34 protein-coding genes are annotated in these 43,841 nt (G+C 48.8%); 31 read left to right on the top strand and 3 right to left on the bottom strand.

The genetic code is table 11. From position 1 onward, the window contains the following. The first annotated feature begins 413 nt into the window (after nt 1-413). On the top strand, nt 414-1,166 hold the full coding sequence (locus tag KKE17_08380) for a hypothetical protein (protein ID MBU1710004.1): 753 nt from the start codon (nt 414-416) through the stop codon (nt 1,164-1,166). A gap of 47 nt (nt 1,167-1,213) precedes the next feature. Here the strand turns inward: KKE17_08380 and KKE17_08375 are convergent, their stop codons facing one another. After that, nucleotides 1,214-2,974 carry a PAS domain S-box protein gene (locus KKE17_08375; GenBank protein ID MBU1710003.1) on the bottom strand — a complete coding sequence of 587 codons (1,761 nt, stop codon included), beginning with the start codon at nt 2,972-2,974 and terminating at the stop codon, nt 1,214-1,216. Between the two features lie 321 nt (nt 2,975-3,295). Between KKE17_08375 and KKE17_08370 the strand changes: the two genes are divergently transcribed. The 7 genes from KKE17_08370 (at nt 3,296) to KKE17_08340 (ending at nt 14,713) form a co-directional block, all read left to right on the top strand. Beyond that, nucleotides 3,296-3,532, top strand: a complete 237-nt coding sequence (locus tag KKE17_08370; protein ID MBU1710002.1) for a hypothetical protein — start codon at nt 3,296-3,298, stop codon at nt 3,530-3,532. A 99-nt stretch (nt 3,533-3,631) separates the two neighbouring features. Then, nucleotides 3,632-6,733, top strand: a complete 3,102-nt coding sequence (locus KKE17_08365; GenBank protein ID MBU1710001.1) for a PAS domain-containing protein — start codon at nt 3,632-3,634, stop codon at nt 6,731-6,733. A gap of 334 nt (nt 6,734-7,067) precedes the next feature. Next, complete coding sequence (locus KKE17_08360) at nt 7,068-8,207, top strand: ABC transporter substrate-binding protein (protein MBU1710000.1); 1,140 nt, start codon at nt 7,068-7,070, stop codon at nt 8,205-8,207. Next, nucleotides 8,204-10,225, top strand: coding sequence for a sensor histidine kinase (locus tag KKE17_08355; protein MBU1709999.1), 2,022 nt, complete (start codon nt 8,204-8,206; stop codon nt 10,223-10,225). Before KKE17_08360 ends, KKE17_08355 begins: the two co-directional genes overlap by 4 nt. 32 nt (nt 10,226-10,257) lie before the next feature. Then, complete coding sequence (locus KKE17_08350) at nt 10,258-10,707, top strand: response regulator (protein MBU1709998.1); 450 nt, start codon at nt 10,258-10,260, stop codon at nt 10,705-10,707. A gap of 16 nt (nt 10,708-10,723) precedes the next feature. Beyond that, entirely contained in the window at nt 10,724-13,417 is a 2,694-nt protein-coding gene (locus KKE17_08345; protein MBU1709997.1) for a response regulator, read from the top strand. 33 nt (nt 13,418-13,450) lie between these two features. Beyond that, nucleotides 13,451-14,713 carry a response regulator gene (locus KKE17_08340; GenBank protein MBU1709996.1) on the top strand — a complete coding sequence of 421 codons (1,263 nt, stop codon included), beginning with the start codon at nt 13,451-13,453 and terminating at the stop codon, nt 14,711-14,713. Between the two features lie 26 nt (nt 14,714-14,739). Here the strand turns inward: KKE17_08340 and KKE17_08335 are convergent, their stop codons facing one another. After that, nucleotides 14,740-15,612 (bottom strand): YitT family protein, encoded by an 873-nt coding sequence (locus KKE17_08335; protein MBU1709995.1) that lies wholly within the window; start codon nt 15,610-15,612, stop codon nt 14,740-14,742. A gap of 322 nt (nt 15,613-15,934) precedes the next feature. On the opposite strand from KKE17_08335, the gene KKE17_08330 reads away from it, so the two are divergent. The 15 genes from KKE17_08330 (at nt 15,935) to katG (ending at nt 33,816) form a co-directional block, all read left to right on the top strand. Beyond that, nucleotides 15,935-17,068 (top strand): hypothetical protein, encoded by a 1,134-nt coding sequence (locus KKE17_08330; protein MBU1709994.1) that lies wholly within the window; start codon nt 15,935-15,937, stop codon nt 17,066-17,068. Between the two features lie 189 nt (nt 17,069-17,257). Further along, nucleotides 17,258-18,667 carry a sigma 54-interacting transcriptional regulator gene (locus KKE17_08325; protein MBU1709993.1) on the top strand — a complete coding sequence of 470 codons (1,410 nt, stop codon included), beginning with the start codon at nt 17,258-17,260 and terminating at the stop codon, nt 18,665-18,667. A 429-nt stretch (nt 18,668-19,096) separates the two neighbouring features. Next, nucleotides 19,097-21,412, top strand: coding sequence for a cache domain-containing protein (locus KKE17_08320; GenBank protein ID MBU1709992.1), 2,316 nt, complete (start codon nt 19,097-19,099; stop codon nt 21,410-21,412). Between the two features lie 145 nt (nt 21,413-21,557). Beyond that, complete coding sequence (locus tag KKE17_08315) at nt 21,558-22,316, top strand: AAA family ATPase (protein MBU1709991.1); 759 nt, start codon at nt 21,558-21,560, stop codon at nt 22,314-22,316. Nucleotides 22,317-22,372: 56 nt separating this feature from the next. After that, nucleotides 22,373-22,708 (top strand): hypothetical protein, encoded by a 336-nt coding sequence (locus tag KKE17_08310; protein ID MBU1709990.1) that lies wholly within the window; start codon nt 22,373-22,375, stop codon nt 22,706-22,708. A 352-nt stretch (nt 22,709-23,060) separates the two neighbouring features. Continuing rightward, the gene (gene nrfH / locus KKE17_08305; GenBank protein ID MBU1709989.1) at nt 23,061-23,597 is read left to right on the top strand and encodes a cytochrome c nitrite reductase small subunit; all 537 of its coding nucleotides are present in this window, start codon (nt 23,061-23,063) and stop codon (nt 23,595-23,597) included. A gap of 18 nt (nt 23,598-23,615) precedes the next feature. Then, the gene (gene nrfA / locus KKE17_08300) at nt 23,616-25,118 is read left to right on the top strand and encodes an ammonia-forming cytochrome c nitrite reductase (GenBank protein ID MBU1709988.1); all 1,503 of its coding nucleotides are present in this window, start codon (nt 23,616-23,618) and stop codon (nt 25,116-25,118) included. Nucleotides 25,119-25,366: 248 nt separating this feature from the next. After that, a complete protein-coding gene (locus KKE17_08295; protein ID MBU1709987.1) occupies nt 25,367-25,804 on the top strand; it encodes a disulfide bond formation protein B in 438 nt (145 codons plus the stop codon). 149 nt (nt 25,805-25,953) lie between these two features. Next, the gene (locus KKE17_08290) at nt 25,954-26,457 is read left to right on the top strand and encodes a thioredoxin domain-containing protein (protein ID MBU1709986.1); all 504 of its coding nucleotides are present in this window, start codon (nt 25,954-25,956) and stop codon (nt 26,455-26,457) included. 42 nt (nt 26,458-26,499) lie between these two features. Beyond that, nucleotides 26,500-27,012 carry a TlpA family protein disulfide reductase gene (locus KKE17_08285; protein MBU1709985.1) on the top strand — a complete coding sequence of 171 codons (513 nt, stop codon included), beginning with the start codon at nt 26,500-26,502 and terminating at the stop codon, nt 27,010-27,012. Nucleotides 27,013-27,291: 279 nt separating this feature from the next. Next, nucleotides 27,292-27,843 carry a hypothetical protein gene (locus tag KKE17_08280; GenBank protein ID MBU1709984.1) on the top strand — a complete coding sequence of 184 codons (552 nt, stop codon included), beginning with the start codon at nt 27,292-27,294 and terminating at the stop codon, nt 27,841-27,843. 112 nt (nt 27,844-27,955) lie between these two features. Next, nucleotides 27,956-29,398, top strand: a complete 1,443-nt coding sequence (locus KKE17_08275; protein ID MBU1709983.1) for a HAMP domain-containing histidine kinase — start codon at nt 27,956-27,958, stop codon at nt 29,396-29,398. 428 nt (nt 29,399-29,826) lie between these two features. Next, nucleotides 29,827-30,768 (top strand): diacylglycerol kinase family lipid kinase, encoded by a 942-nt coding sequence (locus tag KKE17_08270; GenBank protein MBU1709982.1) that lies wholly within the window; start codon nt 29,827-29,829, stop codon nt 30,766-30,768. Nucleotides 30,769-31,147: 379 nt separating this feature from the next. Beyond that, the gene (locus tag KKE17_08265) at nt 31,148-31,426 is read left to right on the top strand and encodes a transcriptional repressor (GenBank protein ID MBU1709981.1); all 279 of its coding nucleotides are present in this window, start codon (nt 31,148-31,150) and stop codon (nt 31,424-31,426) included. Nucleotides 31,427-31,620: 194 nt separating this feature from the next. Then, nucleotides 31,621-33,816 (top strand): catalase/peroxidase HPI, encoded by a 2,196-nt coding sequence (katG, locus tag KKE17_08260; GenBank protein MBU1709980.1) that lies wholly within the window; start codon nt 31,621-31,623, stop codon nt 33,814-33,816. 131 nt (nt 33,817-33,947) lie between these two features. On the opposite strand, the gene KKE17_08255 is transcribed toward katG, so the two are convergent. After that, nucleotides 33,948-35,162: an amidohydrolase family protein gene (locus KKE17_08255; GenBank protein ID MBU1709979.1), complete on the bottom strand. Its 1,215-nt coding sequence runs from the start codon at nt 35,160-35,162 to the stop codon at nt 33,948-33,950. A gap of 1,181 nt (nt 35,163-36,343) precedes the next feature. Between KKE17_08255 and KKE17_08250 the strand changes: the two genes are divergently transcribed. From KKE17_08250 to KKE17_08215, 8 genes are all read left to right on the top strand, one after another. Next, on the top strand, nt 36,344-37,303 hold the full coding sequence (locus tag KKE17_08250; protein ID MBU1709978.1) for a hypothetical protein: 960 nt from the start codon (nt 36,344-36,346) through the stop codon (nt 37,301-37,303). A 536-nt stretch (nt 37,304-37,839) separates the two neighbouring features. Next, on the top strand, nt 37,840-38,520 hold the full coding sequence (locus KKE17_08245) for an MBL fold metallo-hydrolase (protein ID MBU1709977.1): 681 nt from the start codon (nt 37,840-37,842) through the stop codon (nt 38,518-38,520). A gap of 78 nt (nt 38,521-38,598) precedes the next feature. Continuing rightward, on the top strand, nt 38,599-39,165 hold the full coding sequence (locus KKE17_08240; GenBank protein ID MBU1709976.1) for a GNAT family N-acetyltransferase: 567 nt from the start codon (nt 38,599-38,601) through the stop codon (nt 39,163-39,165). Further along, nucleotides 39,155-40,282 (top strand): M20/M25/M40 family metallo-hydrolase, encoded by a 1,128-nt coding sequence (locus tag KKE17_08235; GenBank protein MBU1709975.1) that lies wholly within the window; start codon nt 39,155-39,157, stop codon nt 40,280-40,282. The genes KKE17_08240 and KKE17_08235 overlap by 11 nt, the downstream gene beginning before the upstream one ends. Next, on the top strand, nt 40,279-40,650 hold the full coding sequence (locus KKE17_08230; protein MBU1709974.1) for a hypothetical protein: 372 nt from the start codon (nt 40,279-40,281) through the stop codon (nt 40,648-40,650). The genes KKE17_08235 and KKE17_08230 overlap by 4 nt, the downstream gene beginning before the upstream one ends. After that, nucleotides 40,650-41,312, top strand: a complete 663-nt coding sequence (gene trmB / locus KKE17_08225; GenBank protein ID MBU1709973.1) for a tRNA (guanosine(46)-N7)-methyltransferase TrmB — start codon at nt 40,650-40,652, stop codon at nt 41,310-41,312. The genes KKE17_08230 and trmB overlap by 1 nt, the downstream gene beginning before the upstream one ends. Before the next feature lie 259 nt (nt 41,313-41,571). Further along, nucleotides 41,572-42,153, top strand: coding sequence for a hypothetical protein (locus KKE17_08220; protein ID MBU1709972.1), 582 nt, complete (start codon nt 41,572-41,574; stop codon nt 42,151-42,153). Nucleotides 42,154-42,190: 37 nt separating this feature from the next. Next, a complete protein-coding gene (locus KKE17_08215) occupies nt 42,191-43,768 on the top strand; it encodes a flotillin family protein (protein MBU1709971.1) in 1,578 nt (525 codons plus the stop codon). Nucleotides 43,769-43,841: the final 73 nt, after the last annotated feature.

Here is a 43,841-nt window from a genome sequence, read left to right as displayed (position 1 = left end):
GACAGGCCTTGAAGCAGTTGCCGCCATTACCCGGCCATAGAGATTTTCCTGATCCCATTTTTTGAGAAACTCAGGCTCCTTCTGCGCAAGGTTGGCCTTCATTTTAAAATTTGTCTGGGGCAGATTCAGTGTCGCCCTGTAATCCATCATGTAACTCCTTATATTGATAAAACCGAAAAAATATTTTTCTGGTCAACTCCTTTTCAGCAGTGCAACGCTAAAATACCAATAAACCTCCAAGTTGCAAGGGTAAAATTACCATGCAGCCAAAGACGTAATCCGCAGATTATACTTTAAAAATGATATTTTCCGGGCAGACAACGGTGCATCTCTAGGTTTATTTTGCTGATAGCCGGATTTATCTATATAGCATATAATGTAAATGCTTTCTCCTATATTCATGAGGCGACATCATGGGTTCCAACATCTCCGATATAATGACAATCCAGATAAAAAAGGAAATTGCCGACCGCTATTTCGGATTCAGAAAAATCATCGAACAAGACAAAATCGATCTTGAACAACAGATCAGACAGCATTCATTCATCCTGGAAAAACGCATCAGTTTCGATCTGATCCGCCTCTATATTCTGCTCCTCGATGAAAAACTCATCCATGCCTTTTTTTCAATTATCGGCCTTGAACAAAAACTGTTCTACGATCCATCACTCACCGAATCTTCCGCTTTTGAAAAGAGAGTTTTTGAAGGGGTCCGTTTCCGGGGTTTTACCCAGGCGGGACGATTTGAGAACTTTATCTATGACTGCTATGAACGGCTTGACGCCCACGTCGAATTGTACAGACAACATATTGAGGAACTACAGACCTACCAGGAAACCATAGCGGAAGAAATCCGCCTCTTTTATAAACAAAACGACTTGTGCGCGATCTTGGGATTCCTGCGCCAGCTTGGGACTCCCGCGGCATCCAGCGTTATTGAAGGCGGCATGGAGGTCGGAATGGCGGCGGCACTGGAACAGAAAATGCGCATTGACCTGCCCCTTCCTGTGGAACAGTTTCTGCCGCTGATTCCTTCCTTAAAGCCCTTTGCTGAAATTAAGCCTGCCCTTACAAAAATTATCCGGGCGGCCTATTCACTTCATGGCATAGAGTTCAAGAATATATTTTCCCACCGACAAGCCCCCAGCATCCAGGGGCCCAGGTAAAATCTTTTTCCACAAACGATTGAACCGATAAATTATTTGTGTGCCTGTTATTTATCATCATCCGGACCTGATTTTTTCACCTTGCCATCCGCATCATAAAGATCAATATCAGGATATAATTTCCTGGCGCAGTCCGGGCAGATGCTGTGGCTGAACTGGGCCTCGGAATGGTCGCGGATATAGGATTCGATCTGGTTCCAGTACCCCTTATCATCACGGATCATCTTACAGGAGGAGCAGATCGGCAGAAAACCGCTCAAAACCTTGACCTTGTCCAGGGCTTCTTTAAGTTTCTGGATAAGCTGTTCGCGCTCTTCCTCCACCTGTTTGCGTTCGGTAATGTCATGGTTGCTGGCCCGCCGTCCGACGCATTCACCCGCAGCATTATAAACCGGCTGGCAGATATGGCTGATCCAGCGCGTCTCGCCGCTCATGGTGATTATCCGGAACGTCCTGGTGCAGACATCCACAGAATCAAGTTCTTTTTCAATATGCTCTTTAAATTTCTGCCGATCGTCCGGAAGTATTATTGACTCAAAAAGCTTCTTATTCTTGAGGAAATCCTCAGGCTCATACCCGGATATCCGTTTACAGGACGGCGACACATACATGAGATTACCCTCGGTGTCCATCCAGTATTCCCAGGCATAGGTAAAGTCCGAAACCGTGCGGAATTTTTCCTCGCTCTGCTTCAGGGAATTCTCAATTTCCTTGCGATGGGTAATGTCACGTCCGACGCCGATTATTTCCTTTACTCCACCTTTATTATCCGGAATACCGCGCACCGACCAGCTGAACCATCTCCAGCCGTCCAGGGTCATCGCTCTCTCGTCATGCTGGGTTGTGTATGGCGGGAAAAATACACCTTTAAGTGATTCTTTGATCTTTTCACGATCATCCTCATGGACAAGCGGCATGAATTCATTGCCGAGCAATTCTTCTGCATTCCTGCCGAATGTCTTGAGATATGATGGGCTCACATAGAGCAAACGGTTTTGATTGTCGAATTTAACCACCAGATCGCTTTGATTCTCAACGATCATTTTATACTTGTTTTCACTCTCCGCCGAGAGTATTTCAGCGATATCCCGTTCCCTGACTTTCTGGGCTATTTTCTGTTGCGCATACAGAAGCCCGCCCATTCCCATGATCCACAACAGTACATAACCCGTGGTCATCACATAATCATGGGCTGTAAAATATTTCTCAATATGTTCCATGGGCAATGAGACTGAAATACCACCGTTGATCTCACCCTCGTTGTATTCAGCATGACATTTCAGACATTCATCCCTGTTTTCAAGGGGGCGCATCAATCTTAGATAGGATTTCCCATCTTTTTCGATCATTTCGACAACCTCGGTCTCTCCCTGCGCAAATGCCAGAAGAGCCTTTTTTTCCCAGTGGTCCGGAACATTTTCAGGTCGAAGTGGATTCAAACTGGTGATATGACTGCTGACCCCATAGAGCGCCGAGAAATCTTCATTCATCTGTCTGATCATATAGGCAGGACTCATGAGGGTTAATTGCTCTCCCGAGGGTTTGCTGATGTCCCGATCAGCCATATGCGCCAGATATGGGCTTGGAAGGGTATGCTCGTCAGCGGGCACATAAACGCCGCCGTGCGATGCCGCCCACAAACGGATAGCATTGTCCTTGTTGAAATAGGCTGCGGCTTCCGTCCGGGCCACGGTGCTTGCCTCATGATGATGCTGGGAAACACCCCACCACAGGGACGCTGCCGCAAGGGCAGTCCATAAGAACATCAGAGTCAGGGTGTACCCGTGAATTCTTTTGATTGCTGCCATGGTATCTCCCCGCTATGACTGAATGCTATCCTTGAAGTTTCATTGTGGGACGCCTCCACCAAAAACACTGACAATTGAAATTGTCAGGATAATAGAATACCCAAACATCCCTGTCAATGATCCTGACCATTTCCCTGGCGATTCCATCCTTCGGAACAAAACTTAAAAAACCTTACTCCCCTTAATAAGCAGAGCGGTTGCCCCCATCCTCTCAATCACAAATAATCTTTGATTACAGGAAGTTAGAATATACCTTTCCAAAAAAGTTCTTTTTCTTTATACTCATAAAAAATTATCAAATAATTGGAAGGGAATATCCTGATGAAACGCCTGTCAACCCTGCTTGGACAAAAAGAATTTCACGTCCTGCTGTTCTTCTGCTGCCTGTTCCTCTTTTTTCTGCCTATTCTGCGTGGCGATAATCAGATCCATCCGGACCGGATGTTTTTCTTTCTCTTTCTGGTCTGGGGCATCGCCATCCTGATCCAATTTTTCATCAGCCGGGTTCTGACAACCTCAAACGTTAACAACAAAAAAACTCATCAAACTGAAAAGTGACCGGGCTTGCCCATGGATTCTAATAGTCCCGCTCAGTCTGAGAGAAAAATCATCCCCTGACGGCAAACATTGTTTCATTCCGCAACCATCATAAGCGTGATGTTTCTGTATATCGGCTTCCTTTTCCTGATCGGCCTATGGGTTGAGCGAAGATCCGTTTCAGGAGGCGCAAGGGGAAACCACCCCCTTGTCTACTCCCTTTCACTGGCAATCTACTGCACCACCTGGACCTATTACGGAAGTGTGGGCAACGCCGCCACCTCAGGGATGTTCTTCCTGACGATTTACCTGGGTCCCACCCTGATGATCATCCTCTGGTGGACAATCTTAAGGAAACTGGTGCGGCTCAAAAACAGCCAGCACATAACCAGCATCGCCGACTTTATTGCCGCACGCTACGGCAAATCACAACTGCTTGCCGCCCTGGCAACAATCATCGCCCTGGTGGGCACCGTGCCCTATATCGCCCTGCAGCTCAAGGCGGTGATCAACACCTTTGCAATCATCACCACGTCAACCGGACCGGCCTTTTCATGGATTGGCGACAATGTCGGGCCAATCGTCGTCGCCCTGATGACCGTTTTCACTATCATCTTCGGGGTCAGACGCCTGGATCCCACGGAAAGGCACCAGGGCATCGTCGTCGTGGTTGCCGTGGAATCCCTGGTAAAACTTGTCACCTTTCTTGCTGTGGGAATTTTCATAACCTATTTCGTCTTTAATGGATTCGAAGACATTTTCGAGCATTTTCATCGCATCGAACAGGTTGATCTTACCAGTGGCCAGGACAACAACCCTTCGGTTATCACCTGGGCAACCTATATGATTCTCAGCATGTCGGCGATCATGTTCCTGCCCCGGCAATTCCATATTTCCGTGGTTGAAAATTCCGACGAAAACCATATCCGCACCGCCATGTGGCTTTTCCCGCTTTACATGTTCCTGATAAACATTTTTGTTCTGCCCATTGCCAAGGCAGGGATTCTCACCGGACTGCCGATTCAGGACGCAGACACCTATGTTCTTGCCATACCGCTCCATTACGACAAGCCCTGGCTGGCTCTGGCGGTTTTCATCGGCGGTTTTTCCGCGGCGACCAGCATGATCATGATCAGCGCCATGACCCTTTCCACCATGTGTACCAATCATCTCTTATTACCGGTTATCGACCTCGCCCACGAACTCTCTTTTCTTCGCAGGCATCTTCTTGGTTCCCGCTGGGTGGCAGTTGGAATGATCATATTGAGCAGCTACTGGTTCGAACGCATCGTCGGCCCGTCTTTTTCCCTGGTCCGCATGGGAATAATTTCCTTTACCGCCGCTCTGCAATTCGCGCCGGTGATCCTTGGCGGCATCTTCTGGCGTCGCGGCAATAAATATGGCGCCATGCTCGGCTTAGGTGCCGGATTAATCCTCTGGATTCATACACTGATAGTTCCTTCCTTTGTTAAAAGCGGCTGGGCCAACACCCAGTGGCTGGAAAGCGGCCCGTGGGGAATCGGCATCCTGAATCCTGAACAGCTCTTCGGACTTTCCGGACTGGATACCATGAGTCACGCGGTTCTCTGGTCGATGTTCTTTAATATTGGCCTCTATGTTCTTGGCTCATTATGCTGTGGCGTCAAGGATGAAGAAAAACGCCAGGCCGACAATTTTGTCGATGTCCTGTCCCTGGGAACCTCGGTGAGCCCGACTTACGAGCAGACTTCCTATGTTGATCTTGAAGAAAAAAAGGTGATCATCAACGCCCTGCTCTGTCAGTATTTCCCGGTCCGTGAAGCAGGATCAATGCTTAAGAAATGCATGGCACAGGTAAAAATAAAAAACAGCGAAACGATCTCGGTTCTCAATCTTGCGGATCTCTGTAATGCGGTTGAAAAATCCCTTGCCGGCACAATCGGCAGCGCCGCCGCTTATAACGCCCTGAAACGGAAAATAATCTTCACTCCTGCGGAAACCAAGGCCCTGCAGGACGCATACGGCGAGATTCTTGCATCGTTAAGCCTTACTCCTGAGGATCTGAAGAAAAAAGTTGATTATTACAAGGACCGGGAAAATCTGATTACAACCCATGCCGAAGAACTCCAGGAAAAGCTTATTCAACTCAAAGATCAGATCCGGCAGAGGAAGCTCTCCGAAGAAGCATTACGGGACAGCGAGGAACGCTTGCAGGCGATACTGGACAATACCTCGGCAATCATCTACCTCAAAGACACCGAGGGTAAATATATCCTCATAAACCAGCAGTTTACAAAAATATTCAATGTTAAGGCCGAAGAAACAATCGGCAAAACAGACCATGAAATTTTTGCAGCGGAAATTGCCACCCAGTTCTGGACAAACGACCGGCTGGCCCTTGCGGAAAACCGGCTGTGCCAGATGGAAGAAACAATACCCCAGGATGACGGCCTCCACTATTATCTTTCAGTAAAATTTCCCCTGTATGACCATGCAACCATGATCAACGGCATCTGCGGCATTTCAACGGACATCACGGCTCTCAAAAAAGCCGAAAGCCAGCTCCGGCGCCTTTCCGGAAGCATCATGGACAGCCAGGAAAAAGAGCGCAGCGCCATTGCCAGGGAACTCCATGATGAACTGGGCCAGATCCTCACCGCCCTGCGCCTGGACTCAAAATGGATTCAGAACCGCCTGCAAAACGCCGACAACCCAGGCTCGGAACGGGCACAGTCGATGACCGAACTCATTGATAAGACCATCGACGAGGTGCGCGGCATGGCCACGCGCCTCCGCCCCGGCGTTCTTGATGATCTTGGCCTTATCGATGCCCTTGAATGGCTCACCAATGATCTGGAAAAGCGCAGCGAATTCTCCTGCACCTTTTCCCATAATGAGGTGCCCCAGGTAAGCGACGCCATTGCAACCGCGGCCTACCGGATTACCCAGGAGGCGCTGACCAACGTCACCAGGCATTCCGGGGCAACCCAGGTGGATGTGGCGCTGAGATACCAGGAAGGGGCTTTAACCCTGGCGATTCAGGATAACGGCCAGGGCTTTGACATGCAGAAGCTTGAAGAATCCGAGGGACTCGGGGTAACCGGCATGAAGGAGCGGGCTACCCTCATCGGCGGCAACGTTGCCATCGACTCACAGCCAGGGCTGGGAACCACGGTGTATGTACAGATCCCCACGCAACTCACCGACGGCGTTCTGCATTGGGCGCAAATCATTCCGGTCTGAAATTCACGAAATACATTGCCTCTACCAACCCATCATGATCCCGGGCCTGCCTTCTACCTTGTCATCTTCCCTATCATTGTTGTTTATAATTTCTTGACTTTGTTTCTCCTGTAATCCTAACATTACCAGTAAGGTTGAAAACTACTTTATGTGAGCAATAACTTTATTCAGTATTCCCTCGGATAATGTCACGCCTATATCAGACACTTTAAAACTGAATCCGCAGGTTGCTTACACCGGGATGCATGATGCGAGGCGGAATCCTCTATCGGCACCCGGACATGTAATAACGGAGCGGTAAGCGTTCGGCGGAAATCCGGATAGAGGAAAGATTATGAACCTGGCTGATCGAAACAGGCCCCCAAAAAAAAACATACTTTTTCTCGGCCTGTTCTTCGCGGCCCTACTTGTCGTGATTTTCTTGCTTTTCCAGTCAAGGGAAAAAGAGACGATCAAAATCGGCGCCATCATCTCGCTCTCGGGCTATGGCAGCCACCTGGTGGACCTGCGGGATGCCATGCTCCTGGCAGTTGACGAGATTAACTCCCAGGGTGGTGTAAACGGCCGTAAAATCGAATTGCTTATCGAAGATTCCAAAACAGATCCTGAAGAGGCTAAAGCGGCCTTTGAACGTCTTGAGAACGGCAGTAAAAAACCGGTGCTCTATGTTTCCACCCACAGCAATGTCAGTATAGCACTGGCACCCTTGGCAGCCAAGCATCAGGTAGTGCTGGTTGGCCTGAACACCTCGGCACCTGAATTCATCAAAAATGAGTGGGTATACCGACATTTCATTACTGCCGGGGAAGAGGGCAGAGTGGCGCAGCGTCTGCTCAGTGAATTAAAAGTGCAGTCCCTTGGAATATTCAACCTGGATGACCCCTACGGTAACTCCGTGGTGGAAGCACTTGAAAAAAATCTGGCCGATACGGGCGTAAAGATAATAAAAACCGTCTTTCAGAATGATGTTCAGGACATGACCCCCCAGATTGAAGCCGTGCAAGGGATGCAGGCCGTTTATCTGGCCGGCTTCGTTAAGCACGTTGCCATGGGGATCAGACAACTCCGGCAAGCGAATTATCAGGGGATTATTATAACACCCAGCGGCGGCGCCAATCCAAAGGTCACAACTCTCCCTGAAGCTGAAGGAGTCTACGTTTTGGCTCCCATTGTTTACAATCCGAATTATCAATTTGCCAGAGATTTCCAGGAAAAATTCGAATCCACATACAACAAACCATTCAGCCACAATGCCGCCAATGGGTACGATTTTGTTAAAATTTTTGCCGGGTTGATTGATGAGCAGGAGGTTTCGCGCAGGAACATCAAGCACATACTTGACCAGGGCTTTATGTATTCAGGAGTTCTGGGCTATCAGGAACTTGAGCCCGGTGGCCAGGAGATTCTGTTGCCTCTCCATCCCACCCGAATTCAGGACGGCAACTTAACTTTTCTCAGAAAAAATTATAGATGAAGATAAGCACAAAATTATATGCCGGGTTTCTGCTTGTGCTGGCCTTGACCGCAGCCCTTGGTTTTCATATATCCTCCATGAACAGCAAATCCCTGTTAGAAAATGTGGGCAGGGAGGCTGTTTTTGAAGCTGAAGGGATCATGAAAAGGATTGATCAGAGCATTCACGACAAGATTATGGAAGTTGGGGCTGCCACCAGGCGCAACTGGGTAATCTCGATTGTCGCAGCATCAAACACCCGGTTTGAACAGCTGGAGAACATTGAAGATTATCTTGCTGAAATGGAAAGTCAATGGACTGGAGCTTCCAGCGATATGGCAAATACTGTGCAGCAGGAACTGATGTCCAACGACCTGGCCAATGAACTCCGGGATGAGTTTATAACCTTTCACGAAACCAAGGATGGCAATCGGAGTCTGGCCAATATTCTGATAACCAACCGATATGGCGCAAGTATCGCCCAAACCGACCAGATCGACCACTTCCGGCACGATACAGAGACATGGTGGCAGGAATCGAAACAGCAGGAGATGTACATCGAAGAACTGGGGGGTATGAATAAAATTTCGCATACCCAAGGGATTCCGGTATCTTTCCGTATCGTTGATGACACAAACAATTTTTTTGGAATGCTTAAGACGGAAATAGATATTAAGGCGAAAATCCGCTCAGTAGAGCTTGCCACCAAACATTACAAAACCTCCCAGATTACGCTACTTACCTCGGACGGCAGAGTCATTTACAGAACCAGACCGTACCGGTTCATGGAGGATTTTTCCTCCTGGAAATATTTTAACCGGCTGCAGGGGAAAGATAATTCATTCGCAGGCATTTCCCAGGGGAACAAGGAAAAACTGTATTCCTTCTCCAGGTCCAAGGGGTATAAGCATTATCCCGGGTCAGGTTGGATACTGATGGTGGAAAATGACCTGGATGAGGTTATGGCACCAGCCCGTTCCCTGCGAAACAAAATTGTTATTACTACCCTGATATTGATTCTGCTGGGACTTCTGCTTGCATTTTTTATTTCGCAAACCATTATCCGTTCCCTGTCCAAGTTACGTGAGGGGGTTGAACGGATCGGCAAAGGAGACCTGGCTCATAAAATAGAACTAGATACCACTGATGAAGTTGGCCAACTGGCCCACTCCTTCAATGAAATGACCCGGAACCTTAAAAATATTACTGCTTCCCGGGACGAGTTAGAGACAGAAATAGCCCAACGTAAACAGGTGGAAAAAGAACGGACAAAGCTCACCGCCGAAATCACCAGAAAAAACATGGAACTGGAACAGATCGTCTACGTCACCTCCCATGACCTGCGTTCGCCTCTGGTTAATGTGCAGGGGTTCAGCAAGGAACTCGAGAACGCCATTAAGGAGCTTGTGGATGTTTACGAGGACGGAGAAATTTCCGGGGAAGAAGCAAAAAAGAAGGTTGCCCCGTTACTGCTGGAAGATATCCCTGAATCCCTTAAATACATCCAGAAAAGCATCGACAAAATGGATGCGCTGCTTGCCGGTCTCTTGGGCCTGTCGCGCCTTGGCCGCGCTATTCTCGACATAGAGGATTGCGACATGGACAGATTGATGAAGGATGTCCTCGCATCAGTTGAATACCAGATCAATGCCTCCGGGGTAATTGTTGACCTAAGCCCGCTCCCGCCGTGCAGAGGAGATGCAGACCAGCTCAACCAGGTTTTCTCAAACATTATTGATAACGCCTTAAAATATTTTGATCCGGATCGCCCTGGTCGAATCAGTCTTTCCGGGCAGATTAAGAATGGGCGTGCCGTTTACTGCGTGACAGATAACGGCATCGGCATTGCTGCCGAACATCAGAATAAGATATTTGAACTGTTCCACCGACTCAATCCCGCCGCAAGTTCAGGCGAGGGTTTAGGCCTGAATATCATCAGCCGTATTCTCGAAAGACAGGATGGCAAGGTATGGCTGGAGTCGGAACCTGGAAAAGGCAGCAGCTTTTATGTGGAATTACCGGGACAAGAGATAGGCTAGAAGTCCTTCGATACAAATCAGGAGCACAAAACATGAAAAAAGAAATGACAGTCATTATAACAGATGACGATGAGGGCCACGCCGCCCTTATCCAGAAAAACCTGAAACGGGCGGGAATCAATAATACCATCCTGCATTTCAAGGATGGCCAGGAGGTGCTGGATTTTCTATTCAGAAAGGGGAATGGACCTCAGAGAGAACCAGATACTCCCTACTTGCTGCTCCTGGATATCCGAATGCCGAAAATCGACGGCATTGAGGTTTTAAAACAAATTAAGGCAGACAAGGAATTGCGCAAAATACCGGTGATCATGGTGACCACCACGGATGATCCGCAGGAGGTGAATCTCTGCCACAGTCTGGGTTGCAGCAATTATATAACCAAACCCGTTGATTCCAATAAGTTTGTCGAGGCAATCAAGCAACTGGGGCTTTTTCTGTTGGTTGTTGAGATCCCCCACATTAACGGCAAAAACAAATAGGCTTGGAAGAGTTGCAATGGAAAACACCATAAAAATTTACGAGGATAACAGTCTACCGATCTTAGTGGTTGAAGATGACGAAGGCCTGAATCATTTAATCGTCAAAATCCTGCGCAAAGCCGATCTACAGGCCGAGGGCGTCCATACCGGCAAGGAGGCGATAACCAGGATGCTTGATGGGTTTCAGGGCTTCATGCTGTTGGATTATCTGCTGCCGGATATGACGGGCAAAGATGTCGTGACAAGGCTCATCGCCGAGCAAAAAAAAGTTCCCTTTATCATCATGACCGGCCATGGCGACGAAAAGATAGCTGTGGAAATGATGAAATTCGGCGCCAGAGATTACCTGATCAAGGACGCCAAGTTCATCAATTTGCTGCCCAGAATTCTGAAAAGGGCTATCAGGGAACTGACAACAGAACAAAAACTCACCAGGAGCGAACAGCAGCTGGAAATCCGCAATAAAATCAATGAGATTTTCCTCACCAAACCGAATGATGAAATGTATGCCGATGTATTGGATGCCGTACTTGAAACAATGAAAAGTCCGTACGGAGTGTTCGGATACATCAATGCGGCGGGCGACCTGGTTGCTCCGTCAATGACCAGGCACGTCTGGGATCAATGCCGAATCTCGAACAAGCAAATTGTCTTTCCAATAGAAACCTGGGGAGATAGCAGCTTTCCCCGGGCAATCCGGGAAAAGAAATCCAACTATTCCAACGAGAAATCCAGCCACACTCCAAAAGGGCACATTAAAATAAAGCGCCATATTTCCATGCCCATCCAACTGAACGGCGAAGTGATCGGACTCTTTCAGGTTGCCAACAAAAAAACCGCCTACACCGAGAACGATGTGGCAATGCTGGAAATTATCGGTAGCATTGTTTCTCCGGTACTCAAGGCCAGGCTGGAACAGGCAAAAAGTATAAATGAGCTTCTGATTGAAAAGAATCAGCAGGCGGACGCGATTCAGGTCCTGGCCATCCTGAACCAGCCCACCAGGCAACTGGAGGCTATCCATGAGGTCATAAAGCTGATCAGAAAATTCACCGGCGCCGAAGCTGTTGGAATTCGCCTGAAAGATGGCGAGAATTTCCCCTATTACCAGACAACAGGTTTTTCGCAGGAATTTGTCGATATGGAAAACGAGCTTTGCGCCCAAGATCAGGACGGAGGCATTCTTCGTGATAACCAGGGTAAGGCAATCCTTGAATGCATGTGCGGCTATGTCATCAGCGGCAGAACCGACCCAACACAGCCGTTTTTCACCAGGGGCGGCAGCTTCTGGACGAACAGTATCAGCCATCTCCTTGCCTCGAACACAGAAATATCTCAGCTGGATCGCATGCAAAACTGCTTCGATAGTATGGGTTACGAATCCATGGCACTAATCCCTTTTCAGATCCAAACAGAAACCGTGGGTCTTCTCCAGTTGAGCGACCACCGCAGGGATATTTTCACTGTTGAAATGATTGAATTCCTCGAAGGTCTGACTGCAAACATTGCCGTGAGCCTTGCCCGCAGGTGGGCCGAAGAAAATTTACTGGAAAGCGAAAAGCAGTTACTCCAGGCGCAGAAGATGGAGGCCGTTGGCACGCTTGCCGGCGGCATAGCCCATGATTTCAATAATATGCTGAGCGTCATAAACGGCTATGCCGAGATATCTTTGTGCAGCCTCAATCCCGTTGATCCGCTTTACAAGGACATCCAGGAAATTTTAAAGGCCGGAAAACGTTCGGCGGAACTGACACGGCAGTTACTGGCTTTTGCCAGAAAACAGACCATCAACCCCAAGGTGCTGAATCTAAACGACCTGCTGGAATTCTCCCAGAAGATGCTGGGACGGCTTGTGGGTGAGGATCTTGATCTCCAGATTATTTCCGCTGCCGATCTCTGGAATGTTTCAATCGATCCTTCTCAGTTTGATCAGATTATCACCAATCTGGCGGTCAACGCCCGTGACGCCATTCATGGAGTTGGAAAAATAATCGTGGAAACCGCCAATATGTCGCTGGATAAATCATATTGTCAGATGCATCAAGGCTTCATCCCCGGTGACTTTGTGATGCTATCCTTCAGTGATAGCGGTGTCGGCATGGATGACGATATCAAGGAACATATCTTTGAACCTTTCTATACCACCAAAGCGGAAGGAAAGGGAACCGGACTCGGCCTTTCCACCGTATTCGGGATCGTCAAGCAAAGCAATGGATTCATGAATGTGTACAGTGAACCAGGAAAGGGCACAACCTTCAAAATATACCTGCCAAAATTTTCAGGTGCTGTGGATGAAACTACAGTGTCCACCGGCATAGAACATTTAAACGGCACTGAGACAGTACTGATCGTCGAGGATGAGATTCAGATTCTTCAATTAGCAGGCAGAATACTGAGCACGCTCGGCTATACCACCCTCATGGCGGCCACTCCAGATGAGGCCTGCCTGCTTGTTGAAAAATACGATAAGCCAATACACCTGCTTCTGACTGATGTGGTGATGCCCACCATGAACGGCAGGGAGTTGATGGAAAAAGTTGAAGCTATTAAGCCTGAAATCAAAACCATTTTCATGTCTGGATATACGGCAGATATAATTGTTCACCGCGGTGTGCTGGCCCAAGGAATACATTTTGTACAGAAACCATTCAGCCAGAAGATTCTTGCAAACAAGGTCAGAATGGTCCTTGATGGTACGGTTGAATCCTGATTTGAACAACCACCGATGCAGGAGAAACATCATATGTCTATTACAGCAAGCGAAAGTATTTTAATTGTCGACGATGAGCAGCAGCTCTGTGACTTGTTGTCGCGTTTGCTTGAAAAGGAAAGCTATTCCTGCCGGACGGTGAACAGTGGAAATGACGCACAGGCTCTTCTTGCAGAGGATGATTTTGCCCTCATTTTGCTGGATGTCGAAATGCCGGAAATGAATGGTTTGCAACTTCAAGAAATAATACGGGATAAATACCCTGATATTGCAATAATTATGGTTTCAGGAGTGGATGACAGGGAGATTATTTTCCAGGCCCTTAAAAATGGTGCGTATGGTTATATAATCAAGCCCATTGAGCAGATGGAGGTCATCATCAATGTGAAAAACGCCCTCCGACTGCGTAAGCTTGAAATTGAGAACAGAGAATACCAGATTGAACTCGAACGCCTGGTGGATGAACGGACCTTTGAACTCCGGAAGGCATACAAGGAGCTGCAATCCTCCCAGGAGCAGCTGATCCAGCAGGAAAAGCTTGCCACCATCGGCCATCTTGCCGCAGGCGTGGCCCACGAAATAAAAAACCCCACCGGTTATATCGGCAGCAATCTCGGCACCATGAACAAGTATCTCGACAAGTTTTCCGAATTTATCGAGATGCAGGACCAGACGGTTCAGGACCTGCCCGCTGAAAAGATAACCGAACTGCGCCAGGCCAGGAAAAAACTCAAAATCGATTTCGCCATGGAGGATGCCCGGGACATAATCTCCGAGTGCCTGGAGGGAGTTGAGCGAATCAAGAAGATTGTCGAGGGGCTCAAATCATTCTGCCGCAAAGAACAGGATACTTCGCGCCCCGTCAACATCAACGACTGCATGGAAAACGCCCTCACCGTCGCCTGGAACGAGTTGAAGTACAAAGCAACCGTTGAAAAGAACTACGGCGACCTGCCGCAGGTTGAATGTTTCCCGAACCAACTCGGCCAGGTGTTCATGAATCTCCTGGTCAACGCCGCCCATGCCATTAAAGATCAGGGGACGATAACCATCACCACCCGTAAGGACGGCGATGCAGTGCTTGTGTCGATCACCGATACCGGCTGCGGCATGCCGAAATCGATCCAGGAAAAAATCTTCGAACCATTCTTCACCACCAAGGAAGACGGGGTCGGCACCGGCCTGGGACTGAGCATCATCAAGGAAATTGTTGCCAAACATAATGGCGAGATATTCTTGGAGAGTGAAGAAGGGAAAGGTTCAACTTTTACCTTGAGAATTCCCTGTCAGCAGTAAATTTCATGACGGTCCAGCCTGTTTAGCTACCAGTGCGGCTGGTTTCCGATCCGGTAGTTTGACACCTCCAGGGTATCGCTGATCACGATAAACGCCGTTGGGTCGATATTGTGAACCAGTCGTTTGAGTTGACCGATTTCTGTAAAAGTAATTACCGCGTAAAGGATATGTTCCTCCTTCCTGGTATAGCCGCCCTCCCCTTTGATAATCGTCACCCCGCGCCTGATGTCCTTGAGAATCTCCTGCGATATTTCTTCCCATTGCGCTGAAATGATAAACACCGCCTTCCGCTGGCTGAGGCCGGTAACCACTATATTAATCACCCGGGAACTGACATAGAGAATAATCAGCGTATAGAGCACGCTTTCTATGGAATAATAGACTGATATCAGCAGTAAAACCATGGCATTAATCGCCAGAATCGTAGTCCCCATACTTATGGAAAACCGCTTCAGGAGCATGACCGAGAGAATATCCGTGCCGCCCTGCGATCCGGATGTTCTCAGACAAATCCCGGCTCCTGCCCCAAGAATCAGACCAGCAAGCAAGGCATTCAGCATCCTGTCTTCCAGATTAATGTTGACCTGAACAAATGCGATGGCAAGGGTCAGAGAAAGGGTGCCGAAAATGCTGTAAACAAAGAAGCGCCGCCCCACCGCCATCCAGGCCAGGGTAAACAGCGGCACGTTGAGAATCAGATAAATCCAGCCGACGTTGACCCCCGGCATGAATTTATGGATTATCAGTGAGACGCCGGTAATGCCGCCGGTGACGAAATCCTGCGGAATCAGAATGCCGTTGATGGCGATAGCGCAAAGGGCGCTGCCAACAGGAAATAAAATGATATCCCGCAACAACTGTTGGGGTGAAAGAAAAAGCGCCTGGGGTTTATTCTTCATATGCATAATAGTATCCTGATAACGGCTTATAGGCAGTAGTTCAAAAAAAATTTCTTGAGTTTTGCGGTCGGAAAAGTACGGTGTGCATCCTGACTCAGGATGACACATAGCTTAACGTATCTCCCCTGACTTCGTAAGGAGTTTTTCCCTTCAGTCCGGAATCGACCTGTTTGATTAAATAATTTTCCCGGATCATTAATTTCTTCTCCTCTCTGACAGAATCATTTAATTTGATAGTATTCATTTAATAAATTCAGTTTTATGCCGATCAGGCATTTAAACCTCCTCATTATTCAGAATCGATTTATCAACCGGATAATTCATGAAATCTACATGCAACAACTATAGACTTGCCAAGATGAAATCCCTGCTCACCCGGGTGTTTGTTCTTTCTTTGTGCTTTACAATGATCTCCTGCGGCGGCGGCGACCAGGACCCTCCTGCTCAAACATCTGAAAACACGACCTCCGGCTCAGCTGAATACAGCGCCAGCATTGGCCCTGCAGGCGGCTCGCTTGAGGTCACTGATCCTGCAAGTGATCTGTACGGCGCAAAAATCATCGTGCCCCAGGGCGCCCTCACGACTACGCAGGAAATTACCATTTCCAGTGCCAGCAATGTCGGGAGCCTCCCAAACGCTTTAATTTACACGGGGTCTTCAGCCAAATTCGGCCCGGCTGACCTGGTATTTGAAAAACCGGTGACCCTGGTTCTGCCATACGCCGATATCGACAGCGACGGCTATGTGGACGGCACCGGTTATTCCGAATTGACTGTCGGAGCCATGTATGCCGACCCGACAAAGGAAACCTGGGAAGTATTCACCGTTATTTCGCGTGACACTGAAACAAACCGGGTGACTATCCAGACAAATCATTTCAGCACCTATCTGACCTATGTGGGTGAAACCACGCCGCCGGATACCGGAGGAACAGACCCAACCGCCACCACTTTTCTACCCGGTGAGCACTTTACCGCCAATCCGGTATTCACCTATAGCAAAGACGGCAGTCAGACCATGATCCGCCAGGAACCACCCTATTATTATTTATCCGTCCTCAGGTGGGAAGATGAGATGACCTCCAACCTTGATTCCCATCTTACCAGAACCAAGAACGGCTTACCCTGCACAATCAATGCGGATTTCTTTTCCTGCACCTTTGACGCCGCGACGATCTTCCCCAAGATTCAACAATCCGGCAATGCCGGGCTCTGGAACTGGAACTGCGAATACGTTATCGAACACACCATTTTAAAAAATTACGAGGTCAGGGATGATGCTTCTCTTGATCTGGATACTGCCGGAAGAATTTACTGCGACATTAACGCAACCGATGAAACCACTGTGACCATTAACTGGGGCTTCGATGTCAACGAAGAAATCTATTACTTCACTTCCAATACCGGCCTTGGACACATGCTGGCCATCAGAATCTGGGCAAATTACCAGGAATAAGCCATTGCGAATGGTCCTGTAAACATCGCAATTCATACCAGAACTTTTTTCGGCCCCCCCTTTTCCCGCACCCCATCTCAAGTTATATTTCATTAACGAGAAATGAGATATTCTCTTTTTCGATGAATTTCTATACAATCAAAGAAAAATTCAACGATTGATGACTTACGGATTTAATTAATGCTGAACATTCTCGAATATACCCCCATCCCGCAATTTGCCATCGACCTCCACCATAAAATTACTTTCTGGAACAAGGCCTGCGAACTTCTTACAGGCCTCAAGGCCGCGGAAATGATTGGCACAGACAGACAATGGGTTCCCTTTTATCCTGAAAAAAGACCCACAGTTGCCGATCTTATTCTCACAAACGACTTTGAAAACTTCCTCGAACTGTACAAGGATAAATTCCCGGCGGTCTCAAATATCATTACCAACGCCTGGGAGGCAACTGATAAATTCGAAAACATCGGCAACCGGCTGCGCTACATCTATTTTCTTGCAGCACCGATCACCGACCCGGGCGGTAAAATTATCGGCGCCATTGAAACACTTCAGGACATAACAACCCAGAAACTCCTCGAGCTGAGCCTGCACAACGAATCAGAACAACTGCGAAAAGAAAATCTCACACTGCGGTCCGCCATGAAACACCCTTACCGATTCGGGGATATCATCGGCAAAAGCAAAGCAATGCAGGAAGTCTACAAGCTCATTCTCAAAGCTGCGGCAACCGACACCAATGTAATCATCTCCGGTGAATCAGGAACCGGCAAAGAACTTGTGGCACGGGCCATCCACGATCTGAGTCCACGCAAAGACCATGAATTCGTTACGGTAAATTGCGGCGCAATCCCGGAGAATCTCATCGAAAGTGAATTCTTCGGATACAAGAAAGGCGCCTTCAGCGGTGCGGACAGCGACAAGGATGGACTTCTGGATCTTGCCGACCAGGGAACTCTTTTCCTAGATGAAGTCGGGCAAATAAGTTTAAGCATGCAGGTTAAATTGCTGCGGGTGCTTGAGGACGGCGGCTATACTCCGGTGGGCAGCAACCGGGTCCGGAAACCCGATATTCGCTTTATTGCCGCAACCAATACGAATCTCAATGAAATGGTTGCCAAGGGCCGGATGCGTGAGGATTTCTTTTATCGAATTCACATTATTCCCATCCATATTCCTCCTTTGCGGGAACGAAAAGAGGATATTCGTCTGCTGGTGGATTTTTACTGGGAAGAATTCGGCTCTTCCACAAAAAGACCTCTTATTCCGGAAAGCGCCCGCGAGCTTCTCCAGAAACACGACTGGCCCGGCAATATCAGAGAACTGCAGAATGTGCTGCATCGCCTGCACACCCTTAATACAATTGAGTTACCTGAGAAGATAAAAAAAACGAGTCTCATAAAACAACAGATTGACAGTCCTGCCGGCACAACACAGTCATCCCACGATCTGGGATCAGGTCGGGCCCAGTTTGAAAAACAATTTATTACTGAAAAACTTCAACAATTTCAATGGCATAAAACTAAGACAGCAGCCGAAATGGGCATATCGAGAAAAACCCTTTTTCGAAAAATGAAAAAACTGGGCCTCCTTTAGAAATCCACCGCCTGAAAATAATTTTGCAATTCAGCCTCGACTTCTGAAATTTCCGGGTTGACAGGATTTCATCAAGCCGATCAAGTAACAAAAAGCCCCATAAAGGGACACATTCGCCCCATTCCATGGACTTCCACTGCAACCCGATATAACCACCAAATACTCCTGAAAACGGGTCAACAACGACCCTCTTCATCTGCATCGATTCCTGCCAGAAAGACTCATCATCATACAGAATACATCAGAATTACACATGATTAAGAATAGTTACTACTCCGGCATGCCTTTTGCTATTGAAAGATATTACACAGGCAGAATACAACAAATACTCTCTGATTGGCTGCATCGCATCAGCCCTTCAATCGATAAACTAGATTAAGGTCCGACGGTTTGAAGAGTTTAGCAATACATATGAGACCAGGAAATCTTATGCGAAAAGAATCTTTTAAAGTGATATTCCCTTCATTCTTGACGCTGGTATTGTTTGCCGCGGTGCTCTTCGGCATTATCCTTCCGACATTCAATACCTCGCTCATGGACAAGAAAAAGGAGAAAATCCAGGATCTGACCCAGACTGCCTGGCATATAATGGATTATTACTATGAGCAGGAAAAATCAGGAAAACTCAGCCGCGAACAGGCTCAGGGGCTGGCTGCACAGGTAATTGGTAAATTACGCTATGGAGCGGACAATAAGGATTATTTCTGGATCAATGACCAGAAGCCGGCAATGATCATGCATCCATACCGTCCGGAGCTTAACGGTACCGACCTCTCTGATTTTCATGATCAGAAGGGCAAGCATCTCTTCGTGTCGTTTGTTGAAACAGTCCAGAAATATGGTTCAGGTTTCGTGCCATACATGTGGCAATGGAAAGACAATGAAAACGCAATCGTCCCGAAACTTTCCTTTGTGAAAGGCTATACCCCATGGGACTGGATCATCGGCACCGGGGTTTATCTTGAAGACGCCGAGCAGGAGATCTCTTCCATAACCCGCAATGTCATAAAATTTTCTCTGTCGATCCTCCTGGTAACCCTGTTTATTTCCTTTTATATCATCAGGCAGAGTCTGAAGCATATACAGAAGAAACAAGGGGCCGAAGCAGAATTAAGTCAATATCGCGCCCAACTGGAACAGCTTGTTGAGCAGCGCACAACCGAGCTTGCGTTAACCAACAAACAACTCCAAAACGAGATCAGCGAACGGCAGCTCCAGGAAAATGCGCTGCGCGAAAGTGAAGAACGATACCGATCTGTTTTCAAAGCGGCAAATGATTCCATTTTCACCATGAAGGATCACCGCTGCCTTGACTGTAATTCCAAAACACTGGAAATGTTCGGCTGCTCCAGGGATGAATTCATCGGCTGCATACCATACAACTTTTCCCCCGATACCCAGCCGGACGGCCAGAACTCACAACAGAAAGCGACAGAACTCATCAACCGCGCCTTGTCGGGAATCGCACAGATTTTTGACTGGGTCCATACCCGCGCCGACGGCAGGGAATTTGAAGCGGAAGTGTCCTTAAACAGGATAGTGCTGTCCACAGATACCATTGTCCAAGCAATTGTCCGCGATGTAACCCAGCGAAAAAGAATGGAACAGGGACTTTTCAAAACCCAGAAGCTCGAAGCAATCGGCATCCTGGCAGGAGGAATTGCCCATGACTTCAATAATCTGCTTACTGCTATCGTGGGAAATATCTCTCTGGTAAAAATGGCCTACAAGCCTGAGGATAAAGAATATCAACGACTCATGCAGAGCGAAAAAGCCTCTTTCCGGGCCAGGGATCTGACCAGACAGCTGCTGACCTTTTCCAAGGGTGGAACGCCGATCAAGGAGACAACATCAATCCTTGATCTTATAAAAGATTCCAGCAATTTCATTATTCGCGGCACCAATGTCAAATGTGACTATCATCTGCCGGAGAACCTCAATCCGGTGGAAGCCGATAAAAGCCAACTCTATCAGGTAATCCAGAACCTGATAATTAATGCCTGCCAGGCCATGCCATCGGGTGGAACCATTACCATTCAAGCAAAAAACGAAGTTGTTACAGAAAAAGACAACCTCCCGGTAAAAAATGGCGCTTTTGTTAAAATCTCTCTTGCAGATGAAGGAAAAGGCATCGCCCCCGACAACATCGAAAAAATATTCGACCCCTATTTTACCACCAGGGAACAGGGAAGCGGTCTCGGACTTTCCATTTCCTATTCCATCATTAAAAAGCATGGCGGATGTTTACTGGTTGAATCTGAACTGGGGGTTGGCTCAGTTTTCCATATCTATCTTCCTGCGTCAGAGAAAACAGCACACCAGAAGATTCATCAGGAAAGTGAAATAAGTCTAAAGGGATGCGGCAGGATCCTGGTTATGGACGATGAAGAATTAGTCAGAGATTTTAGTGTCCGGATGCTTGAACATCTTGGATACCAGGTGGATACCGCCAGTGAAGGACAGGAGGCCCTTGACCTTTACCAGGAAGCAATGGCACAGGGAAATCCCTTTGATGTTGTTATCATGGATCTGACTATTCCCGGCGGCATGGGTGGAGTGGATGCCATCAGGAAGCTCATCGAGATTGATCCGGAGGTTAAGGCCATTGTTTCCAGTGGATATGCAAATGATCCTGTAATGTCAAATCATGAAGAATATGGTTTCTGCGGCGTAATCCCGAAGCCATACGATCTGACAATCTTCAGCAGAACGTTAAAACAGGTTCTGTCTTTAAAGAAAAAATAACGAATAATCAAACTCTCTCCATGGATTTCCAAACCGCTTTCCTTTACTCTTTTTTCATGGTTATTTGACAAGATCAGCAAGCCAGCCTATATTCTATCAACTCAGAACGACTTATCCTTGAAACCAAACAATAAAGGACGTACCCATGCCCAAAGTAATTGCCATGGCCGGCAAGGGCGGCACCGGAAAAACCACCCTTTCCGCCCTGCTCATAAAATATCTCCTCCAAAGAAAACTCACCCCCGTCCTTGCCGTTGACGCGGATTCCAACGCCAATCTCAACGAGCTTCTGGCAATCAAAATCGGCAGGACAATCGGCCAGATCAGAAAGGGAATCAAGGACGAACTGCCGCCAAATATTACCCGGGACCAGTATATGGAAATGCAGGTGCATCAGGCATTGATCGAGGAATCCGGCTACGATCTTCTGGTCATGGGCCAGCCCGACGGCCCGGGATGTTATTGCGCTGCGAATCAATACCTGGCGATGACCATGGACCATCTTGCCTCTAATTACAAATATATCCTGGTGGATAACGAGGCTGGCATGGAACACTTAAGCCGGATGAATCTGCGCAGCATCGATCATCTCCTGGTGATCTCCGACCCGTCTTCCCGTGGAATTCTCACCGCCCGGCGGATTGCCGAACTCACCGGCCCGCTGGCCCTGGAAATCCACCATAAACACCTGATCGTCAACCGAGCGCCCGTCCCTGCCCCGGAAGCGCTCATTGCCAAAATCAATAAAGCAGCCAGCGAAAGCGATCTGCCCCTTGCAGGAATGTTACCAGCAAGTGACACACTGGTGGAACAGGAACTGGCCGGAGCCTCGTATCTTACCCTTGCCGATGATAGCGATATCGTCAAACAGGCTTTTGCTATATTTGATACGATCCTGAACTAGTGTCGGTCAAGCAATTGGGCATGCACTAATTAAACTCTTTATAATAGGATTTTGACATGAGACAGAAAAAGATGTTTTTTATCGTACTTGCTTGCTTTGCCGCCTCCCTTTTTCTCGGGTCCCAAGGCTTCAGCAAGGACAAGGAAGACCAATCATTTCTTGACGGCATGAAACAGGCGGGAAAGGAACTCAAAGAAGTCCCCGGCGAGCTTAAAGAGGGTTTCAAAACCACCGGCAAGGACATGAAAAAAGCCGGGAAAGAGATCAAAAAAGACGTCAAAGAAGAATCAAAAGAAATCGCCGACGGATCCAAGAAAAATTTCAAGGAAACCAAGAAGGAATCAAAGAGCCTCTGGAAAAAATTTAAAAACAAACTCGGATTTGACGACTAATTCGACGATATAATGAATAATTTCCAAATCCACTCCTCACAACATACAAAAAAACTTCTCCAGGATCTGTAAAACACCACAAAAAACGCCCAACTACTACTTTGTGGCACTTGTTTCCCGTCAGACACTTCTATATACTTTTATCAAATTACAACCATTCTTTATTAATGGGAGGCCTCTCTTATGACCAATGAGGTTGTATGCAAAATACTTCTGTAACCTCCTGCCGGATTTGATCGCCCCTGCAGGAGGATCTCATTCTCATCCCAAAGCTTATCCATAACGGGTTTGCCCCCTATTAATTCGGGTAACTCCCCAATCCGGGGATTACCTGACACCAGGAGGGTAGAACATGAAAACAAGTTCAGTCATGAAATATGTTTCCATCTGTTGTGCTGTTGTTGCAGTCGGGATGTTTGGCTATGTGGTGAATGCCTCCAACATGACATCGTATATTTCAAGCGACCCGAAGGTATGCATCAACTGCCATACGATGAATACCGAATATGCAACCTGGCAGCACAGTTCGCATCGGAGTCAGGCCACCTGCGTGGACTGTCATCTCCCCAAAGAGTCGCTGATTGACAAGATTTTCGCAAAATCCAGGGACGGCTTCATCCACTCAAAGGCCATGACCTTCCGCTCCTATGATCACAATATCAGAATAAGTGAAAACGCCGCAGAAAGGATTCAGGCCAATTGTATCCGATGCCACATGGAAGCAGTTTCCCAGATCATCGAAAACAGCAGGCTTTATTCCATGGACAAAGACACCATGCAGGTCGACCGAAAATGCTGGGATTGTCACCGGACAGTGCCGCACGGCAACACAAAGGGACTCACCGCTACTCCGGACAACCTGGGAGTCAAGGAAGCATTAACACTTTAACAAAAGAGAGGGTGAGTAATGAAAAAAACAACAATGCTTACAATTGTTTCAGTGGCGGTCATTGTTCCGTTGTTTTTACTTGCAGTTTCAATCAATGAAAACAAGGCCGAACAAAAGGCGATCAATGCAGTGCCGGAAATCAAACGACTGGAATCAAAGAGTGCCGAGTGGGGAAAGCATTATCCGCGTCAGTACGATTCATACCTGCAGACCAGAAAAAGCGATGAAATAACCGACATGCTCAAAAAAAATCCGGCCCTGGTGGTCATGTGGGCCGGCTATGGTTTTTCCAAGGATTACAATGCACCCCGCGGCCATCATTACATGCTTGAGGACAACATTAACACCTTGAGAACCGGCGCTCCGGTGGACGCCAAGACCGGCCCCATGCCAACCGCATGCTGGACCTGCAAGTCTCCTGATGTTCCGAGGCTTATTGATAAAATCGGCGAGAACGATTTTTTCACCGGCAAATGGGCGCGGCACGGCAGCGAGATTGTAAATCCGGTGGGGTGTGCTGACTGCCATGACAACAAGACCATGAAGCTGACGATCACCCGGGATTTCCTTAAACGGGCGCTGGATCTGGAAGGCAGCCTCAAGGTTGCCGACGCAACACACCAGGATTACAGAACCCTTGTGTGCGCGCAGTGTCACTCCGAATACTATTTTAAAAAAACCGAATGGACTGATGCGGATGGCAATAAGCAAGAGGCAGGCGTTGTAACTTTTCCATGGGAAAACGGTTTAAGCGTTGAGGCCATGGAAAAATATTATGACGACAGGAATTTTTCTGACTGGACCCATAAAATCAGCAAAACACCGATGCTTAAAGCCCAGCATCCGGGTTATGAAATGTTCAAAACCGGCGCCCACGGGCTTAATGGCGTGGCCTGCGCTGATTGCCACATGCCATATGTCCGGGAAGGCGGGGTTAAATATTCCTCCCACAATGTCGACAGCCCCCTTGATCATGTAGCCAACACCTGTCTGAACTGCCATGGTTCTGATGAGAAAACACTTCGGGAGACGATTGCCAAAAAGCTGGAAAGAAAAGATGAACTCAACAAAACCGCAACGGAGGTAATCGCCAAAGCACATCTTGAAGCCGGCAGGGCCTGGGATCTTGGTGCATCTGACGCGGAAATGAAGGAAATCCTCCAGGATATCAGGCATGCCCAATGGCGATGGGATTATTCAATCGCCAGTCATGGTTCCTTTTTCCATGCACCTGAGGAAACCCTGAGAATCCTGGGTTCAGCAATCAATAAGGGCCAGGATGCGCGGGTCAAATTACGCACCGTTTTAGCAAAATACAAAGCAGGTGATTATCAGGCCCCGGATTTTTCAACCAAGGAAAAAGCCCAGGTTATAACCGGATTGCCTTTCACGCAACTGGTTACAGAAAAAGAAACTTTCCTGAACACCTTGCGAAAAGAATGGATTGAAGAGGCAACGAAAAAAGGCCTTTATGATCCAAAAACACGCGAGGGCATGGCTTTTAAAACCTCGTACAATTAATCCGGAACAATTCTGTTTACAAAAGACTCCTTATGTATTGCATGGGGAGTCTTTTGTATCTCACGGCCGATGGAAACAATAAAATCAGTCACCCAAAAAAATCCCGCGGCTGTCCGGAAAATTCTCAGTGCCGGAGCGGTCATCATGTGTTAAGGTGTCTGCGAAATTCAGATAAAAAAAGTTTCTTGAACCACAACCACAATTCCGCTCCTTAATCCAAAAACCCCCTTCCTGAAAAAGATTCACTCATGACTCATACCGATCAGCCATCAAATTCCAATTGGACCATTCTTTTTCTCTGCTGGCTGCTTGCTGCCGTTTCCGCCCTGGGCAGCATATTCTTCAGTCATTTCATGGAGCTTCCCCCGTGTGTTCTGTGCTGGTATCAACGAATATGTTTATTTCCGCTTGTTCTGATTCTGCCTTTCGGGCTCTTTCCTTTTGAGAAGAATGTTGTTAAATATACCCTGCCGCTGGCCGGGGCAGGATGGTGTATTGCTTTGTATCATAATCTGCTGTTTTACGGGGTGATTCCGGAAAGCATCCAGCCCTGCCAGCAGGGTGTTTCCTGTACAGACGACCTTTTGAACCTGTTCGGTTTTGTAACCATTCCCCTGCTTTCATTCCTGTCGTTTTCAGTAATCCTGGGATTACTCATCATGCTTAAAAGGAGAACTACTTCATGAAAAATCATCTGCTGTTTATAATTACCGCAATTGTCCTGATTGTGGCGTTTGCGGTCGGGGGGAAATATTTTCAAAACCGGCAGAGTAAAAAAATCGGCTTTCTGGCCCAGGAGAATGCCTCGACCTTTGTCCGCGAACATTCGCAGACTCTGGGCGATGATGATGCGCAGGTCTACCTTGTCGAATTCATGGATCCTGCCTGTGAAACCTGCAGCGCCTTCAGTCCTTTCGTCAAAAAACTCATGGCCGAACATCCCGGAAAAATCAAGCTGGTTATCCGCTATGCGCCGTTCCATCAGGGGGCGGATTATTTTGTGAAAATACTTGAAGCCGCAAGAAATCAGGACAAATACTGGGAGACACTCAATGTCATGTTCCAGAGCCAGCAATACTGGGCAAGCCACCATAATCCTCAGCCGGCTCTGGTCTGGAAATACCTGCCCCGGGCAGGACTCGATCTTGAGCAGATCCGAAAAGATATGAATGATCCGCAGATCGTAAAAATTATTGAGCAGGATCTTGCCGACGCCCAGACCCTTAACGTCAGAAAAACTCCCGGATTTTTTGTAAACGGCAAACCGCTGGTAAATTTCGGCTACCAGCAACTACGTGATCTGGTTGAAGGCGAAGTGCTCGCAACCTACGGAAAATAAAAAACTGCTCTTGTGGTTTACCAAAATATTCACGGACAGATTATGAAAAAAATATTCCCAATCCTGTTGATAGTATTATTGCTCCTGCTTGTTTCCTGCGGTCAGAATGCAAAACAGCCCGGTGTTGCCGAAATCGGCAAACCGGCCCCGGACTTTACCCTTTTTGATCTGGACGGCAAGACCTGGAAGTTATCCGATCTCAAGGGTCAGGTGGTATTTGTTAATTTCTGGGCCACCTGGTGCCCGCCCTGCCGGGAGGAAATGCCTTCCATGCAGACCCTTTACACCTCCATGCCTGCCGACAGATTCAAGATGCTGGCAATCCTTTACAATGATGATCCGGGCCTTGCCGATGTTTTCACCAAGAGGGTCGGCACGACATTTCCAATTCTTACAGATCCAAAAAATGAGGCGGGCAAGGCCTATGGCCTCACCGGAGTCCCGGAAACATTCATCATTGATAAGCAGGGGGTGCTTCGGGAAAAATTCATCGGCCCGGCACAATGGGCCTCTCCTCAGATCCATCAGATGCTGACGAATTTAATAAACCAGTAAGGATATTGCACCATCCCCAACGTCTTACAGATAATCAGCAATATGAAGTTTGCTTTCCTGAATCCGACTTTCCGGAAGCACGATTTTTTAGTCGTGTCACCCTGTTTCCGAAATACTCAAGAATTATCCAAAAACGGTATAATAACTTATTCGCAGCAGATTAGGATCTGAACTTTCTGAGTTGAAAAAACATCAAGCCAACGACTCTCGACTGAAGTCGATAGCGTGAGACACAAATGCTTGATTCCTAATGAGTAACAACAGCAGGATAAGACAACCATGGAAATGCAAGTGTATAAAAAAACATTTTTATTACTCATAATTATATTGTCCATATTCATACTCGGATTGATTGACTTGCGAACAGGATTCGAACTTAATTTCTTTGTATTTTATTTCATACCGTTGTGCCTTGCAGCTTTATTTTTCGGAATTGAACTGGGAATTGCTTTTTCAATAATCTGTGCACTTGTTTGGTTCTTTGCCGACAAGTTGTCGGGTCATATTTATTCATCAAATATTTTTATTGTATGGAATACATTGATTCGGCTTAGTTCTTTTGTGTTGATCAGTTGGCTGGTGAATAAAATTAATATGTTATATCAATCTGAAAAAAGAAAAACAGCGGATTTACAAAAAGCGGTATCTGAAATTAAAATACTTGAAAGCTTTCTGTCCATTTGCTGTGTCTGTAAGAAAATTCGCGATAAAGAGGGCGGTTGGCAGCACATTGAATCTTATATTTCAAGCCATTCTGCTACCTTATTTTCGCACGGCTACTGTCCGGAATGCGCCATGAAAGCAATGACAGAGGCGGGATTAATCAAGTGATAACCGAACATGCTGATTATGTTTTGTGGACATTCCCTTAATCTTCTACGTCCCTTCGGGGCTGCGGTCTATTGCAACGTATTTCATGTGAACTTTTCCGAGTGTAACTGTCATGAGTATCAAAAAATTCATTTGGATATTGATGTGTGGACTGTTGGCCTGTTTTCTTGTTCTTGTTATCTCCCTTATTCTGAGTACAAACCAGTTACAGTCAATGACGGTTCGTATTCTCGTCGATTCGAAGGCTATCGAGGCGGCTCACATCATGGAAGCGTCCATACTCAAAGAACGGAGGGAAGAGCTTCTTTGGCGTAAAACTGGCGATGACCATTTTCTTCTTATGAGAAAACCGATCTTTGACGCCTTAGACACGCTGTTATTACAACTACCGAAGACAAGCACCTCGACCGTTGAAGACGATCATATAGACAGAATAAACAAATCTTACACCCAGTTCCGCCTCCAGGCATCAGCCGATATGCCTGCCGATTTGACGGTGTTGTCCCGAAGCACCAATGAATTGCTAGCAGCAGTGGAGGCATACAGGGAATTGAATCGGGCACAGATGACTGCAACAATGAGCAGGAGCGACCGGCTTAACAGGTTGGTGGACCGCTGTTCCTTGGGACTGATCATTTTTGTTTTCTTAACCATGGCTCTGGGCGCAGTTCAGCTGGTGAAACGCATTATCATCCCCGTTTCATCGATTCGCAGCACTGTAGTCCGCTTTGGACAGGGAGAACTGGATGTTAAAATCGCGATCTGTCGCGAAGATGAATTGGGCATATTAAGCCGGGCGTTTAATGAAATGGCTGAAAGCATTGCTTCCCTTCAGCAGGAAAAACGGCATGTTATTGCCACACTTGCTCACGATTTGAAAAATCCACTGGTGCTGATCGGTGCAACGGCAAGAAGAATGAAAAAGAAGCAATTTTCGTTTGAAGAACAAATGCCACTGCTGGAGCGGATCATTGATCAAATCGATTTCGTTGAAGAACTTATCCATGAGATGATGGATGCAGTGCATATTGAAGACGGCAGTTTTTCATTTGAAATAATAGAGCTGCAGCTAGAAGATCTTGTCAGGACTATAATGGAAAAACAAACGGCGTTGATCACCACACATCGTCTGGTGTATGCTTGTGATTGCGACTGCAATTGTCCGATCATGGGTGATGCACAACGCCTGGAGCGTGTCCTTGCCAATTTGATTTCTAACGCGGTTAAATACAGCAATCAAGAATCTCTTGTTTCTGTAAGCCTCCATCGAAGAGGCAACCTGGCTCAACTTTCAGTCAAGGACGAAGGAATTGGTTTTGAGCATGATCAGATCCCCCTGCTCTTTAAACCATTTACTCGGCTTAGCCATACAAAACACATGGCAAGGGGAACGGGGCTTGGCCTGTACTCTGTTAAAAGAATCATTGACAGTCATGGTGGTTCAATCATTGTTGAGAGTCGTTCAGGTATCGGGACCACGGTAACGCTCGAACTGCCTCTCAAAACAATTAAACTTCTCCCTGTTTCAGCAGACACCAGACCTGTTAATGTTTAATGCGGCCCAAGGGACGTGGCCCAAGGGGACGGGCCCAAGGGGACGTTGGGGTGGCCCAAGGGGCATAAAAATAAATCATGAAAAGGGGATCAGGGTCAGGCCGGACAAATGGGCAATATCCTGACAACCAAATAATTTTATTCGTTTTTATTGCTGATTTCCGATCTTCATCCATCCTTTTATCTAGTCGATGAACACCGGAGTGTCTTAGAGGAGCAGGGTCAACTGAAAAGCCCAGAGCTTGAGGCACAGAGCTGCAAAGATACAAAGTGAAAAAATGAACTGCCCCGCGGCAGGAAAACAAGGACTCCGAGCCACGGGGTATCAGTAGTCAGCAGTCAGAATGCAGTATGCGGAAATGCATTCAATCTCTTTTTGAAGTTTGTTCCCATTCCGGATTCAGACACCTTCCTCCTGGCTTCTTAAGTATGAATACAAATGTGAAAAGAAAAATGGATAATGTCCTCTACATCGTTAATCCTGCTGCGCAAGGTGGGTCCGGAGCCAAAACCTGGGAAAGCTTCAGGGCAATATGGCCCGCGCCCATCAATCCTGATCAGATAATTATTACAGAAAAACCAGGACATGCCCGGGAGATTGCCGCAGCCCGCAACGGCTGCGACATAATTGCCGCCGTGGGTGGAGACGGAACGGCGAGAGAAGTGATATCCGGGATCATGGACCGGCAGGGCATGAAGCCCAGGGTGGCTTTAATTCCTTGCGGCACAGGAAACGATATCGGCCGCGAAATCGGCATCTTCTCTGTTAAGGATGCAGTGGCTGCCCTGCAGGTCGGACATGCCAGGTCTTTCGATCTGGTGAGAATCGATTCCAGCCATGACGGAGTGCAGAGACACGGCTACGGGTTCCTCTTCGGTTGCGTCGGTTTTTCTGCGAATTCCATGATGAGGCCCTGGATGAAGCGGTTACTCGGCCCGAAAGGAGCCTACTTCCTGACCACATTCCTGCAGATTTTCGTCTACCGGGCGCCACACATGACCATCCGCACCGGAAACCGGAAATTTGATGAACGCATCTATATGGTTATTGCCGGCAATGCCGAATGGGTGTCCGGCGGCAGCATGCGGATGTCGCCGGGGGCCATCACCGATGACGGCCAGCTGAATATCACGGTGGTGCCGTCTCTGTCGAGGCTGAAAATCATCACCAGGTTATTTCCGCGCATTGCTTCAGGGGCGCACATCAGGGAGCCTGGGGTTTCGTATTTCACAGAAAAAACTGTCGAGGTGCACAGCAACCCGCCAGTCATCGTGGAGGTGGACGGCGACCTGTTCGGAAAAACCCCGGCTTCGCTTTCAATCTGTCCAGGCGCCGTGCAAATTATTTGTTTTCAGAGCCTGGTGGAGTAGCCCGCATTTCTCACGAACATTTCAGCATTATTGGGGAATGGCAGGATAATATGGTTTGCAAGATTGTCAGCAGTTAATTGTCAAGAATAGAGTGGAAGAGATCTCTCAAATAAATAAACTGCTGAATTAGTGCAGGACTCGCAGATAAGCGAGACTTCGAGGTAAACGAGCTCTGCGAAACTCCGAAAGTCGCGACAGGAAAATGTACTCCTCCCAAAATTAAAAGGTTGCATTCAATCACGCGATGAAATCACTGATGATTTCATCAAAAGTTCGCCAAAGGCAAGCCGATACAGCCACCCTGCCCCTCCCCCCAGGCCCTTTGATCCTCAAGCCCCCCTCATAACATTAACAAAATTACTTGACCGACTCATGACATATAGCCGAGGATAAAAATACAGTTGACAGGACTCTGGCGACCATTGAGAAACATCATCTTATAACTCGAGTACAGACGGTTGAAAGCCAGGCACGTTACGAGGCGAAAATGATCAGGCACCATCATGCTGTTTGCAGTCATTGCGGCACTATTACCGACTTCACCTGGGATTTTTTTGATCAGGTTCAGGTTCCTGAAGAGACTGATGCCTGGGAGACGGTGGCAAAAAGAAATGTTGTCTTTCAGGGAACTTGTAAGGCCTGCGCAGGGAAGAGTTAAGAGGCGGGAACCATATTGTAGTGTTCCCGGTAAAAATATTCAATCAAGACGAAATCGTCATAACTCGCTGTATCACCAGGTCCCCTGGAAAAATTCAAAGAGATAGACGCAATAACACGATGAACTCGTGTTTTTACGAGTTCATCAATCAAGAATGCATCATAAATACAAACCCTACAGAAAAGGAGGCGGTTATGAGTAAAAACAGCAAGTGCCCGGTAACGGGGGGAGCTAAAAATCCCACTGCCAGCAGTGGCACGATGAACCGGGACTGGTGGCCGAACCAGTTGAACCTTCACATTCTACACCAGCATTCCTCCAAGTCCAATCCCATGGGTGAGGAGTTCAACTACGCTGAAGCATTCAAGAAACTCAACCTCAAGGCCGTGAAGAAGGACCTCTATAAATTGATGACCGACTCGCAGGATTGGTGGCCGGCTGATTACGGTCATTACGGTGGGCTCTTCATCCGCATGGCGTGGCACAGCGCCGGCACCTACCGCTTGGGCGACGGCCGCGGCGGCGCAGGATCCGGCAGCCAGCGCCTAGCGCCGCTGAACAGCTGGCCGGACAATGTAAACCTCGACAAGGCGCGCCGGCTGCTCTGGCCCATCAAACAGAAATACGGCAACAGGATCTCCTGGGCCGACCTGATGATTCTCACCGGCAACTGCGCCCTGGAGTCCATGGGATTCAAGACCTTCGGCTTTGCCGGCGGCCGCGAGGATATCTGGGAGCCAGAAGAGGATATTTATTGGGGCTCCGAAGATAAGTGGCTCGGCGACCAGCGCTACTCTGGTGACCGGCAACTGGAGAATCCCTTGGCGGCCGTGCAGATGGGCCTGATCTACGTGAACCCGGAAGGCCCGAACGGCAACCCGGACCCGATGGCCTCCGGCCGCGACGTTCGGGTGACCTTCGCCCGCATGGCCATGAACGATGAGGAGACCGTCGCCCTGGTTGCCGGCGGGCATACCTTTGGCAAATGCCACGGCGCCGCCCCTGCGTCCCATGTGGGCCCTGAACCTGAAGGCGCCCCCATCGAAGAGCAGGGCCTCGGCTGGAAGAGCAGCTTTGGTAGCGGCAAGGGCGGCGATACGATCAGCAGCGGCATCGAGGGCGCCTGGAAACCGGATCCAACCACGTGGGACATGGGCTATCTGAAGGTCATGTTCAAATACGACTGGGAACTGGTCAAGAGCCCGGCCGGCGCCCATCAGTGGCTGGCCAAGGATGTGGCCGAAGAGGACATGGTGGCTGACGCCCACGACCCGTCCAAGAAGCACCGGCCGATGATGACCACGGCGGACCTGTCGCTGCGCTTCGACCCGATCTACGAACCCATCGCGCGGCGCTACTTGAAGAACCCCACTGAATTCGCGGATGCCTTTGCCCGCGCCTGGTTCAAACTGACCCACCGCGACATGGGCCCGCGTTCGCGCTATCTCGGCCCGGAAGTACCACAAGAGGAACTGATCTGGCAAGACCCGGTGCCGGCGGTGGACCATAAACTGATCAACAAAAAGGACATCGCCGTCCTCAAGGAAAAGATCCTTGCCTCTGGCCTGTCCATCCCGCAACTGGTGTCCACTGCCTGGGCATCGGCCTCCACCTTCCGCGGTTCTGATATGCGGGGCGGTGCAAACGGCGCGCGCATCCGTCTGGCGCCGCAGAAGGATTGGGAAGTCAACGAGCCCAAGCAACTGGCCAAGGTGCTCAAAACCCTCGAGGCCATCCAGAAGGGATTCAACAGCTCGCAGGCAGGCGGCAAAAAGGTTTCCCTTGCAGACCTGATTGTCCTTGGCGGTTGCGCGGGAGTCGAAGCGGCTGCGAAAAAAGCCGGTCACAAAGTCACCGTGCCCTTCACCCCGGGACGCACCGATGCGTCGCAGGAACAAACCGACGTAAAGTCATTCTTCGTGCTCGAACCGGCTGCAGACGGGTTCCGCAACTACCAGAAAACCAGATACTCCGTAACCGCGGAAGAGCTGCTGATTGATCGGGCGCAGCTGCTGACCCTGACCGCTCCCGAGATGACCGTTCTTGTCGGCGGCATGCGCGTCTTGAACGCCAACTTCGGCCAGTCCCGGCACGGTGTCTTCACCAAACGACCGGAGGCCCTCACCAATGACTTCTTCGTAAATCTGCTGGACATGGGCACGACGTGGCAGGCAACCGCAAAAGATGCCGAGGTGTTCGAGGGGCGGAATCGGTTGAACGGCAAACTCAAGTGGACCGGCACCCGTGTCGACCTGATCTTCGGTTCGAACTCCCAGCTCCGGGCCCTGGCGGAAGTATACGGCTGCGCGGACTCCCAGAAAAAGTTCCTGCACGACTTTGTAGCGGTGTGGAACAAAGTAATGAATCTGGACCGTTTCGACCTCGCTTGATGGCAGGATAAAAGTCTTCGGGGATTTCTGGCATAAAATGAACTACCCCATGAGAGAATAAAACATCGATGGGGCGGGATTCTTATCCTTGGCAGTCAGGTAAGGATAACAATCCCACCCCTTGATTTTACTCAATGCCGCACCGATTGCGGCGCCTTGACAGGATTTTTGCTGTATGCCATGTTGGGTGCGCCGTCCACATAGATACCCTCCAGATAGGCGAGTTTCCTTGGCAGCTGCTGCACCGATCCCCTGGTGATCAGGAATGTCGCCGCCCGCCCCTTCTTGAGGACTCCCAGTTTCTCCATCCCGAAAAACCTGACGCCATTCTCCGATGCGCAGCACATTGCCTCCGCCAGTGGATAACCGGCCTTGATAAACAATTTCATCTCCTCCACCATGGATTCGCCATGGAGGATGCCGACACTTCCGGCCCCGGACCCGATAAGCGTTTTCACTCCCAATTTCCTGGCCAGACGCAGTTGCGCCAGTTGCCCGGCAAGGGCCTTTTTCCAGAACGCCTCGGCCCCGGGGTCCGCCTTTCCCGGCGCCACATAACGCAGGGAAAAACGGCAGCAGACGCTGCCGCCGGAGCCTGCACTTAACAATGCATTCCTGGCCCGCAGGACGCCGGGTATCCACAACACACCACGGGAGGCCATTTCCCGGAGATTGGCTTCGCCCATGCCGTATCCCTGTTCAATGGCATCGCAGCCCGCCACAAGGGCCTCTTCCACCGGTTGCCGGCCATTGGCCACCACCACCGCCTTTCTCTGGCCCCTGTGCTGCAGAATGCCGCGCAGGTTTTCAAGGGTGAGGCGAACCGGGGCGGCGTCCTCATTATCAATATCAGGGGAATAATGGATCTTCAGATAATCGCCTCCTGCCGGAATGCCAGCGGCACAATCATCCCCGGTCCCACTGAAAGCAGCGGGGGTGCGGATGTCAATCATGCCCCCCGACGCCCTCTCCCTCTGGTAATGTTCCAGCACGTCGGATATATCTTCGCATTCAGCCACCCCCAACACCCCGTGCATATGGCAGTAACTGATATGCCGCTCCAGCAGGGCGGCCTTTTGCGCAATGCCGGCCTCTTCGGCGGCCAGGCGCACCTGCGCGTCCACCGAGGGAGAGCGCGCCAGGGAAACGCTGCAGTCCACCAGCGCCGGCACAATGGTACAGTGCGAAAAATCATCCACTGCCGTGCCGTTGGGGCAAGGCAGGTCTGCTGCGGAGCCAATGGCGGTGATAATGCCGCTCTGCACCGCCAGAAAGACATTCCGGCGCGCCTCGGCGCCGCTGCCGTCGATCAGGCTTCCCGCCACTATGAATCGTCTTCCGTCCATGCTATTTGTTTCCGTCCGTAAGGTCGTGCTTTTGCCGCGCTTAAATCAGGCTGGGAGGCGCACCCCTTCCTCAATCCTCAATCCGTGAGCGTTCATGCGGACGCCGCAGGTCGGCCATATTGTTTTTGGTGATTGATGCATAACATTGCATAATCCTCGAAAACAATTTGTAATAACTCAACAAAGAATTCCTTCCCGTCAAGGATGCAGGTCAATGGCAGATGAGAGTGTTAGCCTGGAATGCAACTAATTGTCAAGTTTGACATTCGAATCCAATAGAGTCTAACGTCCACTTGCATTGACGATGGGCCAGAAAACAACTTCTGTGGATTCTTCCTGTTTGATATGATGGAAAACCCTCACTTATCCCGCCACAATTTTCAGGGATGGTTGCACAAATCAATGATTTGGCATATTCACATATTGCCAAACTCCCTGCCCTGCTGACTAGCAACTGTTTCGATTTGTGAGAAATGCGGGCTAAAACCTGGAATCCGAAATAATCGATTGAAAAACCACTAACAAATCAATACACTTGATCTGAAGAGGCGCAATTCCGTTGTTGCAGGTTTACGGCTGGCCGGTGATTTCAAACGGTATGGGCTCAGGTTCCCCACGAAAAACAGACACCCTCATCAATCAGATAATATCTGATAAGAGGTGCCCCAAATTTGCTGGGTAAAAAACTCAAGCCTATCCCGAAGCATATCAAAGAGAATGTCAAGCCGGGGAAAATATACCGGCCAAGACATCAGAACATTATTTTTTATCTAGCCGTTTTTCAGAGCCTCTTTTCATGTCATAGATGGTGGTGGCCGGCAGATATGCCTTGTCTGCTGCCGCGCTTTTTTAGCAGGAAAAGCCCGGCAGCAGACAAAGTCATCCCATTCAGAATTGCGTAATTTGGTCCCAGTTTCTATCTGTATATCTCCCCGATATTGTAGCAAAACCCGAATGAAGTATCGCTTCAACTTCTGGTATTAAATCCAGCATCAGAAAAAGCAGAATCTGATCTCTCCACGCAATGGATGAAAGAAAAAACATCAACGGGTAATGGTGCCGGCAGTCTTCCTGCTCACCCTGACGGCACACGTAAAACATTATTTGCCGTAAAAAAACAATCTATTCCCAGTTTTCGATGCAGCAGAACGCAGAATTAATCCCTAAAGAGGAGGTAAAAAATGGAAAACAAGAAAGGTTTAAGATTATTTTTGATTTTGATTATCGCACTGTTGTTTATTGCCTCAAAGGCAGATAGTGCAGAGTATGCAAACCCACAACTTTTAGTCACACCGGCAGATATAGTGAAAAACATGGGGACGTGGATTGTGCTTGACTGCAGAGACACAAAGACTGTCACCGACAAAACAGGTGAAGCCTTAAAAGGTTATGATGACGGACATATTCCAGGCGCCATAACTATTGGAGGTGATTGTTCAAAAATCCTCAGAACAAAGGAGACATCAACTGTTTTTGCCGACCCGAAAGATCCCAGGAAATATGACACCGAAAAATATGAAGCAATTATCGGGAATGCCGGAATAAACAATGATACAACCCTGGTGATTTACGGTGACAAAAAGAGAATTACGCATGCAACCGTTGGTTTCTGGGTTATGGAGTGGCTTGGCCATAAGGATGTCCGCTTCTTGAATGGAGGGATCGAGGCATGGGAGACAGAGGGGAAGAAACTCGAAACTACTGCAACAAAGCTTCTCAAGGCAAAGTTCAAGGCAAATCCTGATACAATGCAAAAGAGGATCTCAACTTCAGAAGAGGTGCTGACGATAGCTCAAGGGAAGAGTAAGGGCTCTCAGCTTGTCGATTCCAGGACTCCGGCCGAATACAAAGGCCTTGATGTCCGGGCAAAAAAGGGCGGACATATTCCCAACTGCAGGCTAAATGTTTCACATACTGAAATGTACGATACAACAACAGGTAAAATTAAACCGATGAATGAGCTTGAAAAGATATACGGCAGCATGGACAAAAATAAAAGGGCAATACCTCATTGCCAGACAGGAACACGCTCCACGTTGACCTATCTCATATTCAGACTTATGGGATTCACGGACCCGGCAAATTACGACGATTCCTGGGTAATCTGGGGGAACAGAGAGGACTTGCCTACGGAAAAATAAGCTATTACCCCAAAAAAAACCGTCCAGATTTGCGCGGGAGCAGGGCCACGCGGGAGCATAGTCTGCATGCATTATTGTGTGCTTGGACAACGGACAATGCTTTTTTTCACTACCCCGTGACCCTGCTCCGACTATGGATTTGCCTCCCCTATCCACTCTCCTTCCAATGCCTCCCCTATCCACTCTCCTTCCAATGCCTCCCCTCCCCTCTTTTTTCTGCGGCTAGGAGCCTGTCGGAGAATTAAAATCGTAACGAAAAAGTGAGAGATCGAGACCAGATTTTCGGAAATTTGCAGCGAATAGCAGCCGACACCGCTACGCTGTTATTTAATGAAAAATTATGGGAATATGTGCCGATTTTATCAATTTCGGAGTCTTCGCTACCTGCAGTAGATTCAGAATTCTCCGACAGGCTCCTAGAAAAAAATCGATCCGTTATCTTTTAAAGGTTGACGGATAGTGACAGAAATTTCATAAAAAATGTATCTATTATGATATCATGAAAAGACTTATTCTCGAAGATAAAGGGGAGAACCATGATCATCAGGCAGATGCTTACCGGGGACATTGATGTTTGCTGCTATATCCTGGGTTGCGAGGAAACCCGGCAAGGGCTGGTTTTTGATCCCGGCGGCGATGAGGACAAGATACTTGCCGCGGTCAATGAACTTGGCCTGCAGATAAAATACATTGTCAACTCCCATTATCACCCTGACCATACCCACGGCAACCAGATGCTGAAAAAGGCTTTCGGCGCCCGGGTAGTGATCCACGAGGCCGACAATGCCATGCTCACAAATCAGCAGGCCATTGACTTTTTTGCCCCGCAGGGAATGTCCATGACCCTGCCGGCAGACAGGACAGTGAAAGACGGGGATATCCTTGCAATCGGCACAATCAGGGTGCAGGTGCTCCACACCCCGGGCCATTCACCCGGTTCGATCTGCCTGTTGGCTGAAGGTAATCTCTTTGCAGGGGACACGCTTTTTGTGGGAGGATCAGGCAGAACGGATGTCCCGGGTGGAAGCATCGACCGCCTGCTTGAATCCCTGGCAATTAAAATTGCCGTACTGCCGCCCGAAACCGTGGTGTGGCCGGGACATGATTATGACGATACCTTGCAGTCAACCCTTGCCGTTGAAATGCAGGAAAACATGTTTCTGAACGGCGAGATGGCTAAATGGGTGAAAAAGGCGGCCCAAAAGGCTACACTTTAAAATGAGACACAGGATGCTCTGTCTCTGCATGCTTCAGTGGGCACCGAACATATTACGATTTAAAGTTGGGGAAAAATCATGGATAAAGAATCATCGAGCAAGGACATGAAACGTTTAAACATAAAGATCCGTGAAATGGAGATTGATGATCTGCCGGAAGTATTTCACCTGGGCGAAGACCTCTTCAAGGTCGAAACGGTTCCCAACATGTATCGCACCTGGGATCCGTATGAAGTTGTCGGACTTTTTCATAGTGACACCGAATTCTGTATTGTGGCGGAGCTCGATGACGATATCATCGGTTTTGCTTTGGGAACTACCATCGAGAAAAGTCATTCTGCCTGGAAATACGGCTATCTGGTCTGGCTGGGAATAAAACCTGAATTTCAGAGGAAAGGCCTTGCGGAAAAGCTGTTTCGCCGGTTCAAGGATATCATGCTCAAATGTAACGTCCGGATGTTGCTTGTCGATACGCAAAGTGAAAATCTTCCTGCCCTTCGTTTGTTTCGCAAGCTCGGATTCGGCCATCCCGAAGAGCATATCTATCTGACCATGAATGTGGCGGCCGAGAAACAGGCCCTTGAGAAAAAAACACGGGTAACTCCTTCACCCGCAGTTGCCTCTGATAAAAAAAATGACAACTAATCGCATCCAACCCCAACGCCTTGGAAAACTGCTGCAGCGCCTGGTGGACATTTACAGTCCTTCCGGCAAAGAAGGCGATGTCCTTGATTTTCTCAAGGGATATCTGAAACGACGCAATATCCCGGTGATTATCCAGGCAGTGGACGAGGACCGCTATAATATCATTCTGGCACCAGCGGAAAAAGATATCCAGCTGGCTTTTATCGGACATATTGACACGGTTGCCGCTCCTGACCTGGATAATTACAGCTACAGCGTCCAGGGCGACCGGGTCCAGGGCCTGGGAGTTGCCGACATGAAGGGCGGTTGCGCTGCGATGCTGGAAGCATTCCTGACCTTCCAGGAGGCTGGGAATTCAGAAGCCCCCATAGCTCTCTGTCTTGTGGTCGGTGAGGAGGAGAGCGGCGACGGCGCTGAAAAGCTGATGAAATCCTATCATTTCCCGTGGGCGATTATCGGTGAACCAACGGATATGGTTCCCTGCCTTCAATCATATGGTTATGTGGAAATCCAGCTCTCAGCCCGGGGCACAAGGCAGCATGCATCCCTGGCCAAACGCCGCCATAATGCCATTGAAGTAATGCTCCAGACGCTTCTGCGCCTGACTCACCAGCTTGAATCCAGACATCCGCAGGTAAACTATAATATCCGGGACCTGTTCAGTTCGCATTCGGGCTTTGCGGTGCCGGAGCGTTGCGAAGCATGGCTGGATCTGCATGTTCCTCCAGGCATGGATATCGGAGCGATACTTATAGACATGGAGGAAATCGCCCTGTCCAAGAAAGACAGCCTCCACAATATTGAAATGGGGTTTCGCAGTGTAACCATCGCGGCCGGCTATCAGATCCCGGAGAAAGCCGCGGTTGTGGATACGATAAAAAATGTTTTTAAATCCCACAATCTCCCGTGGTCTTCAGATGCCTTCAGAAGTCACTCGGATGCCAATCAGATCTGGGCTTCAGGGGTTAAGCCGATTATTCTGGGTCCAGGGCAACTGGCACAGGCCCACTCCCATGATGAATCAGCTTCGTTTCAACAGATCTGTCTGGCTGCTGAAATCTATCTTGACCTCATGTATGACGTGGCACTCGCCGACACTGATCTTTCCTTGATATGAAATATATTCTATTCGGGATAATTCTGGGTGCGATAAGTTGGGCGGTTTGTCCTGTTGTATCGGATCGTATTGAGCCTTTTGATACCGATATTGGTTTTTTACTGGGGCAAATGATTATGCTGGGTGGGCTGGTTTATGTTGGCTACAGCACCCAATCTTTTCGTAAAGCTCTGCCCGCAATTTTCGGCATCTATATCGGACAGGTGGTTTATTCCTACTTCGCAGTCGGATCTACCTGGATAGTTTTAGGGATGTTCACCATTGTGGCACTCTGCATTATCCCTGGTGTTGGCCTGGTTATTGGCATCCTCACCCGGAAAGCCGTCAAAAAAATTACCTTGAGTAAGGCTGGCAAACCAAAAAACTAATGTATCAGATTCGAAGTTACATGCGCCGCCAGGGGCACATGTTCCCGGCCCAGAAACGCGCCCTGGCGGAATTATGGCAGGATTACGGCATCACCGTGGAAGGCGAGCTAACCCCGGATGCATTGTTCGGCCGCCATGCTCCCCTCCATCTGGAGATTGGTTTTGGCATGGGCGATGCTCTGCTGGAAATGGCAGGCAGCCATCCGGAAAATGATTATCTGGGCATTGAGGTGCATCTGCCCGGCGTCGGCCGCCTGTTGCAGCGCCTGCAGCAAAGGGAAATCACCAATGTCCGGATAGATCGCCGGGACGCCATCGAAGTCTTGAAATATTTACCAACGCAAAGCCTGGCCGGAGTGTACCTGTTTTTCCCAGATCCCTGGTCGAAAAAACGCCACCAGAAACGCCGCCTGGTGCAGGCCGCTTTTATTGAACAGCTCCGGCAGGTGCTCAAACCCGGCGGCCTTTTCCACGCCACCACCGATTGGGATGATTATGCCCGGCACATGCTGAGCGTCATTGAGTCAACCGATGGTTTTGTCAATCGGGCCGGTCCCGGCAATTTCCACCCACGCCCCGAGGCGCGCCCCTTGACTCAATTTGAACGACGAGGCCTGCAGCAGGGTCATGAAGTCAGGGATTTGATTTATCAACGGATCTGACTAGGCACAACTTCATGCCCTATTGGCCTGTTTCCCAAATACTCATGAGTTATCCGGAAAGAACCATCACAAACCAGTGTTGTTGATTATTCCGTTGACAAACAATTCTCAAGAGTTAGGCTTTTTGTGGTCGAATTAATTGAACGGTTTCAGTGGTCAAGCCGAAAACTGCAAAAAGGCAGGAAGGACCGGCTCGGGTCTGGAGCAAAACATAATTAGCAGCGATAACATCCAGGACTGATAAACAAGGAGGTATGGCGTGGTAAAGGCTTTTTCAGATTTTAACGGGTTGGAGATGTTTTTTCTGGCGTGTGCCGTCATTGGCGGCTTCTTTGTTCTTTTAAAACTCGTGTTGCAATTCATTGGCGGCGATACCCATGCAGATGTCGGTGTGGACAGCGATTTGGGTATTGATACCGAGCACGTGGATTCTGACGTGGGCTTTCGCATACTTTCCATGCATGGACTTTCGGCATTTTTCATGATGTTCGGTTTAGTCGGGCTTGCCTTTTACCGACAGAGCCAGATGGGGGCGATCATCTCTATTCTCGGTGCCGTGGCAGCTGGAATGATTGCAGTATGGGTCATCGGCAAACTGTTTCAGGGGGCCGCTAACCTGCAATCCAGCGGCACGCTAAAGACCGCTGATGCAGTGGGAAGCACCGGGACCGTGTATCTCACCATTCCAAAAGGCGGCACAGGGCGGGTCAGCCTTAATTTCCGAAACCGTCTTCGTGAATTCGATGCTACCGAAAAAAACGGGAATGAAGTGCCCACCGGCACACCGGTGCGTGTAGTCCAGGTAAACGTTAATATTCTTGTAGTTGAAATTATACCCTGATCCCCAATCGTATAAGCCTTAAACAAAAGGAGTAATCATGTTCGATTTCTGGATTCTTCCCATTGCCGCTTTCCTTATTCTGGTTGTTTCAACTATCATCTTTCTCGCTTCTCGATATAAACGTTGTCCATCAGACAAGATACTGGTGGTCTACGGCAAAGTCGGGGTGGGACAATCGGCAAATTGTATCCATGGAGGCGGCGCCCTCATCTGGCCGTTGATTCAGGATTATGCCTACATCAGCCTGACGCCGATGACCATCAGCATTCCCCTGCAGAAAGCACTTTCATTACAGAATATCCGCATCAACGTTCCTTCTACCTTCACTGTCGGCATCAGCACTGAACCAGAGGTCATGACCTCTGCTGCCGAGCGTTTGCTGCACCTCTCACAGAAGGAAATTGAGGAGATGGCTAAAGAAATTATCTTTGGCCAATTGCGCCTCACCGTAGCATCGCTCACCATCGAGCAGATCAATCAGGATCGTGAAAGTTTTCTGGAATCGATCCGCAAGAATGTTTCTCCTGAGTTGAACAAAATCGGCCTGTACTTGATCAACGTCAACATTACAGATATCACGGATGAATCGGGCTATATCGATTCTATTGGGAAGAAAGCCGCCTCCGAGGCGATCAACCAGGCCAAGGTCGATGTTGCTGAACAGGAAAAACTTGGTGCCATTGGTGAGTCCGAAGCGACCAAGGTGAAAGAAGTTCGGGTGGCGGAGAACGTGGCCCAGGCAGAAAAAGGCAAGAAAAAGGCTGAGGCCGACCAGCGGGTCTTTGTCCAGCAGCAGGAAGCGGAAGCCACAATCGGTGAAGCGGCAGCCAACCGCGATAAAGAGATTAAAGTTGCTGAAAATGTGGCTGAGTCGGCAAAGGGTCAGAAAAAAGCCGAGGCTGATCGCCGGATCATTGTCCAACAACAGGAAGCTCAAGCGGTGGACGGCGAAAACCGCGCCAAGGCTGATATCGCCGATGCCAATGCTGAGCTGGCGGTGAAACAGGCTTCCGCCCTGCAACGAGGCGAAGTTGCGCGGCGCGAGGCTGAGGTTGAGATTCAGAAAGCACAATATAAGGCCGAGCAGGAAAGGCTCACCGCTGAAGAAGTTGTGCGCCAGGAAATTAATAAGACCAAAATTGAGATTGCCGCTGATGCAGAAGCCGAAAAAACCCGCCGAGAGGCAAAAGGTCAGGCCGATGCCATACTTCTTAAATATCAGGCCGAGGCCGAGGGTGTGCGCCAGGTGCTGGAAAGTAAGGCGGCCGGTTATCTTAGCCTGGTGAAGGGCTGTAATGGCGATGCAAAAGCTGCGGCTACCCTGCTTATGACCGAAAAAATCGAACAGATCGTCCAGCTGCAGGTCGAGGCGATCCGCAATATCAAGATCGACAAAGTCACGGTCTGGGACTCCGCCGGAGGCGGCAAAGACGGCACCGCTACCTCTAACTTTCTTTCCGGATTGATTAAAAGCCTGCCCCCCCTGCATGAGGTGGCAGGCATGGCTGGCATTGAACTTCCCAAATATCTTGGAGAGATTTCTCCGGGAAAAGTGCCCCCGAAAGCACCACAGGAAACGCCAAAGGAAAAACCCGTACCCAGCAAAAAAGAATGAGAATTGGGGCTTGCTTTATCAGGGTCTTAAAAACAACAAACAATGCAATAATGCAAGCCTGACCCTGATCCCT

It is taken from the genome of Pseudomonadota bacterium, from assembly GCA_018823135.1.
Lineage (GTDB): Bacteria > Desulfobacterota > Desulfobulbia > Desulfobulbales > CALZHT01 > JAHJJF01.
The sequence above is the reverse complement of the archived record's forward strand: the minus strand, read 5'-3'. Positions and strand labels throughout refer to the sequence as shown.

Bases quoted from the DNA above. Each gene is read 5' to 3' on its own strand.
- KKE17_08380 (MBU1710004.1), top strand. From the start codon at position 414: ATGGGTTCCAACATCTCCGATATAATGACAATCCAGATAAAAAAGGAA.
- KKE17_08375 (MBU1710003.1), bottom strand. From the start codon at position 2,974: ATGGCAGCAATCAAAAGAATTCACGGGTACACCCTGACTCTGATGTTC.
- KKE17_08370 (MBU1710002.1), top strand. From the start codon at position 3,296: ATGAAACGCCTGTCAACCCTGCTTGGACAAAAAGAATTTCACGTCCTG.
- KKE17_08365 (MBU1710001.1), top strand. From the start codon at position 3,632: ATGTTTCTGTATATCGGCTTCCTTTTCCTGATCGGCCTATGGGTTGAG.
- KKE17_08360 (MBU1710000.1), top strand. From the start codon at position 7,068: ATGAACCTGGCTGATCGAAACAGGCCCCCAAAAAAAAACATACTTTTT.
- KKE17_08355 (MBU1709999.1), top strand. From the start codon at position 8,204: ATGAAGATAAGCACAAAATTATATGCCGGGTTTCTGCTTGTGCTGGCC.
- KKE17_08350 (MBU1709998.1), top strand. From the start codon at position 10,258: ATGAAAAAAGAAATGACAGTCATTATAACAGATGACGATGAGGGCCAC.
- KKE17_08345 (MBU1709997.1), top strand. From the start codon at position 10,724: ATGGAAAACACCATAAAAATTTACGAGGATAACAGTCTACCGATCTTA.
- KKE17_08340 (MBU1709996.1), top strand. From the start codon at position 13,451: ATGTCTATTACAGCAAGCGAAAGTATTTTAATTGTCGACGATGAGCAG.
- KKE17_08335 (MBU1709995.1), bottom strand. From the start codon at position 15,612: ATGAAGAATAAACCCCAGGCGCTTTTTCTTTCACCCCAACAGTTGTTG.
- KKE17_08330 (MBU1709994.1), top strand. From the start codon at position 15,935: ATGAAATCTACATGCAACAACTATAGACTTGCCAAGATGAAATCCCTG.
- KKE17_08320 (MBU1709992.1), top strand. From the start codon at position 19,097: ATGCGAAAAGAATCTTTTAAAGTGATATTCCCTTCATTCTTGACGCTG.
- KKE17_08315 (MBU1709991.1), top strand. From the start codon at position 21,558: ATGCCCAAAGTAATTGCCATGGCCGGCAAGGGCGGCACCGGAAAAACC.
- KKE17_08310 (MBU1709990.1), top strand. From the start codon at position 22,373: ATGAGACAGAAAAAGATGTTTTTTATCGTACTTGCTTGCTTTGCCGCC.
- nrfH (MBU1709989.1), top strand. From the start codon at position 23,061: ATGAAAACAAGTTCAGTCATGAAATATGTTTCCATCTGTTGTGCTGTT.
- nrfA (MBU1709988.1), top strand. From the start codon at position 23,616: ATGAAAAAAACAACAATGCTTACAATTGTTTCAGTGGCGGTCATTGTT.
- KKE17_08295 (MBU1709987.1), top strand. From the start codon at position 25,367: ATGACTCATACCGATCAGCCATCAAATTCCAATTGGACCATTCTTTTT.
- KKE17_08285 (MBU1709985.1), top strand. From the start codon at position 26,500: ATGAAAAAAATATTCCCAATCCTGTTGATAGTATTATTGCTCCTGCTT.
- KKE17_08280 (MBU1709984.1), top strand. From the start codon at position 27,292: ATGGAAATGCAAGTGTATAAAAAAACATTTTTATTACTCATAATTATA.
- KKE17_08275 (MBU1709983.1), top strand. From the start codon at position 27,956: ATGAGTATCAAAAAATTCATTTGGATATTGATGTGTGGACTGTTGGCC.
- KKE17_08270 (MBU1709982.1), top strand. From the start codon at position 29,827: ATGAATACAAATGTGAAAAGAAAAATGGATAATGTCCTCTACATCGTT.
- katG (MBU1709980.1), top strand. From the start codon at position 31,621: ATGAGTAAAAACAGCAAGTGCCCGGTAACGGGGGGAGCTAAAAATCCC.
- KKE17_08255 (MBU1709979.1), bottom strand. From the start codon at position 35,162: ATGGACGGAAGACGATTCATAGTGGCGGGAAGCCTGATCGACGGCAGC.
- KKE17_08250 (MBU1709978.1), top strand. From the start codon at position 36,344: ATGGAAAACAAGAAAGGTTTAAGATTATTTTTGATTTTGATTATCGCA.
- KKE17_08245 (MBU1709977.1), top strand. From the start codon at position 37,840: ATGATCATCAGGCAGATGCTTACCGGGGACATTGATGTTTGCTGCTAT.
- KKE17_08240 (MBU1709976.1), top strand. From the start codon at position 38,599: ATGGATAAAGAATCATCGAGCAAGGACATGAAACGTTTAAACATAAAG.
- KKE17_08235 (MBU1709975.1), top strand. From the start codon at position 39,155: ATGACAACTAATCGCATCCAACCCCAACGCCTTGGAAAACTGCTGCAG.
- KKE17_08230 (MBU1709974.1), top strand. From the start codon at position 40,279: ATGAAATATATTCTATTCGGGATAATTCTGGGTGCGATAAGTTGGGCG.
- trmB (MBU1709973.1), top strand. From the start codon at position 40,650: ATGTATCAGATTCGAAGTTACATGCGCCGCCAGGGGCACATGTTCCCG.
- KKE17_08215 (MBU1709971.1), top strand. From the start codon at position 42,191: ATGTTCGATTTCTGGATTCTTCCCATTGCCGCTTTCCTTATTCTGGTT.